This window comes from Nostoc sp. NMS8, from assembly GCF_017115045.1.
In the GTDB taxonomy this organism is placed as follows: domain Bacteria; phylum Cyanobacteriota; class Cyanobacteriia; order Cyanobacteriales; family Nostocaceae; genus Nostoc.
In genome coordinates this window covers 1-57,671 of the sequence record NZ_JABXKK010000089.1, presented here as the reverse complement: position 1 = coordinate 57,671, position 57,671 = coordinate 1, and the positions used below count along the sequence as shown (strand labels likewise).

Sequence of the window (57,671 nt, the reverse complement as noted above, 5' to 3'; positions counted from 1 at the left end):
TGAACCAACTCCGTTATCAATTTGGGGATATTCTTCATATTCAGATTCGCTGGGTAATTCCTCACCTGCAATCAAAAACCACTCATCGGCTAACCAAACAACGCTGGAACCGAATTTTGACCGAAATTGCCGTGATAGCATTTGCACTTGAGAAATCACTTCTTGAGCTTTTTCTCTAGTTACGGGTATGAGTTCATCTTCTGGAGGTCGAAACCTTGTCAACCCAACTGGCACAACTGCTACCGATGCCACCGTAGGCACTTCACCAGTATGAAAGGACGCTAAATCTTTGAGAGTTTGTTCCAGGTGTTTGCCATCATTTATACCAGGACAAACAACTACTTGAGCATGAATTTGTAGTCGCCTTTCTTGAAACCACTTGAGTTGTGGTAAGATTTGTCCCGCACGGGAATTTTTCAGCAGTCTAATTCTCACTTCCGGCTCCGTAGCATGAACAGAAACATACAACGGAGACAAGCGCATTTGTTCAATCCGCTGCCATTCTCTCTCTGGTAAGTTGGTCAGGGTAAGATAAGAGCCGTACAAAAAGCTCAGACGGTAATCGTCGTCTTTTAAATACAAGCTGGTACGTTTACCTGGTGGCTGTTGGTCAATAAAGCAAAATGGACAGCGGTTATTGCACTGAATTAAGCCATCAAATAGGGCAGTTTCAAATTCTAACCCCAAGTCTTGATCGTAATCTTTTTCAATTTCTAAGTTATGAGTTTTACCAGCAGCGTCTAAAACTTCTAATTCCAAAACTTCATCAGCGCACAAGAACTGATAATCAATTAAATCACGGGGACATGTGCCATTGATTGCAACGATCGCATCCCCGGCTTCAAAGCCAATCTCTGCGGCTATTGAGTCTGGAAGAACTTTGGTAATTCGGGCAGGATGTATAGTCATTGGGTATTGGGAATGGGGCATTGGGCATTATAACGCTTCTGTGTTGAGTCCAATATAGACCTAACAAGAATGACCCCTTCCCTACAAGAGAAGGGGGTTAAGATTTCAAGCCTCTCTCCTAAAAAGAAGGAAGGTGAGATTGTACTGTATACAAATGAGCATTGACCAATGACCAATGACCAATGACTAATTGATTATCCTTTCCAACCTGTTGCGATCGCTAGTAAGATAGAACTACCGAATGCTAATCTATACCAAACAAAAATCAAAGTGTTTTTGGTTTGTAAGTATTTGATCAAAAATGCGATTGATACGTAGGAAAAAATAAAGGTTGAAATAATCCCTACAATTAACAGCCCGACAATGTTATCTGGCAACTGATGGGCTTGAAACAACTTGAATATTTTCAGGCTTTTATAGAGGGTAGCAATGGTAAGAGTTGGAAACCCTAACAGAAATGAGAATTTTGCTGCTGTATCGCGTTCTAATCCTAAAAATAAGGCAGTCGTCAACGTCGAACCAGAACGAGAAACGCCCGGAATTAAAGCAAGTGTTTGGCCTAATCCAACCAAAATACCATCGCGAATCTGCAATGAATCGAAACCTCGCTTACGAGTGCCAATTTTTTCTGCCAAAGCTAGTACAAGTGCCATGATGATTGACATGATGGCAATAATTAATGCACTCTCAGGTAAAATATCTTTTAAAAGAAAGCCGAAAATTAAGGCGGGCATTGTTCCTACTACAATACCTACCAGAATTTTCCATTCTTCGCGTTGCCAATCTTTATCTTTTAGTGCTTCAATTCCACCTTTGACAATACTAGAAATCAGCGACCAAAAATAAAACACAATTGCTACAACACTGCCAAATTGAATTGCATCAACAAAATCTTTAGATCCTAGTTCTTTCCAACCCAATACCTTTGTCACAATCAGAAGATGTGCTGTGCTGCTGATTGGCAAAAACTCTGTAATCCCTTGAACAATACCCAAAATAAAAGCTTGGATAAACTCCATATGCAATTAATACCTTTTTCCCGTTCTAGAGAGGATTGTGAACATTGTTTAGCTGATGATGTTGCTTTCTATACTCTTTATTGCACCTAATCTTCTAGAAAATTCAATTTTACCGATCAATAACATCATCGAAGACGCTGACTATGTTCTTACACCCACCCCAAGAAGTCAACGCAATTTTGGAAATTCATCAAACTTTAATATTTAGCGGACTATAGGGTTCCCATTCGGATGCGGTACAACATTACATCACGAGTAGGGGCACGGCATTGCCCATTGGTGTCAACTTAACGTGAAACCGCTTGTCCGCCGGGAATTGGAATTCCCGTCTCATAACTAAAGTCATCTGAAGATGACTAAATATCGCCAAAAATCTCCAGTCTACTGAAGTAGACTTAAGCTAAAAGCCAAAAAAATTTATTTCCGGGGGGCATGGAAGCCAACAGATAAGCTATTTCCAGCTTAGGTTGACACCTATGAGCATTGCCGTGCCCCTATCACTCTCCTGAAAAGGAACTAGAGAGGAGTTTTGTACATAATACAAGTATGTTTCCTTTGGTTGACACCAGCGATCGCAGAAATTTCAGTATAATTACAATGCCCCAGGGGGGGATTTAAAAGTGTGATATCTTAAATAAGATAAAGTTTAGTAACAAATATTAAAAACTTTGATTAATAATACACTATCGTCTTACGCTGCTTCTACCCCTATTGATACTGAGTTGAATTTAGCTGATACTGGGCAGAAGAGTGTCAGGCAATTGGAATCTACACTCTCCTTTTCTCCTTCTCTCCCCTTATCTATTTCTGGGAGACAAAGTTGGTTAGTGTTTGCGGCGGCAGTATTTTTGGTATCAGTACCAGTATTTATAGAAGCGCCAATAGTGCGATCGCTACCAAGTTTGAGTTTAGCGCTAACAGCATTTTGGGTGTGGCTCAGTTTTACCTTAATGTCACGTCCTGCAACTTACGTCTGGGGGGATTTGCTCTTAGGGTTTAGCTGGAGTTGGTTAGCAGGAGCGATTTACTGGGGTTGGTTACGTTGGGAACCTGCATGGCATCTGCCAGTAGAATCTATAGGTTTACCCTTTGCTTGCTGGTGTCTCTTCAAGAATTGGGGCAAGGTGGGTAACTGGTTTTATTTAGGTTCTTTACTCGGTACAGTTTTAACAGATGTATATTTTTATATAGTAGACTTGATGCCCTATTGGCGGCAAATCATGAGAGTAGATGCAGAGTTAGCACCACAAATCCTACAAAATGCTCTCATACAAGTACAAACACCTTGGGGACAAAGTTGGGCAATCATTCTTGCTCTAGTACTGTTAACAGTCGGTATTTTACCTTTAGGTCGAAAGCAGAGACATTGGTATGCCTTTGGTGGCGCAGTTTTAAGCACGATTTTGGTAGATAGTCTATTTTTGTTAGCAGCGATCGCAGCGTGAAGGGCTCAGGAGACAGGAGACGGACTTAAGCTATTAGCCCGAAATTTATTTCAGGGCGGGAAAGCAACGCCAAACCAATGTTTTAGGGGTAAGGGTCAAATCCACCGTGAACTGACCAACAGTCTCATTCCATTCGCCAGGGCTTAAGTTGACTTTTCCCAGCCCAATCTACGGCACATCAAAAATCATGCTGTAGATGATTAATTAGTTAAGAAATATTACATAACAATCCCTCACCATCAAGTCTTTTTTGGTGGATTTTTGCTATCAGACATCGCACAGTTTCGTATCTACTTGGGAGGTAGAATCAGCCACCCTGAAAAGATTTCGCCTAGCTGGAAATGCTGGCAGGATAGCGGATGTAACACTATTGCAGCGATGCAGAGACTCTTCCCACAATGATAATTTTTGGCAAAACTACATTCAAACCCAATAACGGCAAATATTGTGGATATTAATACGCTGTATATTAGTTTCTGATGACTGCTGTGTGTTGATTAAGGTATCAGCTTTTGTCCTTTGTTGTTTGTCCTTTTTCTTGGCATTCTCACGTAGATGCATTAGCGGCTTCCCGTAGGGTATGACTAATGACTAATGACTAATGACTAATGACTGCTGTTATCTTTAAACTTTTATTTCTGTTTGATGGAAAGAGGTAGAAAATCGTGAAAGGATTGGCGCGTTTATTAACAGTGTTTAGCTTGTTACTTAGTTGCTGGGGATGGTTGGGAACAACTCAGATAGCCCAAGCTGCTAGTTTCAATAGTTTTGCTTTTCCACAAGTCCCAGTTCTGGCAATTGAGCGGCAGAATCGGGCAGACGCTAAACTAGGAACGGAATTTGGTAAAAAAATTGATTTGAATAATACCAACGTCCGGGCTTTTCAACAGTTTCCAGGGCTTTATCCCACACTGGCTAAGAAAATCATCACCAATGCCCCCTACAAAAAGGTAGAGGAAGTATTGGATCTTGCAGGATTGAGCGATCGCCAAAAACAAACCCTGCAAGCCAACCTGGATAAATTCACTGTCACAGAACTAGAGCCTGCCTTCAACGAAGGAGACGATCGCTTTAACAACGGTATCTACAGATAACTGCACATGCAGTTGTTAATGTAGCAAATAGCAGCCTCCACTCCTGATTCTAGGAAGTGGGGCATGATCTGAGTTAGGAGTGATGAGTGATGAGTTATGAGTTAAAAATTCAAAACTCCTAACTCCTAACTCCTAATTCAAAACTCCTAACTCCCCCATACCCATTACCTTGTCTCAGATAGATATTCCTAGCCAATTTGATGTCTTAGTAGTCGGTGCTGGTGCCGCCGGACTATACACAGCGTTGTGTCTGCCAGAATCTTTACGAGTCGGCTTGATTACCAAAGAAACTGTTGCGTTGTCTGCCAGTGATTGGGCACAAGGCGGCATTGCCGCAGCGGTAGACCCAGAAGATTCTCCCAAGCTACATATTGAAGATACGATCCAGGCGGGTGCCGGTTTGTGCGATCGCGCCGCCGTCGAATTTCTCGCCCAACATGCCCCTAGCTGCATTCAATCCCTAGTTAACTTGGGGGTAGCTTTTGACCGTCAAGGTCAAGCCCTAGCTTTAACTTTAGAAGCCGCCCATTCTCGCCGCCGTGTTCTCCACGCTGCGGACACTACAGGAAGGGAAGTAACCACCACCCTCACCGCCCAAGTATTACGCCGCCAAAATATTCAAGTTATTCAGCAAGCTTTGGCTTTGAGTTTGTGGATTGAACCCGAAACTGGGCGTTGTCAAGGAATTAGCCTGTTTTATCAAGGTAAAATCACATGGGTAAAAGCTGGTGCTGTGGTACTGGCAACTGGTGGCGGCGGTCAGGTCTTTGCCCAAACAACTAACCCGGCTGTAAGTACAGGTGATGGAGTAGCGATCGCATCTCGTGCTGGGGCGATCCTCCGCGATTTAGAATTTGTCCAATTTCACCCCACAGCCCTCACTAAACCTGGTGCCGATCGCTTCTTGATTAGCGAAGCTGTACGCGGCGAGGGGGCACACCTCATTGATAATGAAGGGCGACGTTTTGCCTTTGACTACCACCCTGATGGTGAACTCGCACCCAGAGATGTGGTCAGTAGAGCAATTTTCAGCCATTTACAACGTACCGCCGTTGATTTGGCTACAGCCCATGTGTGGTTGGATATGCGTCCCATCCCCGCCGACAAGATTCGTCACCGTTTTCCCAACATCATCAAAATTTGTCAACATTGGGGCATTGATGTCTTCCACGAACCAATTCCTGTAGCGCCAGCCGCCCATTACTGGATGGGTGGAATTGTTGCGGATCTGATGAATCGCACCAATATCCCCGGTTTGTACGCAGTTGGTGAAACTGCTAGTACTGGGGTGCATGGGGCAAATCGCCTTGCTAGTAATTCCCTGTTGGAATGTATTGTGTTTGGGGCCCAGATGAGCGAAATTGAGTTAGAAAATATTGGGCTGCCATCAGAAACACCAGCGCTACCATTACGAAAATTTAGTCCTGATGCTAGTGAGTGGCACATCCAGCAAGCACAGCTAGAAGCACTCAGAGAGAAGTTACCGCGTCTAGTGTGGGAAAATGCTGGTATTTGTCGGGAGCAATCGAGGTTAGAAACTGCGATCGCTACTATTGAATCTTGGCAAGAAGATTTCGCTGCTTTGCCTTTAAGTCAATTTTTGCTGACTTTGCGTCCAGCAGAACCAGCTAGTTTTGACCTACCAGACGTTGAACGGCAATTGGGACTTTGGGCAGAAACCCGCAATTTATTAGATGTGGCTGATTTAATTCTTAAAAGTGCTGCTTTTAGAACCGAAAGCCGAGGCGGACACTACCGTTTAGATTATCCTCAACCAGACCCAAATTGGGAAGTCCACACACTTGTACAAACACATCATTGGTGGAAATCTCCGCTACTATCTTGAATAAAATGCTTTAAAAAGCCTAATAGTTTTCAGCAGATATAAAGCACAATATTCTGCAATGAGCCGCTAAGTAAAGGATGTTGTATCCAAGACCATAGCTGCCTTATCATTCTGCTTTACCACAATCTAAAATCCAAAATTGCATCAGCGAGTACCGCTACCATTATGACTGTCTGGGCCGCCATTATTTGGTGGAATATACATGTCTTTTATATTTTCAGAATTGGCTTTGCGGACTATTAAGGTATCACTGCTAGTAGCACCAAAAGCACTAGTATTTGCAGCACTGAATATACCTGTATAAGCGGCAATTTTTGGTATTAGTATGTAAGCACCTATACAGAATATTATCAACTTTGTAATTCGGAAGTTAGTTTTCATAGCTTTCAGTAAATTTACTAATTTTTCATCTCAAAATGTCTTCTTTATTTTTCACAGTATATTTACTGAACTTTTTGAAAAAAATATTTTAACTTTATTAAATTACTGTTAGTAATGTATAAGTGGCTGTGGTGTTAGCTTAGATATTAACCTTAATCTGCTGGTATTAAATAGTTATTTATACTTAATTAATATTCTTAATTAGCCGTTTCTACATCAGTCTAAAGTTAGATATGTTGATGGATCGGTGTGAGCATACTGCTTAATTAACCATTTATTAATGATAGCTTCATATTTATAAGTATAAACACTATGTTCAATAAATAATAAGTTTAGAAAAGTATTAAATAATACTTATTTACTTGTATAGTTAATATTTAATTAGATTAAAAATATATGAAGATAAAACAATATAATTGGTATTCTATAAGGATTTAAAAAAATATAGGACTATTAGATACGTAATAAAGCGGGACAGTACAAGTATATTTTTAAAAGTGTAAATACTTACATTAAATATTTATTTTTATAATTAACTCTGATGACTAATTCATTTCTTGCATGAATTATCAGCTTTAGTATTTAGGTAAAAAGCCTTGCCAGGTCTACATCTTACCGACAAAGCTATAAGCTATGCTTTTCAAAACAAGTGCCTTAGAGATATCTCCAGTCAACATTTATAAATTTGAAGGTAAAAATTTTAACTAGAGTGAAAAAAAATATGGAGGCTTGACCTTGACTCATTAAACAAACTCGTAGCGATTTTTACCCAGCCGCTTGGCACGGTACATTGCTGCATCTGCTTGTTTCATCAAAGTTTCACTGTCTTGACTGTTGTATGGGTAAACACTAATGCCAATACTGGCAGAGATTCGGATTGTATAGCCGTCCAAAACAATTGGCTTGGTAATACTGATTAAAATTTTTTCGGCGACTTTAGCAGCTATTTGGACATTAGGAATTGCCCGTAAAATTATAGTAAATTCATCGCCACCTAAACGAGAAACTGTATCACTAGCGCGTAAAGAGTTGCTGAGTCTTCCAGCGACAGTCATTAGTAAGCGATCGCCCGTTTCGTGTCCCAGATTATCATTGACTTGCTTAAAGCCATCTAGATCGATAAACAGCAGTCCCAGCAACAAGTTGTTATGTTGCGCCCAATGTAACGACTCGTAAAGTTGTTCTGCAAAAAATTTGCGATTAGATAAACCGGTCAGGGGGTCGTGATACGCTAAATAACGTAAGTGGTCTTCTTTGAGTTTTAATTCATTGTTAGAGCGGAATAGTTCAGCAGCAGTACGCTTCAGGTGTTCTTCCATTAACTTGCGCTGAGTAATATCTCGGATCACCCCAACTAAAAAGAAATTGCCAGCTGAGTCTTTATGGAGCGATCGCTTAGTGGCAATTTGATAAGTCTGTCCATCGGCATTGGTAAATTCTTCTTCATGTTCCTGCGGTTGCTGAGTCCGAAAAACCAGATCATCCTGTTGGCGAAACACATCAGCTTCATGTTTAGGAAAAAAGTCATAGTCTGACTTTTCAATTAACAACTTATTCGGATAACCGAGAAATCGACAATACGCCTCATTTAAAACAATCCACTGGTGTTGTTCATTTTTTACAAAAATGGGATCGGGAATCGTGTTGATGACGTGATGCAAAAATTCCTTAGAACGTTTCCACTCTTCCTGGATATGGGCAATATGACTGATCGTCCAAATAGCTGAACAGCCAAAGCTCAACAGTGAGGGAATGACTGGTATCCACCAACCGTGCAAGAAAACAAGGTATGCAGTCAGAATCAATATCAAGCAAGAAACTAGGATAGAAAGCAAGCTCTTAGTTGCGTTTTGTATCCGCCATGTCGTTATGGCTCCTAGATAAGACCAGATAAAAATCCATAAGTATTCTACCAAGTCAGGCCAGACTCTGATTAATGGTCGTCCATCAAGAGCAGCAGAGATTAACTCACTAATAAAATAAGCTTGTAGTTGAATACCAGGTATAGGCTTTGCCGTACCCATAAGACTGCTGGAGTAGGGAATGAATACAAAATCCTGAAGACTGGGTGCAGTGGAACCAATAAGTACAATCCGATCTTTGATTAAGTTTTCTTTGACATTATCTGCCAGCACATCTCTCATCGATACCTGACGAAAACTACAAAATTCTCCAGATGAACTTTGACATTTAGGTTTAGGAAAATTAGCCAAAATTTGGTAGCCTCTCTCATCAGCTCCCACATAAGCACCATCATTAGCCTCAAAACGATTAAATACTGCCTTACCCAATTGCAAATACTCAGGGTTGCTTTTTGCTTTGGCGGGAGTAATTCCCTTTGACTTTAAATACAATAAAGCCAACTTCAAGGCAAAGCTTTCATGTACTTGACTTTTAACGTGCCAATACAACAAACTACGACGTACTTTGCCATCAAGATCGTACAGCACGTTATTAAAGCCCACTCGATCCTGATTCAGACCCAGTGGAGGCAAAACACTAAAGTTTTTGTCATTTGCTAGGAGTTCAATACCAATCAAGTTGGGCATTAACTGATAAGTATTACGCAGTTCTTCATTACCAGGCTCTACTGGCAAATTTCTGTAGATATCTAAGCCAATAGCACGGGGTTTGTGGACATTTAATTTTTGCAACAATAGGGCAATCTTCGCATCGGGAATCGGCCATGAACCTACTTCGTTTAAATAGGTTTCATCCATCACTACAATCGTAATACGATTTTCTGGCGGTTCGTTTTGACGTAAGCGAAAAAATTGATCCAAAGCTGGTAACTCTAAAGATTGCAATAATCCAATAGAGTGCAAAAGCAGGACGCAGACTGCAACGCTGGCGGCAGTAATCAACTCTCTGTGTCCTCGACTAAGCGATTGTTTTAGTTCAAAGATGAACTTCACAAAACGCTTGCCTAGCTGCTGATTCATTCCCATTACCTAGTAAGGAGAAATATTCTCTATTTCCTATAGCTATTAACTATCGGACTAACATAGCTCAAGGGGAGCTAAATAGAGTTTCTAAGAGTTTTTTTAACTCAGCAAGGTTCTTTAAGACATCTTAGTATTTCTGATGTATTACCAAGACTTATTATCGATCACTAAAAACAAAAAAGCGAACCGGAAACAGACTTTTCTGTATTTATCCAGTTGACTATGGTGCGTGAATTACTGCATACCAGTAGGTCGGTGCAGGCTCCCAAATTGAAAACTGCGACTGAGGCTTCTTCAACGCAATTACTTGAAATACTTGAAGTTACGAGGCCCTGTGTAACCAGAAACTTTTGCTAGTTCCTCTAAGTTTTGGACTCCGCTATAACTTTTATTATTGATGATCCAAGTAGGGAAGCCTTCAATTTTCGCGGCTTTACACAGTTCTGTTTGAGCCTTGAGTCCATCGGGCGCGCACTCTACCTTAACATCACTATTGATTATTTCCTCGGCTTCTTTACCAAAAAGCAGCTTTTGTTCGTGGCAGTGAGGACACCAATAAGCACTGTATTCCTTCGCGCCTACCTTTGACAAATGGCGTGCTAAGGCTATTTCTGCCTCACCAGAAGTAGTTGTAACTTCCCAACCGAATGCCGGGTTAGGGTCTCCTTTGGAATTAAAGATAATTTTAACGGGTTGTCCAGGAGTTTCAGGCGTAACTTCTGATTTATTTACACCAGCATATACGCCTAAAGTACCAATCAGCGTTACCATCCCGACAATAATGATGGTAAAGAAAATTTGTCCAATATCTTCCCAAGTCCGACCGATAATCGTCAGTACCAAAAGACTCAGAGAGAACAAAGCTGAACCAATACAGTAAGGACAAATAGCTTTGATTTGAGATGCCAGCACGTACATTAAGTAGCCGCTAAAAACAGACATAGCGATCGCACCCGCCAGCAGCAAGAACCACGTCCAATTTTCCAATTGTTTGCGGTTATTATTTTCCCCTGAGTTCAATACCAAGGGAGCCAAAGCAAATATCACCATACTGATGTATGCCAAAAACCCAAACAAAGCTAATGGCTGACCAAAAACCGTTGCCCAAGGACTAGAAAGCACATCATTACAGCCCTTTACACCAGCCTGCGCCACACAAGCAGCACTGCCTCCTGTTAACTTTTCTATAGTCAGATAACCTGTGATCAAGGCACCACATCCAGCGATCGCGGCAATCAATGGACGTGACCATTTATGAATCCAAGGAGTAGAACGACGGCGAATCATAAATATTGGGGACTGGGGATTGGGGACTGGGGATTGGGAATTGGGGACTGGGAATTGGGAATTGGGAAGAAATCAAAGGAGTGACTTGTCCTTTATGTCCTCCTAGTCCCCATTCCCCCTTTAAGAATGTAACTTCACTTGTTCTGCTGATTTGCTTTCACTTTTAGAGTTCCAATTGCGACGAGCAGCTTCCACGAATTGACTGACGCGAATTGGGTCAATTGGTTGCTCAATACGTCCATGACGTTTCAGGGAACTAGAAACTATAACACCATCTGCTGCTTGCATCAATGTATCAATATTTTCCCAATTAGCCCCACTCCCGATGAACACTGGCGTGCCATTTGCTGCACCACAAGCTAGTTCCAAATCTTCTAAGTTAGGAGGACTACCAGTAGCCCAACCAGATAATATCACTCCGTCTGCTAAACCCCTTTCAATGGTGTCTTTCACGGCGACTGTGAGATTTGGAGAACTCAAAGGACGGGCGTGTTTTACCAACACATCGGCCAGGATTTTAACATCACAGCCCAACTCCCGTCGATAGCGGAGTAGTTGATGGGCTTCTCCCTCAATTAATCCTTGGTCGGTTGCCATCACCCCAGTGAGGACGTTAACGCGGATAAATTGCGCTTGCACAGAGCTAGCGATCGCCATTGCACTTTTGGCGTCGTTCCGCAAAACGTTTAAACCTATCGGCAAAGTCACCAAATTCTGTATCCGCTGCACCACAATGGTCATGGTACTCACAACCACTGGATCGACTTGATTTTTGGTAAACGGCGCGTCGAAAAAATTCTCGACAATCAGACCGTCAACCCCTCCACTTGCTAGGGCTGCGGCTTCTTGTTCGGCACGATCAATCACCGCTTTTAAACTACCTCCCCAACGGGGTGAGGTAGGCAGTGGTAGCAGGTGAACCACGCCAATAATTGGTGAGCGAGTTTTAAATATCTGATATAAGTCCACGTCTTTAATCCGCCTCGCGGAGTCCAGAGTCCAGAATTTTTTGACTATTGAACGCCAGTTCAACGCCACTCCTCTTAAGGTCGGGAACCTTTTTACAGCGGTGGCTCTTCAACGGGGAAAACCCCGCACGTGACTGGCTCCTTTTGACCCTTGACTCTTGACTTTCCATTAAATAGTCAAATGTGTTTTATGATAGTCGGCTTACTGCTTCTTTCCTGAGATGGAAATTGGCGTGAAACCTCCCATAAGATATGTTAAGATAAAACTTGGCTACAAGAGGAGTTTGCCACTCACTAGACGCAAGGCAGCTTTCCGTGGTTTGGGCGTCTTGTCCGCGCCTTGTCGTCGGACTTGCCAATCGCCAGGGTAGCATTACTGCTTTATAGGCGTAGTCGCTTTCGTCGATTTCCCTGAGGGTAGCGACTTCTCACAACAAGCCCTTTGGGCGGCTTCCCGATGGGTAGGTTAACAACGCGCACGCTCCGGTAATGTAAAATACCAATAAGCGAATCGTTAAAAAACATTACAAGTGTCAAATGTACCCAAAGACACTTCAATTTACCCTGGGGAACAGATTGATAAAAATATCATAACATGACCTCTATTTTTATTATTGATAGGGTCATAATTGTACGGACTGTTACTGACAGTGAGAATCTGCCAACGTGCTGTTATTAGAGGGATAGCGGTCGGAAAAAATTAAAATTAGCGCCGGAATGTTGACTACAAGAAAAAAAATGAAGATATTTTCCAAATATGGGTGACAAGCCAACGATTGCCATTTCTCATCTGGGCTGTGAGAAAAATCGAATTGATACAGAACACATGCTAGGACTGCTCGTAGAAGCAGGCTACGGTGTAGATACAAATGAAGAGTTAGCAGATTACGTTATTGTTAATACTTGTAGTTTTATTGAAGCGGCCCGGCAAGAATCTGTCAGAACTTTAGTAGAACTGGCAGAGGCAAATAAAAAGATCGTAATCACTGGCTGTATGGCGCAACACTTCCAAGAGCAACTTTTGGAGGAGTTACCTGAAGCAGTAGCGGTGGTGGGTACAGGCGATTATCACAAAATTGTTAATGTAATTGAGCGTGTAGAACAAGGCGAGCGGGTCAAACAGGTTAGTATAGAGCCAACCTACATTGCCGACGAAACTACACCGCGCTATCGCACTACAACCGAGGGCGTTGCTTACCTCCGAGTTGCCGAAGGTTGTGATTATCGTTGTGCATTTTGTATAATTCCTCATCTTCGAGGGAACCAGCGATCGCGTACTATAGAATCTATAGTCGCCGAAGCGGAGCAGTTAGTTAGTCAAGGGGTAAAGGAAATTATTCTAATTTCCCAAATCACCACTAACTACGGTCTAGATATTTACGGTCAGCCAAAATTAGCCGAATTACTTCGCGCTTTGGGGAAAGTAGATATACCGTGGATCAGAATGCATTACGCTTATCCCACGGGACTGACCCCAAATGTGATCGCGGCGATTCAAGAAACACCCAACGTCTTGCCTTATCTGGATTTGCCCTTGCAGCATTCTCATCCAGATGTTCTCCGCTCCATGAATCGTCCTTGGCAAGGACGCGTAAATGATGGGATTATAGATCGCATCAAAACGGCGCTACCAACAGCCGTATTGCGGACTACATTTATTGTTGGTTTCCCAGGAGAAACAAACGAGCATTTTGAGCATTTATTAGAGTTTGTTCAAAGGCATGAATTCGATCATGTTGGTGTCTTCACCTTTTCCTCTGAGGAAGGAACCCCAGCTTACAAGTTGCCAAATCAGTTGCCCCAATTGGTGATGGACGAGCGCCGATACCAACTTATGGAAATCCAGCAACCGATTTCCCAAAAGAAAAATCAACAGGAAGTAGGCAAAATCGTTGATGTCCTGATTGAGCAAGAAAATCCTGAAAGTGGTGAATTAATAGGTCGTTCAGGTAGATTTTCCCCAGAGGTTGATGGTCTGGTATATGTCAAAGGCCAGGCAAAATTAGGAACCATCGTGCCAATAGCGATTCACCACGCTGATACATACGACCTCTATGGTCAGGTAGTCAATAACTAAATTGTTATTTGTCTTTTGTCCAAAGTCCATTTGTTAAATGACCCTTCCAGATTCACCCTTATTCTGAGGTCAACGCTGCATTAATGGCAGTTTTCGTGAGGGTTTACCTGAAGTTCGCGGATTCGTTGGCATAGCTTGAGGCTGCGCTATCGCCCTTGGCTCACTAGTAGCCAATAACTAATGACTAATGACTAATGACTAAATAACTAATGACTAAATGACTAATCCAAAATCCTTACATAAAATTTAGGACGAATTAATGACTCTTTCATTTCAAGAATTAGGAATTTCCCAAGAGCGTGTCGAAGAACTAGAAAAAATCGGTTTTACCGAACCAACTAACATTCAAGTGCAAGCAATTCCCCAATTGCTAGCCGGTCGTGATGTAGTCGGTCAATCTCAAACTGGAACAGGCAAAACGGCAGCATTTTCACTGCCAATTTTAGAGCGGCTAGATATCAATCAAAGAGCCGTACAAGCTATAGTTTTAACACCAACTCGTGAATTAGCGATGCAAGTTCACGATGCGATCGCCCAATTTATCGGTAATGAAGGATTGCGGGTGTTAGCAATCTATGGAGGTCAATCAATTGACCGCCAAATGTTACAACTCAGACGTGGCGTTCACATGGTTGTGGGCACTCCCGGACGGGTAATCGATTTGCTCGATCGCGGCTGTTTAAAGCTCGATCAAGTGAAGTGGTTTGTGTTGGATGAAGCCGATGAAATGTTGAGCATGGGCTTTATCGATGATGTAATCAAAATCCTCTCGCAAGCGCCCGTAGAACGCCAAACAGCTTTATTCTCGGCAACAATGCCACCATCGATTCGGATGTTGGTGAACAAGTTCTTGCGATCGCCTGCAACTGTCACCGTCGAGCAGCCAAAAGCCGCTCCCAACAAGATTAATCAAGTAGCTTACTTGATCCCCCGCCACTGGACAAAAGCCAAAGCTTTACAGCCAATTCTGGAAATGGAAGATCCAGAAACAGCTTTAATCTTCGTCCGCACCAGACGTACAGCCGCCGAACTCACCAGTCAGTTACAAGGTGCTGGTCACAGTGTTGATGAATATCACGGTGACTTGTCGCAACAAGCGCGGGAACGGTTATTAATCAGATTCCGTAACCGTCAAGTTCGCTGGGTGGTAGCAACTGATATTGCAGCACGAGGGTTAGATGTCGATCAACTCTCCCATGTAATCAACTTCGACTTACCCGATAGCGTAGAAACCTACGTCCACCGTATTGGTCGTACTGGTCGTGCTGGTAAAGAAGGAACAGCAATTTCTTTGGTTCAGCCATTTGAACGGCGCAAGCAGCAAACATTTGAACGTCATAACCGCCAAAGTTGGCAAGTGCTGACGATTCCCACACGCGCCCAGATTGAAGCAAAACACATTCTGAAATTGCAAGAACTAGTGCGGGAAGCTTTGACAGGTGAGCGTTTGGCTTCATTCTTGCCCATTGTCAGCGAATTGATTGAAGAATACGATGCTCAAGCGATCGCCGCAGCTGCACTGCAAATTGCTTACGATCAAACTCGTCCTGCTTGGTTGAGTTCAGATGTGGAAATTCCCCAAGAAGAATCTTCTGCTCCCAAACCAAGACTTGGTAAGCGTCGTGAATCTTCTTCTAGCGATCGTCCCCGTGCTGCATGGAAATCAGATAACAACAATGGAGATGAAGAAAGACATTCTTCTCCCAAGCCAAAACTGCGGACAAGTGGAAGTGGTCGTGAATCTTCTGCATCCCCTAGTAAAAAGATAGGTTCACCGACAGCTAGAGAATCAGCTTCTTAGTCAACAGTTAGAAGTTAATCAATTTTGGATTTTAGATTTGAGGTTTTTTCTTCAATCCAAAATCCAAACCTAAAATTGGAGAGTTGAGAGTTAAGAGTCAAGATTTTGACTTTGGCTCTTGACTTTTTGGCTTTTTGGGTAACTTTTTCTACCAGTTTGTAGGAAGATAAATTTAAAGATGCATTCTTCGTGGTCTTATGTTCACTATTCCAGACTTAGAGCAACTACAAGCAGAGCATCCAGAATGGCAGATGGAGCTGGTAGATGGAAATATAGTTGTTATGGGGCCATCAGATTATGAGTCAGAGGAAATAGGCATAGAGTTTGCGCGGCAATTGGCTAATTGGGTGCGCCCACAGAGGCTAGGACGGGTCACTGGTTCTAGCGCTGGTTTTATTTTGCCGACATTAGAAACTGAAAACGGGAAAGAAGCTGATCACGAAAAACGAAATCTCCGCGCTCCTGATGTATCTTTTGTTCGTGCTGATAGGCTTAAAACAAGCAAGCGCGACTTTGTGGAACTGGTGCCTGACTTGACGGTAGAGATAAAATCTAAGTCAGACCGGATCAAACCACTAGTAGAAAAGATTCAGCTATTCCTACAACTTGGATGTACAGTTGGTATCCTGATTGATCCTGACAAATTGACGCTCACAGTTTATCGACTCAACCAAGAACCAATAGTTTTGCAGGACAACGACAAACTGACACTACCAGACTTACTACCAGGTTGGGAGCTAGTAGTGTCAGAAATTTGGCCTCCTGTGTTTGAGTAGTTCAAAACTACTACAGCCAAGGACGACTAACTAGTTCTAACTCTCCAATTTCATCGTCGCTCAATTTCCAGCCCAAAGCGCCAGCATTTTGCCGTACCTGTTCGGCTGTCTTCACCCCAGCAATGGGAATAACATTCCCCTGAGCAATTAACCAGTTGAGAGCAACTTGGGCAGGAGTGCAATCGTATTTTTCTCCAAAATTGCGTAGTAAAGATATGACTGGGGCAATTTTTTGCAGTCCTTCTTTCTTAAATCGCGGGTCTATTTTCCTCGCACCAGTGGGGGTTTCAGTGCCATCAATACTGTACTTGCCTGTGAGTAATCCCTGAGCTAAAGGACTATAAGCCAAGATAGTCACACCCAACTCACGGGCAGTTGCGATAATACCTTTACTTTCAACTTGGCGACTGAGTAAAGAATAGCGTACTTGATTTACAGCCAAAGGCACTCCACGGTTCGCCAATATTTGATGCGCGTCTCGCATTTGCTCTGCTGAGTAATTACTTACACCAACTGCGGCAATTCTCCCCCGCTTCACTTCATCCGCTAGAGCATTCATCAAAGTTTCTTGACTTAAAAAGAAGGCAAAAGGCCAATGTACTTGATACAAGGCAATTCGCTCTAATTGCAAGCGTTTGAGGCTGGCTGTTAAAGCATCCGAGACGGATTGGGCTGTAAATCGCCACGGTAGGGGGCCAAATTTTGTGGCGATTTGTACAGGTTGTTGTGTCTGTTGCAGAAATTGTCCCAAAAATCTCTCTGATAGTCCCATTCCGTAGACTTCGGCAGTATCAAAGAAGGTAATACCAGCTTCTAAGGCTGCTGTAAAGGCTTCTTGTAACTGTTCTGGGCCATAGCGATCGCCATAATTCCAAAATAGTTTATCACCCCAAGCCCAAGTGCCGATGCACAAGGGGTTAACAACTGGGCCATTTTGCCCCAATGTGATGTTTTCCACGGTTACAAAATTTAATTTATTTACATTTCTTTACTTTTATAGTGTATCGTTATAGCCAAGATTGGGTGCGATCATCACCACTCACTTGGCTGCAAATCTTGTGGTGCCGCAACTACACCCGTCGTAGACATCGCGCCTTTCATAAAGATTTAAAACCTGAATCAAACGCGCATAAACAAGATCCCCGACTTTTTCGAGAAGTCGGGGATCTGTGGGTCGCAATTCTCACAAATCAAATAGGATTGCTATAGTTGAGTGTATTTACTTGTATTTATGAATTAGATGATTTATCCTGCTTGGCTTTTTTGATTAATTCCATGTAGACATTAATCTCACTAATTTCTACATCATGCTCAACTCTGGTTACTTTCCATCTCTCCTTTTTTAGGTAAACTTCCTCTCCTACTCTGGGAGTAAATTGAAGATCGTAGAACTTTTTTAGAAAATCTTTTTGATTTTCTTCCCATAATATTACTTTGACTGGTTCTTTAGTCATTGCTTATGCCTTTTTGGTTACTAGATGAAGGTAAGTAGTTTGATGACATACATACGGCAAGTTTATCTTACTAATTCAATATAATAGCGTAGTGAAAACCACATTTTTACTTTGATATTTTTATGTGGCTTGATTGCGTATCTTCAAGTTAAAGAATTTTTATTTTTTTTTATAGAGTATCATCATTGTCTGATTCATCGCTTTTAACTTTCTAGTTGAGTGGCTGCAAAATCTTAAAACTTCATATTAAAGTGCGCTCGTTAAAAGCTCCTCCCATCTTGCCCAAATCATGTCTGTGTAGTTTTTCTTATCAATTTTGTATGCTCCAATCGCAAGCTTCTAATTTCTGAGTGAACAACATAAACTCGGTACTCACTTACCCAAGAGACAACTTCTGAACACAGCAGCCGCTCTTGACGTGACACTCCGTATACTCGGCACAAATCATATTCCGATTCAAAAACACAACCTGTAAAGCGTTTACGGCGTGTAGCGGGTTTGGCAAATGTTGAAACATATCTACCGTTGCAAAATTCCATTTCTAACTGTTCTAGAGTAGATGTCCATGTATAACGGTGCATGAAGTTCTTAAGTGAAGCGGGATAATCGTTAGGCTTTGGTTCTGGAATGCCAAGCTGTTTTATTGCACCTAAAACACATCGCATATCGCCAACAACTAAAGATTCATTATCAAGTGCAAGTTGTATTCGATGGATACGTTTATCAGTATAAAAAGTAATTGGTAAGCCTCTGGATCTGAATTATTCAGTGACAAGTTGCTCCTCATGTCGGAGCCTTCCATTACCTTGTTCTTGAATAAAAGCCTTAGAAATCAATTTACTTGTCAGAATTTAAAATAGTATTTACATTGTTATATAAAAATGAGAAAAAGGGCTTGAAAATTGCTTGATTGTTTATTTACTGCCCTTTCTGCTCAATGTTATAAATACCAAACCTTCAAAAAACTACATTGGTTCTGTCTTTATCATCATGTTTACAGTTTTGCTATTAGCTTAAGTAATTAAATTAGCTGCCTTGAGGCGATCGCTCTGGAAACCATAAAAGGACAATTAAGGATTCTTATCAAGCTCTCCTCATTTTGCAAAAATATGACAATAGACACGGGATGTCCATTCTATGTGTTTTGCTGGGCGGCAAGCTGGACAGCTTCTATATCAACATTGAGATGTTGAGCAATCTGCTCCATACTCATGCCTGTTTCTAGTAACAGAGGCACGGTAAATTTCAACATTTCAGTTTTCCGTTCTTCTCGACCTTCTTTTCGACCTTTGGCTTTCGCTTCTGGATAAACTATTGTTTGCTCCAAAGTCAATCCCAGCATAGCTTTAACTTCCTAAGTCTATGTGGTTGACTGTGCAGCTATCTGGACAGCTTCTATATCAACATTTAGGTGTTGAGCAATCTGCTCCACACTCATCCCTGTTTGTAGTAACAGAGGCACGGGAAGTTTCAACATTTCAGCTTCCCGTTCTTCTCGACCTTCTTCTCGACCTTCGGCTTTGGCTTCCTGATAAACCCTTGTTTGCTCCAAAGTCAATCCCAACATAGCTTCAACTTCCTCTCTACTTAAGGTCGAAAACTTATAAACGGCAATTGTGGTGATGATGTCTAGTATTTCGTTTTGCGGCAGTGTGTCCGTTTCCTCTAATTTTACCCGCTCAATTAATTCCTTTGCTTGCTCTGCCATCACTTCATCCGAAGTTAGAGTCAACTGCATCAAGTTGATACCTATTGGCTGCTGATTAGTCGCCCCTAACTCATCTAAATAGATTCGCTGCACTTAGTCGCTGTTGAGAAATATTCGATGAGTTTTTTGATCGCTTGGTTCCAGAGAGCGTGATGAAAAAATTACCACACAAAACCAGTCATCGTACTGAGAACGATTCCGGTTCAAGTACATCAGCGATTCGGTAAAGAACCGATGGTAGAGGGCTTCATCTCTTTGGAATTGAACTTCAGCAAAAAAGATAACTCTGGATGTTGCACCCTCTGGAGGTAAAAACACACCATCAATGCGGAAAGCCGTTTCTTTAACTTCAAGTGATTCAAATCGATAGTTTTGTGCTTGAGGAGGAGGGACATCAATCAGTTCAAAGAGTAACCCAGGAAAGAGCTTAAAAATTTGATAGTAAATGGAGTCTCGTTTCACTATTTCATCCTAAAATTCTCTCGTTATGCGTAGGCGTAGCCCGTCGTAGACATCGCAGATTGCAACCAAGCCACAAAGATTAATCCTAGCTTGGCTGAAGCATACCCTAATTGAGGCGTATAATTGCTTGCCAAATCGCAACTTCAACTTTTCGTTCGCTGATTTTAAGCGGGTAGGGTTTATCTTTATTTAAATAAGAGAGATTAAATCCTATAAACCATACAAAAAAGTAGCTATGGCAAGCGGCGAAGTATTTGATACCGAAAGAAAATCCCTATCTGTGCCAAGGGTAAACCTGCTGACCATGTTTCGGCTGGGTTTATTTCAGATGGGGTTGAGCATGATGTCTATTTTGACTCTGGGAGTACTAAACAGAGTCATGATTCAAGAAATAGCAATTCCGGCGACGCTGGTATCAGTGGTTCTAGCACTGCCCTTATTTGTTGCTCCTTCCCGTGTCTGGTTCGGCCAGATTTCCGATGCCAAGCCGTTATGGGGATACCACCGCACAGCTTATGTTTGGGTGGGTGCAGCAATATTTGCGATCGCAGCATTTTTAGCTGTACAAGTAATGTGGCAGATGAATCTTGCTGGAAATAGTTCAGGTACTTGGGTATGGACAACCCAAACAATCGGTTGGACAGCACTTTTGGCTTTAGTTTTCGCTGTCTACGGTCTAGGAATTTGTGCTAGCGGTACTGCCTTTGCTGCTTTGTTGGTGGATATATCTGAAGAAGATAACCGTTCCAAAGTAGTCGGTGTGGTTTGGTCGATGCTAATGGTGGGGATTATTGTTGGGGCGATTATTAGTGCCAGCTTGCTGAAACAGTTAACGCCAGAAGCAACTGTAGAAACCTTGCAGCCAGCAATCAACAGATTGTTTACTATCGTCCCAGCAATTGTATTTGGTTTAGCGATCGCAGCGACATTTGGCGTAGAAAAAAAATACTCCCAATACTCAACCCGTTCCACACTGGTGAACCGGGAAGACAGCATTACTCTAGGCAATGCTTGGAAAATATTGACAGCTAGCCCACAAACAGGTATATTCTTTACCTTTTTACTGGTGATGACTATCAGTTTGTTTATGCAAGACCCAGTTTTGGAACCTTATGCGGGTCAAGTGTTTAAAATGCCCCTAGCGGAAAGTACCAAATTAAATATTTTTTATGGAACGGGTTTGCTGATTGCCTACGGCGTTACGGGCTTTTATATTGTCCCGCGTTTGGGTAAGCGCAGAACTGCACGTTTAGGCTGTATGTTGGTAGCATTCTGTGCAATCTTGCTAGGTATATCAGGATTCACAGCTAATGCAGCAGTTCTCAAACTAAGTTTGGTCTTGTTCGGTTTAGCCACAGGTTTCTTAACTACAGCAGCAATTAGCTTGATGTTGGATCTAACCGCAGCAGAAGCCGCAGGTACGTTTATTGGGGCATGGGGGTTAGCGCAGTCCCTTTCTAGAGGAATCGCGGTGGTAATCGGAGGTACAGTTTTGGATATTGGACGCAAGCTGCTACCAAGCCTAGAACTAGCTTATGGACTGGTATTTGTTCTAGAAGCCGTGGGAATGGTACTGTCGATTTGGTTTCTGAATCGGGTGAACATCACAGAATTTCAAACAAGTACAAAGCTTGCGATCGCATCTGTTTTAGAAAGCGATTTAGACTAAACTGTATTGGGCATGGGGCAAATGACAAATGACTAATAACCAATGAATGATTTTTGGACAACAATTCTGGATTTTGCCCAAACTACCACTACTAGAGTGGGTAAGCAGCTAATACAAGATTTTGGGAAAGTACAGGCTGACCAAAAAGCTGATGGTAGTTTGGTAACGCAAGCCGATAAATGGGCAGATCGAGAAATCCGGGATGCGATCGCTTCTAATTTCTCTAATTACGGCATTTTGAGCGAAGAGAGCGATCAGTCATTTCCTGGTACTGAGTGGTGCTGGGTAATTGACCCTCTAGACGGTACAACCAACTTTACACGCGGTATTCCCATCTGGACAATATCTCTAGGTTTACTGTATCGAGGTACACCCATTTTCGGCTATGTTTACGCACCAACTCTGAATCAAGCTTTTCATGGTTTCTGGGCAGGTTCATCTGGTTTAGCTACACCTACAGGAGCATTTCTCAACCACCATCCCATCCACACTAGTATAGATAGTCCCAGCAACAATCACTTTTTTAACCTCTGTTCCCGTAGCACCGCAGCTATCAAAAACGGCTTTCCTTGCAAAATTCGGATGTTGGGTGTAGCTAGCTATAACTTTTTGACAGTTGCCACTGGGGCTACTCTCGGTGGGATTGAGGCGACACCAAAAGTTTGGGATATAGCCGGGGCTTGGGTAATTGTCCAAGCTGCTGGTGGGGTATGGTCATCACTCAAGTCAGAACCGTTTCCATTGTCACCGGGAGAAGATTATAGCGATCGCTCTTTTCCCACCCTTGTTGTTAGTCGTCCCGAATTAGTTCCAGTATTTCAACCTTTTATCGAAGGCGTAAAAATTTAATTTGCTGCTTACAGACCTGTAAATAGTAGTAATTTTGTCAACCAGACTAGTGGACTGTGCCATCTCGATATTAAACTTAACAAAACCCTAGTCAAACAAAGAATCTAGTATAAATAAAGCTGGTAATAATCCTGATTTAAGTGCAAAACCAGTGTAGTTATTAATTTAAGTAGTGTTGTGTCTTTCATTACACTGGTTAATTTAGTATAAAAAATTTTTATGTTGTCTAATCTAGCTTTAATTCGAGAGTTTGTGCAAAACTCTATTCAGAAAAAAGACGTTTTGTTGTCAAATCCTGCTTTGACAGCGCAAACAGTTTATAAAACCAACCAACTGACAGCGAAATCTGAAGGCGTAATTGCCACTGTTCAACTATCTAATACCTTATCTGAATTCTCGATTTCTCCAAAATCAACCCAGTGGGAATTGATAAATCAGGCATTAGCAGAATATAGTTATATCCTCAAAGGAGAAGTAGATAGTCGGGGTTTCTATCAGTATCAATACTGCGAAGTTCCCAAAGGCTATCAGATGAACTGTACTAAATGTGTCATTCTATGGCGAGCTTGGTGGAAATATCGTAAGTATACTTCCAGACCAGGGATTCCGTTAGAACTGCTGATTAGAACACGAGATTCGTGGTATCCAATCCGAGATTTAATTATTAGTGACGGACTTCTTTATATCAAAACCTTAGGAAGCGAAATTGCACTTGACTCAGAAGACTTGGTTACTTGGTTAAGCAAAGTTGATGTAACCAAAATTAAAGAAATACCTACTACAGAGACATGACAAAATATAAAGCAAAGGACGTGAAGAAAAATGAAAGGACTTTGGCTTGAAAATAACCAGTTGCAGCTACGCACGGATATTTCCATTCCTGAACCGCCACCGGGAGAAGCCTTGGTACGCGTCTTGCGTGCAGGTATTTGTAATACTGACCTGGAACTACTCAGAGGCTACTATCCCTACACTGGTATTTTGGGGCATGAATTTGTCGGCGTTGTCGAACAAGGGCCAGAACACTTAGTTAATCAACGCGTAGTTGGAGAAATCAATGCTGTGTGTGGGCATTGTCGGTTTTGTCGTAGCGGACAACCAACTCACTGCGAAAATCGTACAGTTCTGGGCATTGTCAACCGCAACGGTGCTTTTGGTGAATATCTCTGTTTGCCGATAGAGAATCTGCATCCCGTACCTGATAATGTACCAACAGAAGTAGCAACATTTACAGAACCGATAGCAGCAGCTTTAGAAATTCAGCAGCAAGTGCAATTGCGTCCAAACGATCGCGTGCTAGTGGTTGGAGATGGCAAACTAGGGCAGTTAGTAGCCCAAACACTAGCTTTAACTGGCTGTGAACTTTTAGCTGTGGGGCGTCATCGAGAAAAACTCGCTAACTTAGAAGCGCGGGCGATAAAAACGAGTCTAGCCGACGCTGTTACAGATGGATATTTCGATATCTCAGTAGAATGTACTGGCAACCCAGAAGGATTTGCGATCGCCCGCCGCGCCCTACGTCCCCGTGGTACACTAGTACTTAAAAGTACTTATGCTGGCAACCTCAGCCTAGATGTTTCTTCATTAGTAGTGGATGAAATTACCCTCATCGGCTCCCGTTGTGGCCCCTTCCCCCCAGCCCTCCAGCTACTAGCCACAGGACAAGTTGACGTGCAACCCCTGATTCATGCCACCTACCCCCTCATTGAAGGGCTTGCGGCTTTTGAACACGCTCAGAGTCGCGGTGTTTTAAAGATATTGCTGGATATTAGTGAATAGTTATAGTTATTGAATATTGCGGAAACTCTCTCCCAATCCCTAGCCCCCAATCCCCGCTCGTTAATACAGATAGGGGTTCGTCTTCGGTTGATAGTCCAAACAATTAATCGCTTCTTCTGTGTTGGCAATAGATGGGCGTACAGTACATTTAAGGCGGTAATTGTCAGTAAAGAATTGGCAACCAGTACAGGGGATTTGATGCATAAGTTTGGCTGTAGCCACGCTATCTCGCGCCGCCGTCCAGAGACTCAACATAACGAGAATAGTTACAGTCCAAGCAGTGATAAAGCATATTGGGATTAGTAAAGGTTGAATCGCGTGAATGAGGAAAGATATAAGTTCTAACACGGCATTTTCTGATACAAATTAGGAGTTAAAAGTATATTAACTCCTAACTCCTAATTCATAACTCTACTGATAAGTATATTAAATGCCAGAATGACCCAGCGCTAAACCAGTGACGAGCATTCCTAGAACAAGAAACGGTTGGGCACTGGCTTGGTACTTAACATCATTCTTCACGGGGTCGCGCAGGAAATACATATCCTGTAAGGTGATTTGCGGAATGATTAAGAGTATTAGTATTGTTGCATACAAATTTTCATGGATGCTGACGAGATAAGCTGCGATCAATCCTTGAAAGACATCAATCGTTACTACACAAATCCATGCCGCAGTGGTGATGCCAAACATTACAGGTAGTGAATTTAATCCTAACTGGCGATCGCCTTCTACACTCTTAAAATCATTAACAATGGCAATACCCAATCCAGCCAAGCTGTAGAACATTGTCAAAATTATAATTGTAGAATTCAGTTCACCAAACAAAGCGTGTCCTGTAGACCAAGGTAGGGTGATATAGCTTGCACCCAAGGCATAGCTACCTAGCCAGCCGTTTTGCTTGAGTTTCAGGGGAGGTGCAGAATAAATGTAAGCGATGAAAGAACCGATAATCGCGATCGCTGTAATTGTCGGGAATTCATGACCAGACCACACATCAAGCACAAATGCTAAACCAAGACCAGCAATCAGTAATACCCAAATCTGAATAATTACCTGGGGTAGGGGAATTGCCCCAGAGGGGATGGGGCGATAGGGTTCATTGATGGCATCGATTTCGCGATCGTAATAATCATTGAGGATTTGGGTGTAACCTGTCATCAACGGCCCAGCCAGTAACATACAGGCTGCTACCTTCAAGACATTTTCCAGCGTCCAAGTATAGTTACCAGAAGAAGCCGCACCACAGACTACGCCCCAAATTAGGGGAATCCAGGTAATCGGCTTCATTAGCTGTAAACGAATTTTCCAGATTGAAGTTTCCCCAGCAGATGCACCTTTCATCCCCAACAGCTGCCTAGTTTTCGCACTGCGATCGCTCGTTGCTGTTGCTTGCTCACTGGGATTAATTGCCACTGAGTCTAGTGCTTCAGACGGGTTAGGGTCTGGGGTAATGGGAGTTGATTCTGACATAAAGCGTATTTTTTTTAGAGTGAGGAGTTAGGAGTTAAAAGTTATGAATTATTGTTTTATTCCTAACTCGTCACTCCTAACTCCTAACTAAATTAAAACGAAATTATCAAATAATTATTCTGAAACTTTGCTCCAGCAACGAGTCTGCCACTCAGAGCCGGGGGTAAGGGAATATTGCGCCGCTGATCTCCTGCTTCTACCGTGACTTCTGGCCCATATTGGGTAAGTTTGACCTGCTTTTTGTCAAATCCTGGCAAGAATAAGCGTACTTGACGATTGTGAACGTCTATTTCAATCGGTTTGGGAGCCTGTAAAGCTTGGGCTTCAAAGTTTGGTAGAGCGTCTATCAGTGGTTGCCAATCACCTGTAGGTGAGTCGGGAATGACGCTTACAGGTAGGGGTATAAATTCCTCTGACAGGTTCCCAGTTGTCTCCCTAGACACAAGCAGAACACCACCAACAGTTAAACCGATTTGTTGAGCGCTACCCCATAAATAACGAGCATTTGCGACCTCAATCGGATCTTCTGTAGTTACTAAGAAAGCAACGAGACGCTTGGGATCAGCTAGAGCGGCTCTCCCCTTTTCTAAGAAATTATTGACTTGGTTAGTGGGAGCGGCAAAGTTATCTGCTGTCCAGTTAATATTGAAAAAACTGCTAATCAGCGGTTGAATCAAAGGTGATTCAGTAATTGTCTTCCCCAAATCGGAGTTGACAAATAATTGCCGAAATCGCCGGACATACCAACTCAGAGACTCTGGCAAACCCAACATTCGCAGCGTTAAAGAATCGCCCGTGCCATCGTAGACGATCGCATCATATTTCCCACTGGCATCATATTCGCGGATAGAATTCAGTGCCAAGGCGTTATCCATCCCCGGCAATACTACCAGTTCTTGACCAAAAACGTCTTTGAAGATGGGTGTGCGGAGATATTGCGCCTCAAGTTTCTTCACTTCGTCCCAGTTGCGTTCTAATAGTACAGATGCTTGAAACTGGACTACTTGTAAATTGGGAGCGATTTCCTGAGGATCGGCAGCAATGGGAGTGCCCAGCAGGATTTGCAAGGTTGGTTCTGCTTGTCCTGCTAGGAGTACGCGCTTGCCTTGACTTGCCAATAATTTGGCGGCGGCGATCGCAATTTTGGTACGAGCGGTGCCGCCTTTGCCCAAAAATGTCAATATTAGAGCCATTAGTTGATTCCTATTTTCACCGCCGATCTTTTCAACTCCAACTTAACACTCAACAAAGACTCTCAACCTGTCTTGAAATTTCAGATACCAAAAAAAACTTGAATCTGAGTTTTTTACTATTACACAGCTTTGATTTCATCTTCAAAAAACCAAGTGGAATAATTATCGTCAAACAGCACCACTACACCGATCCCACCACCATCGGTGACTTTGTAGCCTTGGATAATACCCACTTGTCCGAGTTTTTTTACAACTGGGGGAGAAACGCGATCGCGCAAACGATAGACTTTAACCTTTTGTCCGATTTTCATGCCTGATTACAATTCAGATAAACCAAGTCTCAGTGTAGCGGAATCCGTGACTCTGCTCTCACAAATTCAGTGGGAGATGAGGAAGATGAGGGAGAATAGTAAATGACTAATGACTTCTGAGGTTCAGTGATGGTTATAACAACAACGATAGCGATCGCTAGCGGAAAATTCGTCTAGACGCAAAGCTGATTGTCGTCAAAAATCGGAGAGAGTTGTTTCAGATAGCTTGAGTTCAGCAACACAGGTAGTAGTCATGTATCAAACAGATCCACCCCGTCCGCCACGAGAAACAATGCCTACGATGTATGATTTACCCAGTGAATTAGTGGGGGAATCAGGTTTGCCAGATGAATTTCACCGGATTCAGGCGGATTTGCTAAGTGAGACTTGTCAACCTCTGACTTATCCATCTGAGGAAATTTTGCTTGCTAGCGACTTAAATCTTTACTACGATCCCCGTCATCCTTTGTGGTACAAGCGTCCTGATTGGTACATGGTTTTAGGATTACCTAGTGCTAGCCAACAGCAAGACCTACGCTTAAGTTACGTCATTTGGCAAGAAGGAATTGATCCATTTTTAGTAGTTGAATTGCTTTCACCTGGTACAGAACAAGAAGACTTAGGAAAAACACTGCGGGAAGTAAACCGACCCCCAACGAAGTGGGAAGTATATGAACAGATTTTACGGGTTCCCTACTACGTTATCTATGACCGCTATGAAAACCATTTGCGTGCCTTTAAACTCAGTGGTACTCGCTACGAGGCAATATCTTTATCAGAGAACCGCTTCTTTTTGGCAGAGTTAGAGCTAGGATTAGGTCTTTGGCAAGGTTCTTACCAGCAGACAACAGGTTTGTGGTTGCGTTGGTATAATTCTGCGGGTTGGGTGCCGACTCAAAGAGAACAAGCAGAACAGGAACGCCAACGGGCTGAACAGGAACATCAACGGGCTGATCGATTAGCAGAATATTTGCGATCGCAAGGAATTGATCCAGATAAGTTGAGTTAAGCAAAAACTCACATCTTTAACAAAGAAGGAGCCTGACAAACAGACGTTATATTTGTAGTAAAAATACACTTGACAAGATCCTATTTATTGTATAATCGCCAAGATAATTTGGATACAATTTTCTAGTGATGATAGATTCTAAAAGCACTGAAGAGATTTCCAACAAATAAATTATCCAATCTTATAAGGTGGGCATCCTGCCTACCCACGTTTACACCAAATGCGGGTAAGATACGCACCTCACAAGAAGTAGTTGGAATTTTTTCTATTTGAAAGTCCCTGAGAACTTTCATAAATATAATAAGCTTCAGTGAGAGCAATTAGGTGAGCGGATAGTGAGTAGTAAGCGAGGAAGCAAAAATTGTTGCCGACAATGCGGGGAATTGTACGTAATATAGGGAGATGGAGGCGCATCTTGCCCATAGATGAACAGTTATGGGTAAAGTTCGACTTACTAAGAACTCTAGTACGCCGGGATTTAGAGGCACGTTACAAGGGTTCTATTTTAGGTAACTTGTGGCCTTTGCTAAATCAGCTATCCCAGTTACTGATTTATACTTATGTATTTTCCACTGTGTTGAAGGTGAAGCTGACTACTCTCAAGGGTTTACCAGAAAATGATTTTACCTTTGGTTTGTGGCTATTTGCAGGCTTACTTCCTTGGATTGCTTTTACGGGTGGTCTCACGCAGTCCGCTAATTCGGTACTAGGACAACCAAATTTAGTCAAGAAGGTAGTATTTCCTTTAACTTTATTACCCCTAGTGCCAATTTTGTCAACATTCATTGAGAGTTCCTTTGGTTTAATGGCATTGATTTTTTTCGTGGCGATCAATGCTCATACTTTACATACTAGCTTGGCGCTATTACCCTTGATCTGGTTAACACAGTTATTGCTAACAGCAGGATTGGGTTATTTAACAGCCGGACTAACTGTATTTTTGCGAGATATCCCGCAAACTTTAGGAGTAATTTTAAATATTTGGTTTTATGCAACACCGCTTGTCTATCCAATATCAGCAGTTCCAGAGGAATGGCGGAGTTTGGTATTCTGGTTAAATCCAATGGCAGCGATCGCAGAGGTTTATCGTGACATAGTTTTAGTTGGAGAAGTAAAGCACTGGGGTGAATGGGGAGTTGCTTGTGTCATAGCAACAATCATATTTTGTTGTGGTTTTACAGTATACAAGCATTTGCGTCCAGCTTTTGCCGACGTGTTGTAGTCAAGGCTTCATTAGTTAGCCGCTTTTAAAACAAGCAAATGCTAACGTAAACTGTATATATTGTAGATAGCGATATAATTCAACAACAAGCAAAAATTATAATGGAAGAAAATAATTAATTTTTAATTGATAAAATTGTACCGTGTAAAATTCATTATTAGTTTAAGTATGCAGTGTTATGGGTGAGGAGATTGTAATTTCACTGAAGAATATCTCAAAATGCTACAAGCGTTATGCTCGTCCGGTAGATAGGCTCAAAGAAACTTTACTACCTAGTAAGAGCCACGCTCAAGAATTTTGGGCATTGCGGGATATTAACTTAGAAATTACTAAAGGAGAGAAATTAGGAATTATTGGTCAAAATGGTTCTGGGAAAAGTACATTACTACAAATCATTGCTAGAACCTTGACAGCAACTACAGGAGATGTATGGCTTCACGGCAGAGTTTCAGCTTTACTAGAACTAGGCAGCGGATTTAATCCTGAATTTACTGGAAGACAAAATGTATTTTTCAATGGACAAATTTTAGGGTTAAGTCGTGAAGAAATCGAAGCCAAATACAATGAGATAGTGGAATTTGCTGATATCGGAGATTTTATCGATCAGCCTGTTAAAACTTATTCAAGTGGTATGTTCGTGAGATTAGCATTTGCAGTTGCAGTAAGTGTTAATCCTGACATTCTAATTGTAGATGAAGCACTAGCAGTTGGAGATATTTACTTTCAGCAGAAATGTTTTGAGCGAATTAGAAATCTAACACGTATGGGAACAACACTTTTATTTGTTTCCCATGACTCGTCTGTTATACATAAAATCTGTGACAGAGCTTTATTGATGGAAGCAGGAAATTTAGTGTTGGATGCTAAACCAAGGCAAGTAATTGATTTATATGAAGCCAAGCTGTTACAAAAAAAAGATATACGATCAGAAGCAGTAGAAATTCAAATGTTTCCAGATTCTAATTATATTACTTCAGAGGAAAATAAAGAATTTTTAGATATAACCTTAGACTCAGCACAAGAAGTGGTGATTAATGCACCAGAAGTAAGTATAAAATTTGTTAGGTTTTTAGATGAAACAGATCAAGAAATAAAAGTTGTAATTAGTGAGCAGTTATTAAAGATTTCTATAGGAGTTTTATTTTTACAGTATTTTGAAGATCCTCATATTGGTTTTAAAATACGAGAAAGAACGGGTGAAGTAATTTTTGAAACCAACACTCTATGTATGAGGAAAAAAGTAGGTCGAGTAGAAAGTGGTACTTTACTGGAGATTTGCTTTAAGTTTAAGGTGCCTTTGATGGAGGGCGAATATACAATTACACTTGGTGTGGCTGATAGTGCAATTGGGGAAAGTTCATTCCAGAGAACATTAGTTTATGCTCATAATGTTGCCTCATTAAAAGTTTTAAAAAACAAAGACTCGATACTGTGGGCAGGTATAGTAAATCTTTCTCCTTCTATTTCTATTCATAAATATACTTATGTTTGATTCTATCATTAAACAGGCAAAACAGACAGAATATGACTTTAGAAAAACTACTAATCCAGAAGATCCCTTGTTACATCTTTTTAATGAGTGGGTTGATTATTACAAACTCAAATCTGCGATCGCTCATGAATTAAAACCTATTAATATCCTAGAAATAGGAGTACGTTTCGGTTATTCTGCCGCAGCTTTCCTACACGGATACCCTAATACCAAATATATTGGTATTGATTTAGACACAAATAATTTTGGTGGTGTCAAAGGGGCAATTAATTGGGCAAAAGAAATTACTAAGCAATTTAATACTGAATTTATTATTGCTGATACACAGGTAATGGAACGCTTACCTGGTAATGTCTACGATCTCATTCATGTTAATGGGCAACAAAATGGAGACGGTTCCTTTCATGATTTGGAACTTGCTATTAAGCAATCCCACTACGTGTTGGTAGATGGATACTTGTTGTGGACGCAGCAGAACTTTATGGCAGTTAGTGATTTCTTATTTAGATATGCTGATTTGCTCGATTGGTATGGTGTAATACCAGGTTATGCCGGAGAATTATTAATAAAAGTTTCTAACAATTATTTAATTGAGCTTGAAGAACAGCACCACAATACTAATTCTAGTCTAGACATTCGTCAAAGTTATACCAGTCACTACTATACTCAAGACTGTAGCGGATTTGATACTTATAAACAAAATCAAGGGAAGAAGTTAGAAGATCCAAGATTGCAATCTGTAGCAGCGATCGCTAGTTTGAAAGCATTAGGACGAGTACTTGATATTGGTTCTGGACGAGGTGAACTTAGTTATTATTTTGCTCGTCAAGGTTTTGCGGTTACATCTATTGACTATTCACCAAATGCCATTGAACTAGCAAAAAATTGTTTTAATGGAGAAGCTGAGTTAGCAGCCAAAGTAGAATTCATTTGCGATCATGTCTGCAACGTACAACTGCCAGATAAGTATGATCTAGCACTAGCTTCTGACGTGATTGAACACTTAGCTTTTGAAGAACTAGATGCGCTTTATCAGCAAGTCGCGCACAGTCTTAAACAAGATGGATTATTTGTTGTACATACTTTTCCAAATCTTTGGTATTACAAATATGAATATCCACGTAAAAGGAAAATTGCTGCTTCTGTTGGTGCCTACCTACCACCACAGCCCCGCTCAAGATATGAGCTATTAATGCATATTAATGAACAATCGCCAAGGATTTTGAAAAAGCAATTAAGCAAACATTTTAACCATGTATGTTTATGGTTTGGTGATACCCAGAATCCAGGTGGAAGTTTAGTAAAAAAGTTTTCTACAAGAGAAATAGGTGCAGCGACTAGTCTATTTGTAGTTGCTTCTCATCGACCCATAAATCGGGAACATCTGAAGAGTAGCTTACAAATGTTCCCTATCCCACCCATCTCTGCTGGAACAATCAAGATATTTGTGAAAGAGCATCCAAAACTAGTAAATACAGATAGTGAATTTGAAATTCAATTAGAAATTGAAAACTCTAGCGAATTTACTCTTAATAGTTATGGTTCTCATCCAGTTCATATTTCGTATCATTGGATGAATGAACAAGCTACCGATTATATTGTTTTTGAGGGACAACGGACAAAGATATTTCCCCATTTAAATAGCTCTGAGGATATAGTGTTGAAACATTTATCCAATAAAGTACCCAAAGAAATGTATAAAATTAAACTTAGATCGTTAGAAAAAAAAGGTAACTATATCCTGAGAGTTACATTGGTACAGGAAGGTGTACGCTGGTTTGATGTATCGCCAACTTATTTAATGGAGGACATTGGAATCAGGGTTATATAAGCATTAAATACCATATCTAATCTAGAAATAAAAATCATATCAAGAAATAATTGAGGTTAAGTAATAAGTAAATGATTGAATCCAATTATCCTGAAACTAATATTGATGAATTAATACGTAAAGATGTTGAGCATATTAGCAAAAATCAACCTCATTCTCAGTTAGTAAATTCACAATCTAATCTAGACACATCAAAATTGAAGTTAAGTATTAGTTATATTGAAACTTTTATTGAAAATGCAGAATCTCGTTCAATTAACCGTACAAAGTGGCCAGATAAACTTAATCTTTTTCCTTTCAATTTAAGTGCTAAGTTACAAAAACTTATTTTAAAAATCATGAACTTTATCTTTAAAGATCAACGAGAAATCAATTTTAGTATAATTAATTCTCTAAAAGAGTCTGTAGCACTTAATCACCAGCTAGTAGAACACATTGCGACTTTAAAAACGCAAGAGGATAACAACATCCAAGGGCTAGATGAGCGCCTGGTTGCTATGAATAACAGCATCCAAGGGCTAGATGAGCGCCTGATTGCTATGGATAATCGTTTTCCAGCATTGGATGAGCGCCTGATTGCTATGGATAATCGCCTTCCAGAGTTGGATGAGCGCTTAGTTACTCTGGATAACAGCATCCAACAATTAGATAGGCGCTTCATTGCTGTAGAGAATCGCTTTCAAGGGGTGGATGAGCGCTTAGTTACTCTGGATAACAGTATCCAAGGAATAGATGACAGCTTAAATGCTATTCATACTTTAATTACCAACTGGCTAACTGGCATTCAAGAACGTTTAGATACTCTGAATCGTCTAGTACAAGAAATAGATGAGCATAAAAATGTTGTAGATGCTCGTATTGAAAGAATGGGCAATCAATTAATTACAACAGATAATTGTATAGTTACAGCAAATGTTCGTATTCAAGAAACTAATGAGCATTACATCAGAAACGATAGTTACCTCAAAAATGACTTAATGCAGCAAAAGCGTTTAATAACAGTGTTTTTAGAAGATGCAAGAAAATGTTTACCAGAACCTTTTAGCCAAAAAGAATTAGAAACCTTTGTAAATGAAGATATGCACTTTTTAGATGCCTTTTATGTTGCATTTGAAGAGCAGTTTCGAGGTAGTCGCGAAGAAATATTAGACAGATTAAAAGTTTATTTGCCATTGATTGAGCAAGTAAAAATAGGCACACATGAATCACCAATTTTAGATGTAGGTTGTGGACGTGGTGAATGGCTGGAGTTGCTACAGGAATCTGGATATACAGCCAGAGGTCTGGATATCAACAAAGTAATGGTAGAACAATCCCGCTCCAGGGGATTTGAGGTGATAGAAGCGGATGTAATGGTTTATGTACAATCTTTACCAGATAGTAGTTTAGGAATGGTAACTGGTTTTCATATTATTGAGCATCTAACTTTTACAAAGTTAATGAAATTTTTCAGTGAAGTAGTCAGGGTACTTAAGCCTGGTGGATTAGCCATTTTTGAAACACCTAATCCTCAAAATGTATTAGTTGGTAGTTGTAATTTTTATTTCGATCCAACGCATCGCAATCCTTTGCCAAGCTCCATGATTAAATTTATTCTTGAAACGCAAGGTCTACACCAAGTAAAAATCATCAATCTTCACCCTTATCCAGAAAGTTATAAAGTCAGTGGTTCTGAGGTAGCTGAACGATTTAATGATTACTTTTACGGGGCACAAGATTATGCAGTTGTAGGATACAAATTATAGACTAAAAAAATGAATGTATTAATTACCATATGAGCGAATTACAACCATCTCTAAGAATTGCTATAGATTTAACTCCTCTACGACCTGGTGGTGAAAATGGAGGTGCTAAAGTTTTAGTATTGACCCTACTAAAGCAATTTCAAGAATTAGCGCCTCACCATTATTTTTTACTACTTACAGCTCCTTGGAATTATTTAGAATTAGCCCAATACGAGACTAACAGGATGGAGCGACTATTAGTTCCTGATTTAATTTATATACCAAAAAAAAAGAAATTGGGGCTTTTTTCTAGACTTTTAGAAAAAATATTTAATAAAATTAATTTCAATAATTTTATAGGCTCTAGTTCATTACTGAAAAAAAATAAGATTAATCTATTGTTCTGTCCTTTCTCTGCACCAACATATGCTGACAAAGATATTCCGTTAGTAGCTATTGTTTATGATTTACAGCATTTAGACTACCAATTTTTCTTTACTGCTCAAGAACAGCAACATCGAACAAAATTTATAGTTGATCTTCTTAATAAGTGTCAAAAAATCATTTGCATTTCAGATTTTACACGCCAATCATTTATCAAGCATTTTAAAACGCCCCCCGATAAACTTGCTGTTGTACCGATTTCTATTCATGAACGCCTAGTTGAATTAAATGAAAGCACTGTTATAGAGCATCTCAGCAGTATAGGTTTAGCAGGACGAAAATATGCATTTTATCCTGCTAACTATTGGCCACATAAAAATCATCGGATCCTGTTAACAGCCTATGGAATATATAAAAAACAGTTTCCAAATTCATTTTTAGATTTAGTTTTTACAGGTGCATTAGAACATGAAGAAAATGACTTAAAGGAAGCAGTAGACCTTATGGGTTTGAGAGAAAACATCTTATTTTTAGGATTTTTAAATCAAGAGGTATTAACAGCTGTTTGGCAAGGTTGTCAATGTTTAATTTTTCCTTCATTATATGAAGGATTTGGGATTCCAACTTTAGAGGCAATGAAATTTGGTAAGCCAGTATTATCTAGTAATGCTGCTAGCTTACCAGAAGTTGGAGGAGATGCCGTTATCTATTTCGATCCTCGAAAACCAGATGAGATAGCATCATGTTTGGCAAAGATTAGTGATAATCAATTATTAGTTAAACAACTGGTCAAAAAAGGGTTTCAAAGATTAGAGCTATTTGATGGTAAGGAAATGGCTTACCAGTATTTAAGTATCTTTGAAAGAGAGGCTTTAAATCAAAATACATTAGTTAAAACTATCATTTCTGGCATTTATGATGATGGTTGGTCAGCACCTGAATTTCATATTTCCATAGAGCCAGGTTTGTCAGGGCGAACTTTAGAGATTTTGTTTGAAACTCCTGAATTTTATCCAACCTCTAAAGCCACGATAAAATTACGCACTAAACAGAGGAAAGCTTCTTACAACTGCCTTCGGGGCGAATCACAAAAAGTTATTTGGCCACTTTTGCCTACAGGTGAAGTGGTAACAGTACAAATATCGCCTAGCTTTCAACCTAGTCAACTAAATCTGAACTCGGATCAACGTCGGCTTGGGTTAATGGTGCGCCATTGTCGATTAAACTTAGTTGATGGATCATCTAGTTCAATTTTAGCATTAGAGAGTGTGGTGTGAACTTAAAATTTAGCGTTATTACACCTTCTTTTGGTCAGGGTTGTTTTATAGAAAGAACTATACAGAGTGTGCTATCTCAACAATTGGCAGATACAGAAATGGAGTATGTAATCTGTGATGGTGCTAGTACCGATCGGACTGTAGAAATCTTAAAAAATTATGATAAGTACATAAAGTGGGTTTCAGAACCTGATAAAGGACAAGCAGATGCCGTTAATAAAGGTATCGCTATGACCACAGGTGACATAATTGCTTGGATTAATTCTGATGATATTTACTATCCAGGAACTTTTCAGGCAATTAAAGAGATTTTTGAATGTTATCCCAATATACAAGCTATATATGGTGATGCCGATCACATTGATGAAAAAGACCGAGTTATTGAAGCTTATCCGACTGAGGATTGGAATTATCAACGTTTAATCGAAACTTGTTTTCTCTGCCAACCATCAGTATTTTTTCGCCGTAGTCTAGTTAAAAAATATGGCAACTTGAATGATTCTCTCAAGTACTGTATGGACTATGAATTGTGGCTTCGTTATGCGAAAAATACACCATTTCATTATATACCACGCAAGCTTTCTGGTTCCCGCTTATATAAAACTAATAAAACACTGGGTCAACGGATAGCTGTGCATTATGAAATAAATAATATGATGCATTCCAAATTTGGAAATGTACCAGATAAATGGATTTTTGCTTACGCGCACGTAAAGATAGAAGAGACTTGGAAGTTAGACAGAACAAAACCTATTCAAAACATGATTTTTGTGAATGCAGTAATTTTTAATAGTCTGTGGTCATTTTATCATTGGAAAAAATCGATTTCAATTAATGCATCAGTCAGGATGATTTGGTGGTTAATTGCTGCCAATATATTTCTGATTAAAAATTTAGTTTTACTATTGAAAAGATTATGAGGATCGGTTTTGATATTAGTCAAACTGGAAAAGCCAAGGCAGGATGTGGATACTTTGCTGATAGTCTTATAAAACACCTAGTAAGCTGCGACAAAAATAATGAGTATTTGCTTTACTCCGCATTTGGAAATACTTTTTGGGATACAGAGCATGGAACTAGCACGTGCCGCCTTCATAAAAGTAATTGTACTCATCTACTAGACCATTTATCACATCATGAGTCTCTAGCTTTTTGGAGTACTTCAGCAGCAATTGATGAAGAAAAATTGGGAAATCCAGATATTGTTCACGGGAACAACTTTTCATGTCCTCGTTTTACTTCTGCTCGGTTTGTCTATACTTTATATGATCTGAGTTTCCTCGATCATCCAGAATATACTTCTGAGGAAAATCGATGGAATTGTTTTAATGGTGTTTTCAATGCAGCAATGCAAGCTGATTTAATTATTGCTATTTCTGAATATTCTAGACAACGATTTCTGGAAATATTTCCCCACTTTCCAATAGAAAGAACTCGTGTAGTCTATTTAGGAAGTCGTTTTCAGGATGTTGATGAAGAAAAACCGGTTGCTGACCTCGAACCTGATAATTTTTGGCTTTCTGTAGGTACTTTAGAACCAAGGAAAAATTTACGCCGGACTTTGTTGGCGTATAAAAAATATATCGATATTTATAACGATCCGAAACCTTTGGTTTTAGCAGGAGGACAAGGATGGTTAGAAGACGATCTTGAAAGTTTCATTGTCAATATAGGCTTGACTAAGCATATTCGTAGACTAGGGTACGTGGATGATGATACACTAAACTGGCTGTATAAAAATTGCTGGGCATTTATTTATCCATCAATTTATGAAGGATTTGGATTGCCCGTTTTAGAGGCAATGAGTCTTGGAGCATCTGTTTTAACTTCTAATACTACGAGTTTACCTGAAGTTGGCAAAGATGCAGTCTTATACGTAGATCCTACCAATGATGATGATATTTTAGCAAAGTTTATAAAACTTAATGATGGTGAATTGCGTAATATTTTGAAGATTAATAGTCAAAAACAAGCAAAAAAATTTTCCTGGTCAAACGCAGCGAAGCAAGTAATGCAAGCATATATAGATGTTTTAAAACTTCCTAAAAAAAATTCTATAAAGGAGCTTAAAAAGCAATTTTATATGATCTAAATAGAAAAGTTAACTTTAGTGTAAAAATATTTAGATTTAGTTTTTATTTTATAACAGTAAAGTTTTTAGTTTTAACACTGGTGTAGTATTGCTTCTGCTGACATTTTTTTCGACATGGTACATAACTTGTATTGGCGTCAGTAGTAACATTAGGAAAATCCATCAATTAATCCCATTAATAAAACTAAATAAATATGAGCGAACCATTTTTAGAACCGATATTACGATACCTCCGCCTTAAAAGAGTAATATCCCACATTCCTAAAAACTCTGTTGTTTTGGATGTAGGTTGTGGCAGTTCTGCAACTTTTCTCAAAAGCATTTCTCCTCACATTAAGGAGGGATTCGGTGTCGATTTTAAAGTTAAAGACTTCCACTTAGGCAATATACAAACTAAGCAGCTAAGGCTTGATAATCATTTACCATTTAAGGATGAAACCTTTGATGTTGTAACCATGCTGGCCGTTTTAGAACATATAGAATATGAAAAAGATATTTTAAAAGAAGTTTATAGAGTTCTCGTTCCTCAAGGTAAATTGATATTGACGGTTCCATCAGTTTGGTCGCAGCCGATACTAGAGTTTTTGGCTTACAGACTAAAAATAGTGAGTGAAGCAGAAATTCGAGACCACAAAAGATACTATAAGCGCGAAAATCTCAGAAAAGTTTTGGTAAATTTGACTGGATTTCAGGAATTTCATCACCAATATTTTCAGTTTTGGATGAACAATTTTTCTACAGTGACTAAGAGGGGTTAATTATTATATGAGGTTATCTGTTGTGATTCCTTGTTACAACGAATTGGGAACTATCAGCCAAGTTATAGAGGCTGTCAAAGCATCACCTGTAAAAAATTGTGAAATTATTATAGTGGATGATTGCTCAATAGACGGGACGCGAGAATTACTTAAATCAAAGATAGAGTCACAGGTAGACAAAGTAATTTACCATCACAAAAACAGAGGAAAAGGTGCAGCTTTAAGAACTGGCTTTGCTGGAGCTACTGGAGATATTATCATTGTTCAAGATGCAGATTTGGAATACGATCCACGAGAATATCTCCTAATGATTCAACCTATTTTAGATGATAGAGCTGATGTAGTTTTTGGTTCACGTTTCCAGGGTGGCAGACCGCATAGAGTTGTCTACTACTGGCATATGGTAGGCAATGTTTGTTTAACTATGTTATCTAATATGTTCACTAATATTAATCTAACAGATATGGAAACTTGTTATAAAGCTTTTCGACGTGAAATTATTCAATCTATCAAAATAGAAGAAAATCGGTTTGGATTTGAGCCTGAAATCACAGCTAAGGTTGCGAAAATGGAATGCCGTATTTATGAGGTAGGTATATCTTATTATGGTCGGACATATAAGGAAGGTAAAAAAATAGGTTGGAAAGATGGAATTAGAGCAATTATATGCATTTTAAAATACAATCTGCTGGCTAATACTAAGAAATACAATTTGCCTTATATAAATTATTCTGCCAACAATAAAATAATTTAATTAGTTATTGAATTAAGTTAAGTCCCTGTTATGGCGTAGCTATTAGGATCTTATTTAAGCTTAGGACTTTCGCCTGACTTTTTACTAAAGTTGTATTTTCTTGCAACTAAATATAGTTATTAGTAAATATTAGAATGATAAATGGAATGATAGGTAAACTTAATACAAGAGAACTTAATAATAAATATGAGCTTATACCGCCTGTATTAATTTTTCTAATTTCTACTGTAATCTATCTTGCTAATGGAGCAACAATAAGTTCTGGCGATACAGTTCCAAGCACGTTATTAGGTTTCAATCTACTTGAAAATCATACTCTTAATTTAGATGCTTTTAGAACAAGCCATTTTTGTTCAGCAAGCTATGGAAATTGTTATTTTTTTGTTGATGGAATTAACGGCCATTTAAGCTCTACATATCCAATAGGAACTGCAATTATTACTTTTCCTTTGTATATAATTTTTTATTCTTATTTAAAATTAACATATTATTATGCTGGGTTGTTTAACATAGACTTAACATCTGTAAGTTTTGATATATATAGAATCTTTTTTGAAAAACTTGCTGCTACAATAATTACATCTATTACAGTTAGTATATTTTATCTATCTCTCAGATTAAAATTTCCTCTAACTATATCTTTAATTTCTACATACATATTTGCATTTGCCACAAATACATGGATGACAAGTTCTCAAGGACTGTGGCAACATGGGGCATCTAACTTAATGCTGGTAAGCACTATATACTGTTTGCTGAAGGCTAACCATACTTCAGAAAAAAGTCAGAAAAGATGGCTGCTCTTAGCAGGAATTGCTTGTGGCTTTCTCCCTGGTATTCGTCCTACAAGTACATTATATTTAGTTGCAGTTCTTATCTACTCAGTTTTTACTTATCGCTTTCAGTCAAGATTCTGGTTTTTTGGTTTGGTTTCCACACTACCAAGTATTTTATGGAATTTATACTACTTTGGTAGCCTCACTGGTGGTTATGGAAAGATTTTCCATACTTCTCCCTATCTATTCACTTTCAATAATTTTATAACTGCATCTTTGGGAACTCTAATTAGCCCTAGTCGAGGTCTTATTGTTTTCTCTCCTATAGTTTTGTATTCTCTGCTTGGAATCTATCAAGTTTTTAAATTAAGGTTTAATCAAGATGAGAAATTAATAGGAAGTATGACGATTGCTTCTATTTTTTTACTTGGTAGTTATTGTTTCTATATAATATGGTGGGCGGGGCATTCTTATGGACCAAGATTTATGGTCGATATAATGCCGATAATTTGCTATTTGATTAGTTATTTTTTGGCTAATAAAGTCAGCAATATAATCAGATATAAAAAAATACCTGTCATCAAGTTTTTAGTATTTTTAGTATTAATAACATTTTCTACACTAACTCAGATGGTTGGAGCTTTTGGTGCTAATCCTGGTGTGATATGGAATCCAATTCCTCTAAATATTGATAAGTATGAATACCAATATAGGCTTTGGAGTTTAAGAGACAGCCAAATAGAAAGACATACTCAAGCTGTCATTCACAAGATTATCAAACCTCCCATAGAACAACCAGCATATCTTCAAGGTTTAAGTGGAAAAATCATAAAAATTACGGACGATAATAATCAGCCTCTTAATTATTTGATTTCAGTTGAACCAGGTGTGGAAAAAGTTCTGAAAGCCAAGCTTCAAAACACGGGTAAATCGACGTGGTTCGGTTATGAATCTGCACTGGAAAGGGGAGAAATACGCGTAAGATGTCGCTTTTACGATGAGCTTAGTAAGGAAGTTAGTGATCTTCGGCTTTATGTTTCTGGTAAACCAAGACAAAATGAGGTGACTGAGGCGATCGCTTCTATTAATTTTCCCAAAAAGGTAGGGAGATATAAGCTTGTTTTTGACTTAGTTAGCGAAGGAATTGGTGAATTTCCTAATTCTACTGGCAAGCCGCTTTACGAACTAGATATCAATGTAGGAACACAACAACTCACAAATTCGCAACTAATTCCCCAACCAATTTTCTTACAAGAAATAAAAATTATTAATAATACAGAAACTATTAAGGCTGGCTCAATACTGAGAATGCCTATTTTTATCAAAAATAAAAGCAATTTCATCTGGTATAATTCAGGGCGTAACCCAACAAATCTATCTTATCGTTGGCTAGATGCTAGTGGTAAACTAGTAGTCGCAGATGGCAATCGCACGATTCTGCCTTTTGACGTATCTCCGGGAGAGTCGGTAGCAATTAATGCAGTTGTCACAGTACCTACTATACCAGGGGAATATACTCTTATTTTAACAATGGTGCAGGAAACGGTTGCTTGGTTTAGCGATAAGCAATCTCCTTACCCTAAAATCGATGTAACAGTTACATCAGATTCTTAATTGTTTAGCTAAATAAGTGTGAGGAAAATGGTATGAACTTACAAGAATTTGCTTTACTGATAATGTCTATTGCTACAAGTTTAGGTGGACAATTTTTCTTAAAATTGGGGGCACTAAAATTGGTAAAGGTCAATTCAGCCAATGCCCTAAGTAATATTATTAGTATTGCTACCACACCGGAACTATTAATTGGATTAACTTGTTATGGTTTAGGCGCTATTGCATATATTTTACTTCTCACTAGAGTAAATTTAAGTATTGCGGCTCCATCTATTTCTCTAGTTTATGTTTTCTCAGTCCTGTTAGGTTACTTCATTTTCAGGGAAACAATTCCCTTAACCCGTCTCGTAGGTTTGAGTTTTATCGTGGGTGGAGTTATTTTAGTAGTTTGGCAAAAATAAAATAACAAATTGGTCATGATTGACGAGTCGAATTTGTAAACAACTAATTCAATTTGACTCTCTTCGGGATGCTATGGAAAATGTGCTTCGTAAAGCATCCTAACCGCTTTCTCCGTTGCTATAACATTTACTAAATAACCTTTTAAATTTTATTTTTTTTACAGTAGGATTATAACTGTGATTAGAAAAGCTCTCATTACCGGTTTAACTGGACAAGATGGCTCTTATCTTGCTGAACTACTACTAAGCGAAGGCTATCAAGTCTTCGGCTTAGTCCGCCGCTCAAGTTCCAGTAATCTTGAGCGCATCAATCACCTTTCTGGCGATATCCAAATCCTTTCTGGCGACCTTTTAGATCAGTCCTCTTTAATGGATGTGATTACCGAAGCTCAACCTGACGAAATCTATAATCTCGCCTCGCAAAGCTACGTTCCTCTTTCTTGGACACAACCTGCTCTCACTGCTGAATATACAGCTTTAGGTGTCTCCCGCCTCTTAGAATCTATTCGTCGTTGCAAACCTGATGCCAGATTCTATCAAGCATCTAGTAGTGAAGTTTTTGGTCAACCTGATGAATCACCTCAAACTGAACGCACCGCCTTTCGTCCGCGCAACCCTTACGGTGTTGCCAAAGCATACGCTCACTGGATGACTGTCAACTATCGGCAGAAATACAACCTTTACAACTGCTGTGGTATTACTTATACTCACGAATCGCCTCGACGTGGGACAGAATTTGTATTTCGCAAAATCACGCACGCAGCTGCCCAAATTAAATTAGGTTTAGCAAATGAACTAAAATTAGGCAACCTAGATGCCCGTCGTGATTGGTGCTACGCCAAAGATGCTGTTTACGCTATGTGGTTGATGTTGCAGCAAGCACAACCTGATGACTATATCATCGCTAGTGGTGAAACTCACTCTGTCAGAGAACTCGTTGAGTGTGCTTTTAACAGCGTTGGTCTAAACTGGCAAGATTATGTCTCAGTTGACCCTGCTTTTTATCGCTCTGATGAATCAGTGCAGTTAGTTGGTTCCATTAATAAAATTAAGACGGACTTAGGTTGGCAGCCTCAGTACTCATTTGAGCAATTGGTTGAGGTTATGGTTGATTATGACCTGAAGAAATTGAGCAAAAACGGAGCCTAAGTATTCTGATGCTAAAAATTGTAGTTGATGCCACCCCAATGGATTCCAAACCAAGTGGGGTTGGCTTTTATGTTGCTAATTTAATATGCGCTCTCGATGTATTACAAAAAGAGGAAAATTTTCAGTTAGGAGTAGTCTATCAACCAGGGTTAAAAAATTGGCTCTCGGGTGACTTTAGTTTTCCTGAATCTTTTAAAGATTCTTCTCAACAGTATCTCTTGCCTTTACCTGTGAGAATTTCAGATTTATTATTAGCTTTAGCATTTAGACCCAGTTTATCTTACTTTGAAAAATATTTTGGTTTTCCAGATATATTACATGGTACAAATTACTCAGTCTATCCCTGTAAAAATAGTTTAAAGGTAATGAATATATATGATCTGACTTTTATTAGATATCCTCAATATATAAATTCAGTTGTAAAAACATATACAGAAAAGATAAAGCGATGTTTGCAGTGGACAGATTTAGTTTTAACAATTTCAGAAAGTTCTAAAAAAGATATTATTGAGTATTTGGAAATAGACCCAAAAAAAGTCTATATCACACCTTTAGCTAGTCGCTACTATCCTAATTACTTGTCTGAAGAAATTGCCCAGAACCTAGAAAAGCAAACTAATTATGATTTCTCCAAACCATATCTACTTTTTGTCAGCACAATAGAGCCAAGAAAAAATATTAATACTATAATTACAGCTTTTAATTTTTTGAAAGGAAAGTATAAAATTGAACATCAGTTAATATTGATTGGGAAGAAAGGATGGAAATATGAACCGATATTTGCAGCTATTGAAAATTCGCCTTGGGCAAACCAAATTCATCATCTTAATTACCTATCTAATGAATTAGTTGCATTATTTTACTCAAAAGCTGATGTCTTCGTTTATCCATCTCATTACGAAGGGTTTGGTTTACCCGTATTGGAAGCAATGACTCTAGGCGCTCCTGTGATCAGTTCCAATACTTCCTCGATTCCAGAAGTTACAGGAGATGCAGCTATACTAGTTGACCCTAATAATCCTATTCAACTAGGGGAAGCTATCCTGAAAGTCATCAGTGATTCCCAGTTACGCCAAGAATTAATTAATAAAGGGAAAGCTAGAGCAAAATTATTTTCCTGGGAAAGAACGGCAAAAGAAACGTTAAACGCTTATAGAACCATTATTTAATGACAATAGTAGACAATCCCTCTGCCCAAGAATTCATTATTAACTTATCTATTCTGTTGTCTAAACCAACAGGTATAGGCAACTATGCTCAAAACCTTTTTCCTTATTTAAAATCTTTGCAACCTACTCTATTAACAGCGCAAAAATATCCCGATTTTGACTGCTATTCAATCCCATCAAATTTAACCCCAGACCACGGTACAAAAGGTCATTTTAACCGCCTGATTTGGACACAATTTCAATTACCACAAATATATAAAAACCTCAAATCGAGTCTCTTATTCTCACCGCTACCGGAAGCACCCCTTTATAGCAACTGTCGTTTTGTCGTCACATCTTTTGATATGATACCGTTACGCTTTGGCAAACGCTTCTCACCACTAACATCCTATCACCGCTACTACACTCCCCAAGTTCTTAAGCAAGCGCAACACATTATTTGTATCTCCCAGACTACGGCTAAAGATATCACCGATTTTTACGGAATTCCCGCCAGCAAAATTACTGCGATTCCTTTGGCACACGATCGCACTCACTTCCTTCCTCTTAACCTCCCCACCAGCAACTACTTTCTCTACATTGGCCGCCAAGACCCATACAAAAACATCCAGCGACTTATCAGTGCTTTTGCGACGTTGATTAACTGTAAAGACTATGAACTATGGTTAGTAGGGCCAATTGATTCGCGTTACACCCCTACTTTAGAAGCGCAAGTAGAAGAACTAGGAATAACTAATCAAGTCAAGTTTCTGAACTATGTTCCTTACAGTGAATTACCAAAAATCATCAATCAAGCGATCGCTCTGGTTTTCCCCAGTCTGTGGGAGGGTTTTGGTTTACCCGTTCTCGAAGCAATGGCTTGTGGTACTCCTGTCATTACCTCCAATCTTTCCTCCTTACCAGAGGTGGCTGGCGATGCGGCGATTCTGATCGATCCCTACAACACAGCAGAAATTACAGAGGCGATGCAGGCTGTTGCAACTGATTCGGTATTGCGATCGCGCCTTTCTAACCAAGGTGTCACTCACTCTCAACAATTCAGTTGGGAAAAAACAGGAAAAGCAACCGCCGAAGTTTTATCCCGTTACTTATAAAAGATAAACTAGCACCAGAATTGGATGCCAAGATTTGGGATTTTGTTCAAGTTTCAGATTATCTTGACTAATGACTGTGAATTAATCCGAAATCTTTATGAAAGCACTAATTCTCTCTGGCGGTAAAGGTACACGTCTACGTCCCCTCACCTACAGCGGAGCAAAACAACTTGTACCAGTTGCTAATAAACCTGTTTTATGGTATGGCATCGAAGAAATGGTGGCTGCTGGTATTACCGATATTGGCATCATTATCAGCCCGGAAACTGGAGCAGAAGTCCAAGGAAAAACCGGAAATGGAGAATACTTTGGAGCAAACATCACCTATATCGTACAAGACCAGCCACTTGGACTTGCTCACGCCGTTCAAATCGCCCGTCCATTTTTAGGTGATTCTCCCTTTGTGATGTACTTGGGCGATAACCTCATTCAACTAGGTGAGTTACGTTACTTTCTGCAACAATTTAGCCAACAACAGCCAGATGCTCTGATTCTCTTACGTTCGGTTGCCAACCCTAGCGCCTTTGGCGTGGCTCAGGTGGATGAAACAGGACGGGTATTACAGTTAATTGAAAAACCCAAAGTTCCTCCTTCAAATTTGGCATTGGTAGGAGTTTATTTCTTTTCTCACCTCATTTATGATGCGATCGCCAATATCCAACCTTCCACCAGAGGCGAACTAGAAATCACTGATGCCATTCAATACCTCATTAATCAGGAAAGGCAGGTTTTAGCCTATAATCTGCAAGGTTGGTGGCTAGATACTGGTAAAAAAGATGACTTACTAGAAGCTAACCGATTAATTCTCGACACCTATCTGATGGCATCAGTTGCGGGCGAAGTCGATGCCCAAAGTCAGATTATTGGACGAGTGCAAATCGGTGCAAAATCCAAAGTAATTAATTGCACAATTCGGGGGCCAGTAGTCGTTGGCAGCAATTGTCATTTAGAAAACTGCTTTATTGGCCCTTACAGTAGTATTGCTAACAATGTCACCCTCATTGATACTGATTTAGAACACAGTGTGATTTTAGAAGGTGCTAAAATTGCCGGAATCCATCAGCGTATTATTGATAGTGTCATTGGACAAAGGGCACAATTGAGTCTTGCACCCCGTCGCCCCAAAGCCTTGCGATTTATGATTGGCGATGATTGTCAAATTGAACTAACCTAATTTACTTGTTACAGATAGGACAAGCCAGTGTCAAAGTTGGAACACAGTGCTTGTAAAATATGAATGCAAAATTCATCTAACAATCAGAACACTGCGGCACATACTATTAATAATATTAATGAGCATTTTACATACCAAAATTTCTGAAGTTCTACAAATTGAACCCCAAGTATTTGCAGACGATCGCGGTTTATTTTTTGAAGCCTACAATCACCAAAAATTTGCTCAACAGACGGGTATTCTTACAAACTTTGTGCAAGATAACCACTCTTATTCCAAACAAAACGTTCTGCGTGGGCTGCACTACCAAATCCAACAACCACAAGGTAAGCTTATTCGTGCTGTTGTCGGTATTATTTTTGATGTAGCCGTAGATATCAGAAAAAGCTCTCCTACATTTGGTAAGTGGGTAGGTTCTGAACTCAGTGCTGAGAACAAGCGCCTATTGTGGATACCACCAGGCTTTGCTCACGGCTTCCTTGTGCTTTCAGAAGTAGCTGAAGTTCTCTATAAAACTACAGATTATTACGCGCCCCAAGGCGATCGCACAATTTTATGGAACGATCCAGATTTAGCGATAGATTGGCCCTTAAATTCGCCACCGATTTTGTCAGCTAAAGACCAAGCCGGCAAACCTTTAAAAACTGCTGAAATATTTGATTAAGTAGTCATTGGTCATTGGATTTTGTTACAGACCCCTCCTCTTGCGATGCCCCAAGCTTACTTTTATGGTGAGCGGAAAAACTTTGTCTTTCATCGGAATAATTTAAACCACGTTAAAGAGTGCGCGTAGCTTCTCTTGGACTAATAACTAATGACTAATGACTAATAACTATGAGTAAATCAATTCTGCTGATTGGTAGCAATGGTCAAGTGGGTAAGGAACTGCAACAAATCCTCACGTCTCACAGCAATGTTATCTCAGTAGCGCGCCCAACAGTAGACCTTGCCCAACCCGATACTCTCCGCAAAGTTATTAGATCAAAGCAGCCGCAAATTATCATTAACGCCGCTGCTTATACTGCTGTAGACAAAGCCGAAAGTGAAACCGAACTTGCTATCGCTATTAATGCTATTGCACCCCTAATTCTTGCCGAAGAAAGCCAAAAATTAGGAGCTTTTCTAATTCATATTTCGACCGATTACGTTTTTGATGGTAATGGATGTAGCCCTTATCAAGAAACTGATGCGACTAATCCCTTGAGTGTCTACGGTAAAACCAAACTCGCTGGAGAAGAAGCTATTCGGGAAACTTGCGCCCATCACCTTATCCTCCGTACTGCTTGGGTTTATGGAAACTTTGGCAAAAGTAACTTTGTCAAAACCATGCTGCGACTAGGTGCAGAACGTCAAGAACTCCGTGTTGTCGCTGATCAAATTGGTAGCCCAACCTGGGCGCAAGATATAGCCGCAGTTATCGCCCAGATAATTCCCCAGTTAACTCCAGAAATTAGCGGCACTTATCACTACACTAATAGCGGCGTTGCTAGCTGGTATGATTTTGCCGTCGCCATCTTTGAAGAAGCCCAACAGCTAGGCTTCCCTTTGAAAGTTGAAAGCATTGTTCCCATTACAACCGCCGAATATCCGACGCCAGCCCGTCGCCCTGCTTATTCCGTCCTTGCTTGTGGAAAAATTTCCGCACTTCTAGGGACTTATTCCCCTCATTGGCGGCAAAGACTCCGACAATTGCTTGCAGAATAAGGAATGGGAAATAGTTATTTTTCTTGTGCCCGTCATCTCCCCAATCCCCAATCCCCAGTCCCTATCCCCTTTTTAATACTCCCGTCTCTCGTTGTATGGGCAAAACATCTAAAATATCAGTTTGGGAACAATATTTTAAATCATCTAGACAGTCAAGGCGTAACAATCTTTGACCGTGACTAGCTTGGTGAAGTAATCCTAATAAGTTATCTTGCCATTGAGAGTAAAGAGCGATCGCACTTATTACTTCATCATTCCCAGCGAGTTCTTCTGGTGACAACTGGGTTTGTTGCAAAATACTATGAGCGATCGCACCTGCACAAACTGTATCCTCTAAGGAATAACTGCCTTCCCAGCCAGAACCGACAATCCACACTGTTTTTGGTTGCTTATCTAAAAGGAATTGCACCACCGCCGCCCGGTTAATCAAGGCTGCTGCTAAGACATTTGGGGAGTCTTGTACCCGTTGTAAGGCACGAGTGCCATTTGTAGTGCTGATAAACAAACGCCGCCCTTGTACTAATTCTGGTGTGCAGTCGAGGGGAGAGTTACCCAACTCAAAGCCAGCAACTTTTGCGCCGCCGCGTTCTCCAGCCCGCAAACGTTTTTCAGGGGGCCATTTTTCGCTAACTTCAATTAACTGATCTAAATCGCTGAATACTTGTACAGCTTCGCCTCCAGATGCCAAGACAGTCGCAATTGTGCTAGTGGCTCGCAAGACATCGACTGCGATCGCACATTCTGGCGCTTTATCCGTTGGAGTCAATTCAGGAGTGTGGTATACGAATAACTTCACGGGCTGGATACACCTGTTTTAATACTACTGCCGAAAATAACATTCTATCTAGTTGGTGTCACTAACTATAGTCACAATTGTTCCAGGAAAATTTTTTATCATCAAAATACAAAATGTATCTCATTCAATACATAGATAGCAGTGGGGAATGGGGAAGAAGCAAGGGGGCAGGGGGCAGGGAGCAAGGGAGAATTATTACCCTCAGCAGGAACAGCAGCCCCTCTGCCTGTTTTCAATCCCTAATCAATACTGAAAAAGCCTATTTTTATGATTTTAGACTTTCAGATTTGCTGCACTATCTTGTAATCTAAAACAAGAACAGACGTTCTAAAAGGGGAAAATTTACAGCTTTAAGGTTACAACCCAAAGAGACAGATATCCATTCATTTCCCATTCCCCAGTACAGACGCAATTAATCGCGTCTCTCCCACTCCCCACTCTCCATTGAAATTGCTATGGCACCTTTACCCGACTACCGCCCTAAACAACTATCTTTAGGCCCGTTAGAAGCGGAAATTTTAAATATCATCTGGGAACTTGGTTCAGCCACAGTCAAGGATGTACACGATCGCATCCTCGCCGATCCCAACCGCGAATTAGCGTATACTTCTGTCACCACAGTTTTACGTCGCCTCACTGATAAAGGTTGGCTGGCTTGCGACAAGAAAGAGCGGGCATTCTATTGGCGGCCAATGCTGAGTAAGCAACAGTCAGAAGTGATCAAAGCTCACGAGCAGTTACAGCGATTTCTAGCGGTGGGAAATCCCGATGTTGTTGCTGCCTTTGCTGATAGTCTGGATGAAGCAGCTAGTGAGCAAATAGCAGCGATCGCCAAACGTATTCAATCTGCACGCCAAGCCAGGGAGGAACAATGATGCATCTGATAATGATTTTGAATGCTTTGGCAGTTGCCTGGTGGTTAAGATCCGCTTGGAATCAACCCCAAGGCAATTGGAATCTGCGGTGGCAGCGATCGCTATTTTTGTTTCTCTTCCCGCCCTTGCTAATTTTCATGACTGCGATCGCTGTGCTGTTCATGGGGCCCCAAGGACAAATGGGCGGCATGTATACAGGCTCAATTAGCTATTTACTAGCATTAATTTATTTGGCATTTTTTGCCATTTCATGCATTAAACTTGCTTTCCAGGGTTGGCAGTCTGTAGAATCTGCCCGTAACTGCCCCTTAGTGAATGTTGGCGATAAACGAGCCAGACTCCTGCAAACAGGCGCGTTGTTTGCAGGTCAAATCGGTTTTTGGCAACCAGAACTAGTGGTTAGCCAAGGATTAGTGCAAACTCTCTCACCTGCTCATTTAGAAAGCGTCTTAGCCCATGAGCAAGGGCATCACCATTACAGGGATACGTTCTGGTTTTTCTGGCTGGGTTGGGTGCGTTCTTGCACTGCATGGTTGCCAAATACAGAGCCTTTGTGGGAAGAACTTTTAGCTTTGCGCGAACTCCGTGCCGACAGTTATGCAGCATTGCAGGTAGATCCTCTGGTGTTAGCAGAATCACTTTTATTAGTAGTTAGTAGCGGCCCAGTCTTATCAGAAATTTGCTGTGCTCCATTAGGTTCCTCTGGTGCAGATCGCTTAGAACAAAGAGTAGAAGCTTTATTAGCACCACCAGAACCAACCTCAGAAGCTCAATTGCAATCCTGGCATGGCTTTCTGTTGGCGTTCCTGCCTTTACTGACTGTGATATTTCATAGTTAATTTGAATTTAGCCAGTTGCCATAGTACGAAACTGCGACTATAGTGACATCCGTCGTCTCTGTAGTAACATCCGTCATCCCTGTAACGATATCCGTCGTCTCTGTAGTGACATCCGTCATCCTTGTAGCGACATCCGTCGTCCCTGTAGTGACATCTGTCATCCCTGTAGCGACATCCGTCGTCCCTGTAGTGACATCTGTCATCCCTGTAGCGACATCCGTCGTCCTTGTAGCGATGTCGGTTGCCACATAACGATGAAAATTTTGAATAGGGTTGTTATATTACTCTTCTTCTAGCAACTGTTCTATATATTTTTGCACTAAAGGCACTTGAAAAGCATTGCCTTCTTGAGTCAAGATTTCTTTTCGCGTTAGTTTGCGAATAACACCTTTGTCTTGCTGGGTGGGAGTTTCCCCATAGATTATCCGACGCAAGAGAGAGCGATCGCTATCTGCTAAACTCTTCCATAATTCCCACCACTTTCCTTTTGCTTTAGATTTAGGATCTGCAAGCTGTTGTTCAAACTGCTGTTTCGCCCACTTGATTGCCTTGCCTTGTTGACGTGCTTCCCACAAATAGTAACCAGCCAATTGCAACTTATAAGGATGACGATGCCCCATTGCTGGGCATGATTCTGTTCATCTACACTCAAAGCTGCACCATTACTAGACCGAGTTGGTAAGCGCGACAGTTCAATAGCCTCATCTGTAGTTAGTTCTTTCAAATAAATAGTGTGACCAATATTGAAAAAACTAGAGACAAACCGATGCTCGTTAGCATAAACATCCAGTTGTTTACGCGAAGCCAGCACTAGCATCAAGACGTTGCTATCCATCAGCGATCGCAAATTATCATAAAATCCATTATCGAATTTATCAGGATATTAGGACTTACGCACTGTAAAAAAAACTATCTTGTGTATTAACGTAAATACGTTGTTTAAGGCTTTTGGCGGTCACTTTTGATTGCTGGCGATCGCCAAAATATGACTGAAAAACCTACCTAGAAGCCTTGAAAACTATACCTCTTATTTTGGCTTTTCTGTCAATGCGTAAGTCCTAGATATTTCAAAAGGCTTTCAAAATCATCCAGACAGAGAACAGGTAGCTTTCCTTGCTGTTTCCATTCCTTAACCGCATCTGAAAAAGCTTGACGATTCAGCAGTTTACTCTTCCAACAATTTTGCAGACTGCGTTGTTGCCATCCCTGAACATGACTCAGTAAACCTTCAGCTACAGCCTCATAGAAACCCGTTTCAGTTTGGCAATCTACACCCCGTAACGGTAAGTAAATTACCACATAACGATTCGGGTCTAATCCTCGCTGCTGCCAAGTCAGAACGAAATAATGCAGCAACGAAGATTTACCAATGTGCTTCTCACCAACTATATTGATACTTGTAGGCTGATCGCCCTTCATCCGAGATGCGATCACGTGTAATTCATCTTTACGACCAACAAACAGCCTGGGATCTTCAATCATCCCCGCAGCCACAAAAGGATTGGCAGGCAGCGCTCCAGAAGTCATGTAAAGCGTTTATCCTAGTTTCAGCAATTTAAGTGCAATCACTTAAAACAATACCACTAGTCCCATAATGTCTTTACAGATCGCAAAGGCGCGATAAATCGCTGTACCGATTTGTAGACACGGCGATTTGTCGCGTCTCTTGCCTTAAACGTGATGTCTGAGAAAAATATTTATTTGGCAAATGGCCCAATGTTGGCTGTTAAAAGTGCAGAACAGACCCTTGATGCGATCGCAGTCCTTCTTAAAATTCCAACACTTGTTTAGGACAAGCACCAAAAGATCCATAATACAGAAACTTCACAGCCAAGTCAAGCGACCATAAAGCTCTCATGGATAATCTAAAATCCAAAATCTTTAAACTCCCCAGGCTGGATTCGAACCAGCGACCAATCGATTAACAGTCGATCGCTCTACCACTGAGCTACTGAGGATCACTCACGATTTACAATATTAGGGCTAAAAATAGAATTTGGCAAGTACTTTCGATAATATTTTTTTTATATGTTTAATTTATAGAAATTTTGCAGTCAAAACCCATTCAGGAACTTAAGCAGAGAGTGTTAAATACTATAATCCCATTCGTAATTCAGCCAGACGTTGCCGCGCCTTAGCATCGATGGCATTAGCTAAAAACCTACTCTTAGATTGTTTGCGCGTGTGATACTTTTGTCGCATCCGGCAAACAGTGGCTTCCACTTCCCCGCAAAGTTGTTGTGCAGACAACCATTCAGCCCCATACCCTTGTATCATCAACTGCTGTGCCCGATCTGATGTAGCAACAATCACACGAGAAATCAAAGATTGGGCTATTTGGTGGCGAAAAGAAGCGCAGGATTTTTCAATATAAGTATCTGCTGTTTGCCCAAAATCAGTGTAATAAACAGACAAAAGCTCAGTAATAATTTCTTTATTACTAGAGCAATTCTGATATTGGGCATCAAAAACTATCTGAGTTGTGTAACCTTGAAACGCGCTATAACCAGTCATCGCTTCCACAAGTTCGCCCCGTGCGGCCTCTAATCCGACGCTATCACGCGTTTTTTTAAGGCAAGGCCAAGCACCGATGATATTGTAGCCGTCCACTAACAAAACGGCTTGGAGTAAGGAACGGGACATGGTTTTTAATCACAATTTTCTAGAGTTAACAAAATTCATTCATAAGATTTATAATAATTGATCAATTGTGTGTAACACTATGCTACATAGAATAAAAAATACGGCAGCCTCATAAAACTCAAGCCTAAGATAGAGGCACCAACTTAAAACGCGCCTTTGTTTCAAAGGCGCGTTAAAGTTCTTTTTAGTAGTATTCAGGAGTGCAGTTAAGCAATAGCAAGGTTTGAGCCAGTGCAATGAATTTTACTTATTTACTCATTACTCATTACTCAGCACTTAGTTAGGAGGCTTCGCTGTCTACCTCCATTAGACGTTGTTTGAGGCGTTGGGGTTCACCCCTATCTACCAGAGAGCCTTTTTCTAGCAAAAAAGCGCCGTCACAATAATTTAACTCGTCTAATCGATGTGTCACCCAGAGGGCTGTAATACCTCGACTTTTGACAAGGCGGCGGACACCAGCAACTAAATCTAACTGGCTATCTGGATCTAGTAAGGCAGTAGGTTCATCTAGTAATAGAACTTCACAGCGACGGGCGATCGCACCGGCGATCGCGACTCGCTGTTTCTGTCCCCCAGAGAGCGCATAGATAGGGCGTCGTTGCAAGGTAATCAAATTCACCGCCCCCAGCGCCTCCTCAACCCTGGCTCTAGTAGCAGCAGGTGGCAACTTTTCTTCCACCAATCCAAAAGCCACATCAGCACCAACCGTTGGCATTACCAGTTGATGATCTGGATTTTGGAAGACAAAACCAACGGGGTGCAAAACCCGAATTTCGCCAGATTCAGGAGCTAATAACCCCGCCAGCAGTCTCAGTAACGTTGATTTTCCGCTGCCATTGGTACCCAAGAGCATCCAAAACTCACCCTTGGGCACTTCTAAAGAGCAAGATTTGATCACTTTCTCTCCATTCGGCCAACTGAAATTTAAATCCTTGACCTCAATGCCAACTTGAGACATTTGTCAACCTTAGTTACTCAGCAGCTACAGCAAAAAAGCCAGGTGGTCTGCCACCACCAGGGGTTGTACCATCTTTCTGAACAATCTGCACCCCAGAAATTTCACTAGCGCGGACAGCAATTTTTTTCTCTGTCTTGCCCTCGCACTTGAGTTCTACAATGTCAGGGTTCCCAGAACGGATTGCCGCCAAAATTAGCTGATAAACAGCCTCAGCATCCTCTGCTGATTTACGTTGTACCGAAATAGGGAAAGCAGTGTTTCTGATGCTTAAATCGATGGTAAACATTTAGCAATAATCAAATTTAACTGTGGACTCATTTTAGCGTCAGCTGAGTGATTCTAGGGAAATGGGGGTTGGGGATTGGGGATTGGGAATTTCTGTTCATCTCGCTCATCTGAAGCAAAAATTAATTTTTATTACAAAACCCCTAGAAAAATTAGCGATTTACACCTAATATTATTAAAGGTGTGTAAAAAATTGTAAACTTGGTTAACAACCTGGTTAACTTTCTGCTTATAGAAGGCTTTTATGTAGCCATCTATAATACAGATACAACCTGTACTTATAAACATTTGGAGATTTGCTCTAATGACCATCGCAGTTGGACGCGCCCCCAGTAGAGGGTGGTTTGACGTTCTTGACGACTGGCTCAAGCGCGATCGCTTCGTATTCGTAGGTTGGTCAGGGATACTATTATTCCCCTGCGCCTTCCTAGCACTAGGCGGTTGGCTGACCGGCACCACCTTCGTCACCTCTTGGTACACCCACGGATTAGCCTCCTCCTACCTAGAAGGAGCGAACTTTTTGACAGTGGCAGTATCCACCCCCGCTGACAGTATGGGACATTCCCTATTGCTGTTGTGGGGGCCAGAAGCCCAAGGCAACCTCACCCGTTGGTTCCAATTGGGTGGTTTGTGGCCATTCGTTGCCCTACACGGAGCCTTCGGTTTGATTGGCTTCATGTTGCGGCAATTTGAAATTGCGCGTCTAGTAGGTATCCGTCCTTACAACGCTCTCGCTTTCTCTGCTCCCATCGCGGTATTCGTCAGTGTATTTCTGATTTACCCCTTGGGACAATCAAGCTGGTTCTTTGCACCCAGCTTTGGCGTCGCGGCGATCTTCCGGTTCCTGCTATTCCTGCAAGGTTTCCATAACTGGACACTCAACCCCTTCCACATGATGGGTGTTGCGGGTGTATTGGGTGGTGCGCTATTGTGCGCCATTCATGGTGCCACAGTCGAAAATACCTTGTTTGAAGACGGCGATGGTGCTAACACCTTCCGCGCCTTCAATCCTACCCAGTCGGAAGAAACCTACTCAATGGTGACAGCAAACCGTTTCTGGTCACAGATTTTCGGTATTGCTTTCTCAAACAAACGCTGGTTGCACTTCTTCATGTTGTTCGTGCCAGTCACCGGTTTGTGGATGAGCGCCGTTGGCATCGTCGGTTTAGCACTCAACCTGCGGGCTTATGATTTCGTCTCCCAAGAATTACGGGCGGCGGAAGACCCTGAGTTTGAAACCTTCTATACCAAAAACATTTTGCTGAACGAGGGTATCCGCGCTTGGATGGCTCCTCAAGATCAACCCCACGAACAATTTGTATTCCCTGAGGAAGTTCTACCACGTGGTAACGCTCTCTAAGAATTAAAATCCGGCTATGTCCTGAATTAGGATTGTGGTGGATAAAAATTGACACCACCCAGATGAAATAATCTCTTTGTAATCAACCAAGAAAGTGTCAATATTCGCCATTCTCTAATTATCTCTCACCAAAAGGTGGGAGATTTTTTCTGTATATAGTTAATATCTCTAAATTTATGTGTTATGTTAGATGAAGGTTATAAACCCAGAGTAAATACTCTGCCCTTTGAAAACTAAGACCGCTTAGGCAATAAGGAGGTGATGCCCATGATAGAAAGTAGTAAATGCATGGGTCATCAGGTTGCAGTTAGCCGGCTGCGTGCCGGGGCTGTTCTCTAAAAGTTAGCCTTAGTCATCTTTGAGATACTAAGTTAGCTCAAGTAGCTAGGCAAGCTCGGAGTTCCTTCCGGCAGTCTGGTTGCAACCTGAAGACCCGCTAGACCGCCCTGATTTAGACCATCCGATCTAAATCAGGGCGGATAGTTTTTTATGGGTGACTTTTATTGGTTGCTTTTGAAAACTTAGATGGAGATGCCTCTGGTATGTCACTAAGCTATATCGTTGGCGCAGCCTCTCTTAGAGTGCAGGTAAAGCCAACACATTTAAGTTTTTTTCAAAGACGAATATCTTACATCCAGCTTTTGGGACTGAGCGGATTTGAGTAACAGCGTCTATCTACCAAGTTTGATTTAAATATACACACACATATTACGTCCTAATCTATCCTTTTATACTTTTTGTGTGGAGAATAAAAGAAATTTGCCTTTCTCAAATGCAAAATGTAAGAAATTAGGACTTACGCATTGACAAAAAGAATCATCTATGGAGTCTAGATAATGCCATCA

At 40.6% G+C, this 57,671-nt stretch carries 52 protein-coding genes, 1 tRNA gene and 1 pseudogene (1 of these 54 running past the window's edge); 31 read left to right on the top strand and 23 right to left on the bottom strand.

Annotation, left to right across the window (positions count from 1 at the left end; all coding sequences use genetic code 11):
• Nucleotides 1–909, bottom strand: partial view of a TIGR03279 family radical SAM protein gene (locus HWQ39_RS18310; RefSeq protein ID WP_292847982.1) — the 5' portion only. 429 nt of this gene lie to the left of the window's left edge; 909 of the gene's 1,338 nt are visible here — the first part of the coding sequence; it begins with the start codon at nucleotides 907–909; the stop codon falls past the left edge of the window.
• A 194-nt stretch (nucleotides 910–1,103) separates the two neighbouring features.
• The gene (locus HWQ39_RS18305; RefSeq protein WP_292848179.1) at nucleotides 1,104–1,928 is read right to left on the bottom strand and encodes an undecaprenyl-diphosphate phosphatase; all 825 of its coding nucleotides are present in this window, start codon (nucleotides 1,926–1,928) and stop codon (nucleotides 1,104–1,106) included.
• 668 nt (nucleotides 1,929–2,596) lie between these two features.
• Between HWQ39_RS18305 and HWQ39_RS18300 the strand changes: the two genes are divergently transcribed.
• The 3 genes from HWQ39_RS18300 to nadB all read left to right on the top strand — a co-directional run bounded on the left by HWQ39_RS18300 (nucleotide 2,597) and on the right by nadB (nucleotide 6,313).
• Complete coding sequence (locus HWQ39_RS18300) at nucleotides 2,597–3,373, top strand: DUF3120 domain-containing protein (protein ID WP_292847979.1); 777 nt, start codon at nucleotides 2,597–2,599, stop codon at nucleotides 3,371–3,373.
• 665 nt (nucleotides 3,374–4,038) lie between these two features.
• Nucleotides 4,039–4,467, top strand: coding sequence for a photosystem II complex extrinsic protein PsbU (gene psbU, locus HWQ39_RS18295; RefSeq protein ID WP_292847976.1), 429 nt, complete (start codon nucleotides 4,039–4,041; stop codon nucleotides 4,465–4,467).
• A gap of 169 nt (nucleotides 4,468–4,636) precedes the next feature.
• Nucleotides 4,637–6,313 carry an L-aspartate oxidase gene (gene nadB / locus HWQ39_RS18290; protein ID WP_292847973.1) on the top strand — a complete coding sequence of 559 codons (1,677 nt, stop codon included), beginning with the start codon at nucleotides 4,637–4,639 and terminating at the stop codon, nucleotides 6,311–6,313.
• Between the two features lie 144 nt (nucleotides 6,314–6,457).
• On the opposite strand, the gene HWQ39_RS18285 is transcribed toward nadB, so the two are convergent.
• From HWQ39_RS18285 to btpA, 4 genes are all read right to left on the bottom strand, one after another.
• On the bottom strand, nucleotides 6,458–6,694 hold the full coding sequence (locus tag HWQ39_RS18285) for a hypothetical protein (protein ID WP_292847970.1): 237 nt from the start codon (nucleotides 6,692–6,694) through the stop codon (nucleotides 6,458–6,460).
• A 743-nt stretch (nucleotides 6,695–7,437) separates the two neighbouring features.
• The gene (locus HWQ39_RS18280) at nucleotides 7,438–9,636 is read right to left on the bottom strand and encodes a CHASE2 domain-containing protein (protein WP_292847967.1); all 2,199 of its coding nucleotides are present in this window, start codon (nucleotides 9,634–9,636) and stop codon (nucleotides 7,438–7,440) included.
• Between the two features lie 306 nt (nucleotides 9,637–9,942).
• Complete coding sequence (locus tag HWQ39_RS18275) at nucleotides 9,943–10,926, bottom strand: vitamin K epoxide reductase family protein (protein ID WP_292847964.1); 984 nt, start codon at nucleotides 10,924–10,926, stop codon at nucleotides 9,943–9,945.
• 120 nt (nucleotides 10,927–11,046) lie between these two features.
• On the bottom strand, nucleotides 11,047–11,895 hold the full coding sequence (btpA, locus tag HWQ39_RS18270) for a photosystem I biogenesis protein BtpA (protein ID WP_292848176.1): 849 nt from the start codon (nucleotides 11,893–11,895) through the stop codon (nucleotides 11,047–11,049).
• Between the two features lie 756 nt (nucleotides 11,896–12,651).
• Between btpA and rimO the strand changes: the two genes are divergently transcribed.
• The 3 genes from rimO to HWQ39_RS18255 all read left to right on the top strand — a co-directional run bounded on the left by rimO (nucleotide 12,652) and on the right by HWQ39_RS18255 (nucleotide 16,548).
• Nucleotides 12,652–13,971 (top strand): 30S ribosomal protein S12 methylthiotransferase RimO, encoded by a 1,320-nt coding sequence (gene rimO, locus HWQ39_RS18265; protein WP_292847961.1) that lies wholly within the window; start codon nucleotides 12,652–12,654, stop codon nucleotides 13,969–13,971.
• A gap of 259 nt (nucleotides 13,972–14,230) precedes the next feature.
• A complete protein-coding gene (locus tag HWQ39_RS18260) occupies nucleotides 14,231–15,772 on the top strand; it encodes a DEAD/DEAH box helicase (RefSeq protein ID WP_292847958.1) in 1,542 nt (513 codons plus the stop codon).
• Nucleotides 15,773–15,969: 197 nt separating this feature from the next.
• Nucleotides 15,970–16,548 carry a Uma2 family endonuclease gene (locus tag HWQ39_RS18255; protein ID WP_292847955.1) on the top strand — a complete coding sequence of 193 codons (579 nt, stop codon included), beginning with the start codon at nucleotides 15,970–15,972 and terminating at the stop codon, nucleotides 16,546–16,548.
• 10 nt (nucleotides 16,549–16,558) lie between these two features.
• Here HWQ39_RS18255 and HWQ39_RS18250 read toward each other — a convergent pair whose 3' ends face one another.
• The 5 genes and pseudogenes from HWQ39_RS18250 to HWQ39_RS18230 form a co-directional block, all read right to left on the bottom strand.
• Nucleotides 16,559–17,506, bottom strand: coding sequence for an aldo/keto reductase (locus HWQ39_RS18250; protein ID WP_292847952.1), 948 nt, complete (start codon nucleotides 17,504–17,506; stop codon nucleotides 16,559–16,561).
• Between the two features lie 271 nt (nucleotides 17,507–17,777).
• Nucleotides 17,778–18,002 (bottom strand): hypothetical protein, encoded by a 225-nt coding sequence (locus HWQ39_RS18245; protein ID WP_292715583.1) that lies wholly within the window; start codon nucleotides 18,000–18,002, stop codon nucleotides 17,778–17,780.
• Between the two features lie 287 nt (nucleotides 18,003–18,289).
• Nucleotides 18,290–18,667: an ATP-grasp domain-containing protein gene (locus HWQ39_RS18240; protein ID WP_366932283.1), complete on the bottom strand. Its 378-nt coding sequence runs from the start codon at nucleotides 18,665–18,667 to the stop codon at nucleotides 18,290–18,292.
• 470 nt (nucleotides 18,668–19,137) lie between these two features.
• Nucleotides 19,138–19,344 carry a hypothetical protein gene (locus HWQ39_RS18235; RefSeq protein ID WP_292847949.1) on the bottom strand — a complete coding sequence of 69 codons (207 nt, stop codon included), beginning with the start codon at nucleotides 19,342–19,344 and terminating at the stop codon, nucleotides 19,138–19,140.
• 18 nt (nucleotides 19,345–19,362) lie between these two features.
• Nucleotides 19,363–20,172: pseudogene (locus HWQ39_RS18230) on the bottom strand (Rpn family recombination-promoting nuclease/putative transposase).
• A gap of 235 nt (nucleotides 20,173–20,407) precedes the next feature.
• Between HWQ39_RS18230 and HWQ39_RS18225 the strand changes: the two are divergent.
• From HWQ39_RS18225 to HWQ39_RS18210, 4 genes are all read left to right on the top strand, one after another.
• The gene (locus HWQ39_RS18225; RefSeq protein WP_292847946.1) at nucleotides 20,408–21,841 is read left to right on the top strand and encodes a BCD family MFS transporter; all 1,434 of its coding nucleotides are present in this window, start codon (nucleotides 20,408–20,410) and stop codon (nucleotides 21,839–21,841) included.
• Nucleotides 21,842–21,883: 42 nt separating this feature from the next.
• Nucleotides 21,884–22,690, top strand: coding sequence for an inositol monophosphatase family protein (locus tag HWQ39_RS18220; protein ID WP_292847943.1), 807 nt, complete (start codon nucleotides 21,884–21,886; stop codon nucleotides 22,688–22,690).
• A gap of 219 nt (nucleotides 22,691–22,909) precedes the next feature.
• A complete protein-coding gene (locus HWQ39_RS18215) occupies nucleotides 22,910–23,482 on the top strand; it encodes a hypothetical protein (RefSeq protein WP_292847940.1) in 573 nt (190 codons plus the stop codon).
• A gap of 30 nt (nucleotides 23,483–23,512) precedes the next feature.
• On the top strand, nucleotides 23,513–24,469 hold the full coding sequence (locus tag HWQ39_RS18210; protein WP_292847937.1) for an alcohol dehydrogenase catalytic domain-containing protein: 957 nt from the start codon (nucleotides 23,513–23,515) through the stop codon (nucleotides 24,467–24,469).
• Nucleotides 24,470–24,529: 60 nt separating this feature from the next.
• On the opposite strand, the gene HWQ39_RS18205 is transcribed toward HWQ39_RS18210, so the two are convergent.
• The 4 genes from HWQ39_RS18205 to HWQ39_RS18190 all read right to left on the bottom strand — a co-directional run bounded on the left by HWQ39_RS18205 (nucleotide 24,530) and on the right by HWQ39_RS18190 (nucleotide 27,446).
• The gene (locus tag HWQ39_RS18205; protein ID WP_292847934.1) at nucleotides 24,530–24,817 is read right to left on the bottom strand and encodes a hypothetical protein; all 288 of its coding nucleotides are present in this window, start codon (nucleotides 24,815–24,817) and stop codon (nucleotides 24,530–24,532) included.
• Between the two features lie 78 nt (nucleotides 24,818–24,895).
• Complete coding sequence (chlG, locus tag HWQ39_RS18200; protein WP_292847930.1) at nucleotides 24,896–25,942, bottom strand: chlorophyll synthase ChlG; 1,047 nt, start codon at nucleotides 25,940–25,942, stop codon at nucleotides 24,896–24,898.
• A gap of 92 nt (nucleotides 25,943–26,034) precedes the next feature.
• Nucleotides 26,035–27,135: an ArsA family ATPase gene (locus HWQ39_RS18195; RefSeq protein ID WP_292847927.1), complete on the bottom strand. Its 1,101-nt coding sequence runs from the start codon at nucleotides 27,133–27,135 to the stop codon at nucleotides 26,035–26,037.
• Nucleotides 27,136–27,254: 119 nt separating this feature from the next.
• A complete protein-coding gene (locus tag HWQ39_RS18190; protein ID WP_292847924.1) occupies nucleotides 27,255–27,446 on the bottom strand; it encodes a DUF2862 domain-containing protein in 192 nt (63 codons plus the stop codon).
• 253 nt (nucleotides 27,447–27,699) lie between these two features.
• On the opposite strand from HWQ39_RS18190, the gene HWQ39_RS18185 reads away from it, so the two are divergent.
• The 18 genes from HWQ39_RS18185 to rfbD all read left to right on the top strand — a co-directional run bounded on the left by HWQ39_RS18185 (nucleotide 27,700) and on the right by rfbD (nucleotide 49,070).
• Nucleotides 27,700–28,455, top strand: a complete 756-nt coding sequence (locus HWQ39_RS18185; RefSeq protein WP_292847921.1) for a Uma2 family endonuclease — start codon at nucleotides 27,700–27,702, stop codon at nucleotides 28,453–28,455.
• 373 nt (nucleotides 28,456–28,828) lie between these two features.
• Nucleotides 28,829–29,677, top strand: coding sequence for an ABC transporter permease (locus HWQ39_RS18180; protein WP_292848170.1), 849 nt, complete (start codon nucleotides 28,829–28,831; stop codon nucleotides 29,675–29,677).
• Between the two features lie 178 nt (nucleotides 29,678–29,855).
• On the top strand, nucleotides 29,856–31,169 hold the full coding sequence (locus tag HWQ39_RS18175; RefSeq protein WP_292847918.1) for an ABC transporter ATP-binding protein: 1,314 nt from the start codon (nucleotides 29,856–29,858) through the stop codon (nucleotides 31,167–31,169).
• Nucleotides 31,162–33,000 (top strand): class I SAM-dependent methyltransferase, encoded by a 1,839-nt coding sequence (locus HWQ39_RS18170; protein ID WP_292847915.1) that lies wholly within the window; start codon nucleotides 31,162–31,164, stop codon nucleotides 32,998–33,000. The genes HWQ39_RS18175 and HWQ39_RS18170 overlap by 8 nt, the downstream gene beginning before the upstream one ends.
• 71 nt (nucleotides 33,001–33,071) lie before the next feature.
• Complete coding sequence (locus HWQ39_RS18165; RefSeq protein WP_292847912.1) at nucleotides 33,072–34,745, top strand: methyltransferase domain-containing protein; 1,674 nt, start codon at nucleotides 33,072–33,074, stop codon at nucleotides 34,743–34,745.
• 29 nt (nucleotides 34,746–34,774) lie between these two features.
• On the top strand, nucleotides 34,775–36,385 hold the full coding sequence (locus tag HWQ39_RS18160) for a glycosyltransferase family 1 protein (RefSeq protein ID WP_292847909.1): 1,611 nt from the start codon (nucleotides 34,775–34,777) through the stop codon (nucleotides 36,383–36,385).
• Nucleotides 36,382–37,305: a glycosyltransferase family 2 protein gene (locus HWQ39_RS18155; RefSeq protein ID WP_292847906.1), complete on the top strand. Its 924-nt coding sequence runs from the start codon at nucleotides 36,382–36,384 to the stop codon at nucleotides 37,303–37,305. Before HWQ39_RS18160 ends, HWQ39_RS18155 begins: the two co-directional genes overlap by 4 nt.
• Complete coding sequence (locus tag HWQ39_RS18150) at nucleotides 37,302–38,477, top strand: glycosyltransferase family 1 protein (RefSeq protein WP_292847903.1); 1,176 nt, start codon at nucleotides 37,302–37,304, stop codon at nucleotides 38,475–38,477. The genes HWQ39_RS18155 and HWQ39_RS18150 overlap by 4 nt, the downstream gene beginning before the upstream one ends.
• A gap of 194 nt (nucleotides 38,478–38,671) precedes the next feature.
• Nucleotides 38,672–39,235, top strand: a complete 564-nt coding sequence (locus HWQ39_RS18145; protein WP_292847900.1) for a class I SAM-dependent methyltransferase — start codon at nucleotides 38,672–38,674, stop codon at nucleotides 39,233–39,235.
• Between the two features lie 7 nt (nucleotides 39,236–39,242).
• Complete coding sequence (locus HWQ39_RS18140; RefSeq protein ID WP_292847897.1) at nucleotides 39,243–39,989, top strand: glycosyltransferase family 2 protein; 747 nt, start codon at nucleotides 39,243–39,245, stop codon at nucleotides 39,987–39,989.
• Between the two features lie 134 nt (nucleotides 39,990–40,123).
• Entirely contained in the window at nucleotides 40,124–42,379 is a 2,256-nt protein-coding gene (locus tag HWQ39_RS18135) for a hypothetical protein (RefSeq protein ID WP_292847894.1), read from the top strand.
• A 32-nt stretch (nucleotides 42,380–42,411) separates the two neighbouring features.
• Nucleotides 42,412–42,780 (top strand): EamA family transporter, encoded by a 369-nt coding sequence (locus tag HWQ39_RS18130; RefSeq protein ID WP_292847891.1) that lies wholly within the window; start codon nucleotides 42,412–42,414, stop codon nucleotides 42,778–42,780.
• 177 nt (nucleotides 42,781–42,957) lie between these two features.
• Entirely contained in the window at nucleotides 42,958–43,929 is a 972-nt protein-coding gene (locus tag HWQ39_RS18125) for a GDP-mannose 4,6-dehydratase (protein WP_292847888.1), read from the top strand.
• 8 nt (nucleotides 43,930–43,937) lie between these two features.
• Nucleotides 43,938–45,098 carry a glycosyltransferase family 1 protein gene (locus HWQ39_RS18120; protein WP_292847885.1) on the top strand — a complete coding sequence of 387 codons (1,161 nt, stop codon included), beginning with the start codon at nucleotides 43,938–43,940 and terminating at the stop codon, nucleotides 45,096–45,098.
• The gene (locus HWQ39_RS18115; RefSeq protein WP_292847882.1) at nucleotides 45,098–46,192 is read left to right on the top strand and encodes a glycosyltransferase family 1 protein; all 1,095 of its coding nucleotides are present in this window, start codon (nucleotides 45,098–45,100) and stop codon (nucleotides 46,190–46,192) included. The genes HWQ39_RS18120 and HWQ39_RS18115 overlap by 1 nt, the downstream gene beginning before the upstream one ends.
• Nucleotides 46,193–46,289: 97 nt before the next feature.
• The gene (locus HWQ39_RS18110; protein WP_292847879.1) at nucleotides 46,290–47,366 is read left to right on the top strand and encodes a glucose-1-phosphate thymidylyltransferase; all 1,077 of its coding nucleotides are present in this window, start codon (nucleotides 46,290–46,292) and stop codon (nucleotides 47,364–47,366) included.
• Between the two features lie 118 nt (nucleotides 47,367–47,484).
• On the top strand, nucleotides 47,485–48,030 hold the full coding sequence (gene rfbC, locus HWQ39_RS18105; protein WP_292847876.1) for a dTDP-4-dehydrorhamnose 3,5-epimerase: 546 nt from the start codon (nucleotides 47,485–47,487) through the stop codon (nucleotides 48,028–48,030).
• A gap of 170 nt (nucleotides 48,031–48,200) precedes the next feature.
• Nucleotides 48,201–49,070, top strand: coding sequence for a dTDP-4-dehydrorhamnose reductase (gene rfbD, locus HWQ39_RS18100; RefSeq protein ID WP_292847873.1), 870 nt, complete (start codon nucleotides 48,201–48,203; stop codon nucleotides 49,068–49,070).
• Nucleotides 49,071–49,131: 61 nt separating this feature from the next.
• Here the strand turns inward: rfbD and HWQ39_RS18095 are convergent, their stop codons facing one another.
• Nucleotides 49,132–49,866: a 2-phosphosulfolactate phosphatase family protein gene (locus tag HWQ39_RS18095; protein ID WP_292847870.1), complete on the bottom strand. Its 735-nt coding sequence runs from the start codon at nucleotides 49,864–49,866 to the stop codon at nucleotides 49,132–49,134.
• Nucleotides 49,867–50,321: 455 nt separating this feature from the next.
• Here HWQ39_RS18095 and HWQ39_RS18090 point away from each other — a divergent pair, with 455 nt between their 5' ends.
• Both HWQ39_RS18090 and HWQ39_RS18085 read left to right on the top strand, forming a co-directional pair.
• Nucleotides 50,322–50,741 (top strand): BlaI/MecI/CopY family transcriptional regulator, encoded by a 420-nt coding sequence (locus HWQ39_RS18090; RefSeq protein WP_292721488.1) that lies wholly within the window; start codon nucleotides 50,322–50,324, stop codon nucleotides 50,739–50,741.
• Nucleotides 50,741–51,580, top strand: coding sequence for a M56 family metallopeptidase (locus HWQ39_RS18085; RefSeq protein WP_292848167.1), 840 nt, complete (start codon nucleotides 50,741–50,743; stop codon nucleotides 51,578–51,580). Before HWQ39_RS18090 ends, HWQ39_RS18085 begins: the two co-directional genes overlap by 1 nt.
• Here the strand turns inward: HWQ39_RS18085 and HWQ39_RS18080 are convergent.
• The 7 genes from HWQ39_RS18080 to HWQ39_RS18050 all read right to left on the bottom strand — a co-directional run bounded on the left by HWQ39_RS18080 (nucleotide 51,577) and on the right by HWQ39_RS18050 (nucleotide 55,467).
• Entirely contained in the window at nucleotides 51,577–51,828 is a 252-nt protein-coding gene (locus HWQ39_RS18080) for a hypothetical protein (RefSeq protein ID WP_292847867.1), read from the bottom strand. The two genes, HWQ39_RS18085 and HWQ39_RS18080, sit on opposite strands and share 4 nt — an antisense overlap.
• A gap of 33 nt (nucleotides 51,829–51,861) precedes the next feature.
• Nucleotides 51,862–52,200, bottom strand: coding sequence for a hypothetical protein (locus tag HWQ39_RS18075; protein WP_292847864.1), 339 nt, complete (start codon nucleotides 52,198–52,200; stop codon nucleotides 51,862–51,864).
• A 424-nt stretch (nucleotides 52,201–52,624) separates the two neighbouring features.
• On the bottom strand, nucleotides 52,625–53,107 hold the full coding sequence (locus HWQ39_RS18070; protein ID WP_292847861.1) for a hypothetical protein: 483 nt from the start codon (nucleotides 53,105–53,107) through the stop codon (nucleotides 52,625–52,627).
• Nucleotides 53,108–53,466: 359 nt separating this feature from the next.
• Nucleotides 53,467–53,538 (bottom strand) — tRNA-Asn (locus tag HWQ39_RS18065).
• 136 nt (nucleotides 53,539–53,674) lie between these two features.
• On the bottom strand, nucleotides 53,675–54,223 hold the full coding sequence (locus HWQ39_RS18060; protein ID WP_292847858.1) for an NYN domain-containing protein: 549 nt from the start codon (nucleotides 54,221–54,223) through the stop codon (nucleotides 53,675–53,677).
• Between the two features lie 280 nt (nucleotides 54,224–54,503).
• Nucleotides 54,504–55,181 (bottom strand): ABC transporter ATP-binding protein, encoded by a 678-nt coding sequence (locus HWQ39_RS18055; protein ID WP_292847856.1) that lies wholly within the window; start codon nucleotides 55,179–55,181, stop codon nucleotides 54,504–54,506.
• 13 nt (nucleotides 55,182–55,194) lie between these two features.
• Entirely contained in the window at nucleotides 55,195–55,467 is a 273-nt protein-coding gene (locus HWQ39_RS18050) for a hypothetical protein (protein ID WP_012410874.1), read from the bottom strand.
• A 303-nt stretch (nucleotides 55,468–55,770) separates the two neighbouring features.
• On the opposite strand from HWQ39_RS18050, the gene psbD reads away from it, so the two are divergent.
• Complete coding sequence (gene psbD / locus HWQ39_RS18045) at nucleotides 55,771–56,826, top strand: photosystem II D2 protein (photosystem q(a) protein) (protein WP_292844628.1); 1,056 nt, start codon at nucleotides 55,771–55,773, stop codon at nucleotides 56,824–56,826.
• Nucleotides 56,827–57,671 lie beyond the last annotated feature (845 nt).

Coding starts and splice junctions, on each gene's coding strand:
- HWQ39_RS18185 (WP_292847921.1), top strand. CDS start 27,700: ATGTATCAAACAGATCCACCCCGTCCGCCACGAGAAACAATGCCTACG.
- rimO (WP_292847961.1), top strand. CDS start 12,652: ATGGGTGACAAGCCAACGATTGCCATTTCTCATCTGGGCTGTGAGAAA.
- HWQ39_RS18245 (WP_292715583.1), bottom strand. CDS start 18,002: ATGACTAAAGAACCAGTCAAAGTAATATTATGGGAAGAAAATCAAAAA.
- chlG (WP_292847930.1), bottom strand. CDS start 25,942: ATGTCAGAATCAACTCCCATTACCCCAGACCCTAACCCGTCTGAAGCA.
- HWQ39_RS18075 (WP_292847864.1), bottom strand. CDS start 52,200: ATGGGGCATCGTCATCCTTATAAGTTGCAATTGGCTGGTTACTATTTG.
- psbD (WP_292844628.1), top strand. CDS start 55,771: ATGACCATCGCAGTTGGACGCGCCCCCAGTAGAGGGTGGTTTGACGTT.
- HWQ39_RS18130 (WP_292847891.1), top strand. CDS start 42,412: ATGAACTTACAAGAATTTGCTTTACTGATAATGTCTATTGCTACAAGT.
- HWQ39_RS18060 (WP_292847858.1), bottom strand. CDS start 54,223: ATGTCCCGTTCCTTACTCCAAGCCGTTTTGTTAGTGGACGGCTACAAT.
- HWQ39_RS18165 (WP_292847912.1), top strand. CDS start 33,072: ATGATTGAATCCAATTATCCTGAAACTAATATTGATGAATTAATACGT.
- HWQ39_RS18160 (WP_292847909.1), top strand. CDS start 34,775: ATGAGCGAATTACAACCATCTCTAAGAATTGCTATAGATTTAACTCCT.
- rfbD (WP_292847873.1), top strand. CDS start 48,201: ATGAGTAAATCAATTCTGCTGATTGGTAGCAATGGTCAAGTGGGTAAG.
- HWQ39_RS18275 (WP_292847964.1), bottom strand. CDS start 10,926: ATGATTCGCCGTCGTTCTACTCCTTGGATTCATAAATGGTCACGTCCA.
- HWQ39_RS18120 (WP_292847885.1), top strand. CDS start 43,938: ATGCTAAAAATTGTAGTTGATGCCACCCCAATGGATTCCAAACCAAGT.
- HWQ39_RS18255 (WP_292847955.1), top strand. CDS start 15,970: ATGTTCACTATTCCAGACTTAGAGCAACTACAAGCAGAGCATCCAGAA.
- HWQ39_RS18305 (WP_292848179.1), bottom strand. CDS start 1,928: ATGGAGTTTATCCAAGCTTTTATTTTGGGTATTGTTCAAGGGATTACA.
- HWQ39_RS18235 (WP_292847949.1), bottom strand. CDS start 19,344: ATGCTGGGATTGACTTTGGAGCAAACAATAGTTTATCCAGAAGCGAAA.
- rfbC (WP_292847876.1), top strand. CDS start 47,485: ATGAGCATTTTACATACCAAAATTTCTGAAGTTCTACAAATTGAACCC.
- HWQ39_RS18180 (WP_292848170.1), top strand. CDS start 28,829: ATGCGGGGAATTGTACGTAATATAGGGAGATGGAGGCGCATCTTGCCC.
- HWQ39_RS18190 (WP_292847924.1), bottom strand. CDS start 27,446: ATGAAAATCGGACAAAAGGTTAAAGTCTATCGTTTGCGCGATCGCGTT.
- HWQ39_RS18090 (WP_292721488.1), top strand. CDS start 50,322: ATGGCACCTTTACCCGACTACCGCCCTAAACAACTATCTTTAGGCCCG.
- HWQ39_RS18225 (WP_292847946.1), top strand. CDS start 20,408: ATGGCAAGCGGCGAAGTATTTGATACCGAAAGAAAATCCCTATCTGTG.
- HWQ39_RS18110 (WP_292847879.1), top strand. CDS start 46,290: ATGAAAGCACTAATTCTCTCTGGCGGTAAAGGTACACGTCTACGTCCC.
- HWQ39_RS18210 (WP_292847937.1), top strand. CDS start 23,513: ATGAAAGGACTTTGGCTTGAAAATAACCAGTTGCAGCTACGCACGGAT.
- HWQ39_RS18285 (WP_292847970.1), bottom strand. CDS start 6,694: ATGAAAACTAACTTCCGAATTACAAAGTTGATAATATTCTGTATAGGT.
- HWQ39_RS18260 (WP_292847958.1), top strand. CDS start 14,231: ATGACTCTTTCATTTCAAGAATTAGGAATTTCCCAAGAGCGTGTCGAA.
- HWQ39_RS18195 (WP_292847927.1), bottom strand. CDS start 27,135: ATGGCTCTAATATTGACATTTTTGGGCAAAGGCGGCACCGCTCGTACC.
- HWQ39_RS18055 (WP_292847856.1), bottom strand. CDS start 55,181: ATGTCTCAAGTTGGCATTGAGGTCAAGGATTTAAATTTCAGTTGGCCG.
- HWQ39_RS18070 (WP_292847861.1), bottom strand. CDS start 53,107: ATGACTTCTGGAGCGCTGCCTGCCAATCCTTTTGTGGCTGCGGGGATG.
- HWQ39_RS18145 (WP_292847900.1), top strand. CDS start 38,672: ATGAGCGAACCATTTTTAGAACCGATATTACGATACCTCCGCCTTAAA.
- HWQ39_RS18220 (WP_292847943.1), top strand. CDS start 21,884: ATGAATGATTTTTGGACAACAATTCTGGATTTTGCCCAAACTACCACT.
- HWQ39_RS18085 (WP_292848167.1), top strand. CDS start 50,741: ATGCATCTGATAATGATTTTGAATGCTTTGGCAGTTGCCTGGTGGTTA.
- HWQ39_RS18170 (WP_292847915.1), top strand. CDS start 31,162: ATGTTTGATTCTATCATTAAACAGGCAAAACAGACAGAATATGACTTT.
- HWQ39_RS18135 (WP_292847894.1), top strand. CDS start 40,124: ATGATAAATGGAATGATAGGTAAACTTAATACAAGAGAACTTAATAAT.
- HWQ39_RS18050 (WP_012410874.1), bottom strand. CDS start 55,467: ATGTTTACCATCGATTTAAGCATCAGAAACACTGCTTTCCCTATTTCG.
- HWQ39_RS18215 (WP_292847940.1), top strand. CDS start 22,910: ATGTTGTCTAATCTAGCTTTAATTCGAGAGTTTGTGCAAAACTCTATT.
- HWQ39_RS18115 (WP_292847882.1), top strand. CDS start 45,098: ATGACAATAGTAGACAATCCCTCTGCCCAAGAATTCATTATTAACTTA.
- HWQ39_RS18175 (WP_292847918.1), top strand. CDS start 29,856: ATGGGTGAGGAGATTGTAATTTCACTGAAGAATATCTCAAAATGCTAC.
- HWQ39_RS18150 (WP_292847903.1), top strand. CDS start 37,302: ATGAGGATCGGTTTTGATATTAGTCAAACTGGAAAAGCCAAGGCAGGA.
- HWQ39_RS18140 (WP_292847897.1), top strand. CDS start 39,243: ATGAGGTTATCTGTTGTGATTCCTTGTTACAACGAATTGGGAACTATC.
- HWQ39_RS18280 (WP_292847967.1), bottom strand. CDS start 9,636: ATGAATCAGCAGCTAGGCAAGCGTTTTGTGAAGTTCATCTTTGAACTA.
- HWQ39_RS18240 (WP_366932283.1), bottom strand. CDS start 18,667: ATGCGATGTGTTTTAGGTGCAATAAAACAGCTTGGCATTCCAGAACCA.